The following is a 57,671-nucleotide window of genomic DNA, read 5'->3' as shown; positions in this document are numbered from 1 at the left end:
TGCTCAAAAAGGTATGATTGTAGTTTGTATTGATGGTAGAGGAACAGGTTTAAAAGGTGCAGACTTTAAGAAAGTAACACAAAAAGAATTGGGTAAATTTGAAGTTGAAGACCAAATAGCTGCTGCTAAAAAACTTGCAGAACGCTCTTATATTGATGAAGATAATATTGGTATTTGGGGATGGTCTTTTGGTGGCTTTATGAGTACAAATGCGCTGTTAAAAGGTAGTGATATTTTTTCTACAGCAATCGCAGTTGCACCAGTAACTTCTTGGCGTTTTTACGATACTGTTTATACAGAACGTTATATGCAAACACCTCAAGAAAATGCAAGTGGTTATGATGAAAACTCACCTATCAACTATGCAGATAAATTAGAAGGAAATTATTTATTAGTTCATGGAACAGGAGATGATAATGTACACGTACAAAATTCAATGAGAATGATTAACGCCCTTATTGAAGCCAATAAACAATTTGATATGTTTATTGTTCCAGATAGAACCCATGGAATTTATAAAGGCGCAAATACAAGATTGAATTTATACACAAAAATGACCAATTTTGTAGAAGAACATTTAATAGAAAAAGCAAACAAAACAACTAAAGTAAAAGGATAATTATGTTAGATAAAGGAGTTAGCACAACTACAGCAGAACCAGAAATGTTTGGACATCCAAAAGGATTGTTCTATTTATTCTTTGCAGAATTATGGGAGCGTTTTAGTTTCTATGGTATGAGAGCGTTATTAACGCTTTATATGGTAAATGAAATTTTTAAAGCCATTGCAGAAAGAGATACAGCAACTGCAATCGTATATGCATCTTATGGTTCTTTAGTATATGCATCAACTGTTATTGGAGGTCAAATTTCTGATAAAATTTTAGGAATGCGTTCTTCTATTTTTCTTGGAGGAATACTTATGGCTCTTGGTCATTTTGTATTGGCAGTTGAAAATGATACTGCTTTCTTTTTAGCACTAGCTTTAATTGTAGTAGGTAATGGTTTTTTTAAACCAAACATATCCACTTTTGTGGGTGCTCTTTATAAAGAGGGAGATGTTAGAAAAGACTCTGGATTTACCATTTTCTATATGGGTATTAATATTGGTGGCTTTGTGGCTCCATTACTGTGTGGTTGGTTAGCTTTAGAATATGGCTATCACTATGGTTTTGGTTTAGCTGGTATTGGAATGATGGCTGGTTTAATCTTCTTTTGGAGTGGAATAAAAAAGAATGTTTTTGGCGATAAAGGAATGCCACCAAGCCAAGAAATCTATGAGAAGAAAATAATTGGAGTTCCTCAAAAAACTTTAATCCCAATTATTGCCTTTTTATTTGTACCAGTAATAGCTTATTTACTTGCCTCTTGGCAACAAAATTATGTAAGTGGAATCTTTAAATTTATTGGTTTTGCGGTTTTAGCTTATTTAGTCTATATCATGGTTAAATTAGATTCAGACGCTCGTAAAAAACTTATCATGGCAGTTTTAATTACATTTTTTATGACTTTATTTTGGGGTTTCCATGAATTATCGGGGAGTGTAATTACGCTTTTTGCCTCTAGAAACGTAGATTTAGCAGGTATTATGAGTGCAGCACAAACAAACGCATTAAATTCAATGTTTATTATTGTTTTAGCAATTCCAATCTCTTTACTTTGGGGATATTTAGCAAAAAGAGGTTTAAACCCAAGAACACCTTATAAGTTTGGATTAGGGTTACTTTTTGCTGGTTTATGTTTTTACATACTTTCTATCTCTGGAGCAAGTGCAGATGAAAATGGTTTAGTACCATTTGTATATCTTTTAGTTATGTATTTTATATTATCTATTGGAGAGTTATTTATGTCTCCAGTTGGCTTATCTAAAATTACGGATTTATCTCCAAAAAATATAGTTGCGTTTATGATGGGAGTTTGGTTTTTATCATCTGCTTTTGCATTTCAAATTGTAGGATTTATTGGTGAGCAATTGGCCATAGAAAGTACAGACAAAAATGTTGGAGGCTTAGAGACCTTAACAATCTATACAGACGGATTTCATTTAATAGCTATGTATGCCTTAGGTGCAGGTGCAATTGTATTGCTATTCTCACCTTTAATGAAAAAATTATTAGGTAACGTTCACTAATTAAAAATTATATACAAACCTCATAAACTAAAAATTTATGAGTACAATATCAACCAAAGAGTTTTCTTTACTAAATCATAAACCAGCACTATTTGTGTTGTTCTTTACAGAAATGTGGGAACGTTTTTCATACTATGGAATGCGTGCCATTTTCGTTTTATTCTTAACAGATTCTTTTGCTGATGGTGGCTGGGAATGGTCTAGAGAAAGAGCATTAGGCCTTTTAGCAATCTATACCAGTTCAGTATATATTACTCCTTTAATTGGTGGTATTATTGCTGATAAATTATTGGGTTATCAAAAAGCGGTAGCTCTTGGTGCGTTAGTAATGACTCTGGGGCATGCTTCTATGGCTTTAGAAACAGAAACCACACTATATTTAGGTATTGCTTTTTTAATAATTGGTAATGGTCTTTTCAAACCGAATGTAACTTCTATGGTTAGTGGTTTGTATGACAAATATCCTGAAAGAAAAGATGGTGCATTTACTATATTTTATATGGGTGTTAATGCAGGTGGATTTTTAGGTGTGCTTCTATGTGGATTTTTAGCTAATAATTTAAGTTACTCTTGGGGATTTGGTTTGGCAGGAATCTTCATGTTTTTAGGAACTTTACAATTTTGGTTTGGTAGAAACATCTTTGAAAATGTTGGTAAAGCGCCTAATAAAAATACTAAGAAAGTAGATTTAACAAAAGAAGTAGATCCAAAAAATGCAATTTTAGTTGATGCTGAAGTTCAAGAAGCTACAACCAATAGAAAAATCCAAAATGATAGGTATATTGTAGTTGGGCTTTTGGCTTTTTTTACTGTATTTTTCTGGTGGGCATTTGAACAAGCAAGTGGTTCTATGAATATTTTTGCTAGAGATTATACCCAAAGAGCTTTAAGTGGTAATGCTGCTCTAACTTTTAAAATAGTAGATGTTTTAGTATCCACAGTTCCACTTTTAATAATTTCTTGGGTGTTACTAAAATTATTCGGACAAACCTTTAAACAAATATCACTTTCAAATATCGTTTTAGGAATAAGTTTTCTAAGTATTTGGGGGTTTGTTATATGGAAACTTTCCATCATATTTTCATCAGAAACAACAGAAATTGAAGCTTCTTGGTTTTTAATTTTAAACTCACTTTTTATTATATTTTTAGCTCCGTTATTTTCTAAATGGTGGGAAAGTAAATTCAACCCTTCTGCAGCCGTAAAATTCGGAATTGGTATGATTTTACTAGGTATTGGTTTTGGAGCTTTAGCTTATGGCTCTAGTGATATTCCACAAGGAGCAAAAACAGCATCTGTAAGTTTAATATGGCTTGTATTGGCTTATTTATTTCATACAATGGGTGAACTTTGTATTTCTCCTGTAGGTTTATCTTATGTATCAAAACTAGTGCCTGCTAAGAAAATAGGTATGATGTTTGGTATTTGGTATCTAGTAAATGCAGTTGGTAATTTCTTAGCTGCAAAAACTGGTAGCTATATAGACCCAATTGTAGAGAAATATTCTATGTCTTATTTCTTTCTTATTTTTACAATAATTCCTGCAGTAGTTGGTTTAATATTTTTAGTGTTAAATCCTTTAATTAAAAAATTGATGCATGGAATTCGCTAATGAATCTTTGGCACATCATTTGCAAATAAATAATTATGAAAAAATTACTTGTTTTAATCGTTTTTACATTTGTTAGTTTTACTAGCAATGCTCAAGAAAAAATTAATTGGTTGTCTTTTGAAAAGGCTATAGAATTAAACAAAGAAAATCCAAAACTAATTTTGATAGATATCTATACAGATTGGTGTAGTTACTGTAAAAAAATGGACAAAGAAACTTATGCCAATGCTACAATTGCAAACTACATTAATAAGAATTTCTACGCTATTAAGTTAGATGGTGAAGGTAAAGAGGATATTAATTACAAAGGATATACTTTTAAATTGAAAGGTAAAGGTAGATCTAAATTTCATGAATTATCTGCTGCTTTGACGGAAGGTCAACTATCTTACCCAACCACAATTTTCATGACAGAAAAAGAGCAAATGCTTCAAAAAATTCCTGGCTATTTAACTGTAGAAAGGTTTGAGAAAATATTAGCCTATTTTAATACTGAGGCATATAAAGATCAAGAATGGGCAGATTTCGAAAAGGACTTCAAGAGCAATTTAAAACGTTAATTTTTTAGAATAAAAGCGCCATTCCTAGAAGTATCATGAAAAGGGATCTTCAGTTCTTTTGAAGTAGTTTTCCATCTTTGCACAAAACTTTTATAATTAGAACCATCTGCCACAATTTGCTTTGGTTCTAACTTTTTTATAAGACGTTTTAAATTAATTTTAGGAGATTGTTTCAATAGTACAATTTGATTCTTAAAACCGTCTAAATCAAACACGCCTAAACTATCAATTACTAAAATTTTCTGATGTTTAAATTGATAAATATTTGAAATATCGTTTTGATATTTAACGTCTATATCCTCATTAATTTTATAAGATTTTATTGCATTTGCTAATTTTACTTTCACTGGATCTAAGTCATGATGAATTGTGAAGGCAGTGCCATTTCTTTCGCCAAAAATGGAATTTCTAGACTTATGAAAAATAATAAATTCTTCTTTGTTTTCTGTTTGATAATTTTCAAACAAAACCAATCCTTGTAATATTAAAACAGAAAATAAAAAGTACACTAATGATTTTGCTTTTCGATTTGTAAAGAAATAAATACCAAAAGCAATCACTAAATAAATAGAGAGCATCGCTTTAAATGAAAGTGATATTTCTGTGAATAGAAAATCTTCTTGCTTAGAAATCCAACTTACAAAGTTGTTCATCAACGAAATTATTAAACCATAAACATCTGCCAAGAATTGAGGTAAAATATTCAATAATGCCAGTAAAATAATAAGAATTCCGCCTATTAGAATCAAGCCCAAAAAAGGTACAATAATCAAATTTGATAAAATGAATAAACCTGGAAATTGATGAAAGTAAAATAAACTTAAAGGCAACACCCCTATTTGTGCGGCTAAAGAAACAGTGGTTAGTTGCCATAATTTATCAAATAAAATATTTTTAGGCTGCCATAATTTATAAAACTTGGGTTGTAGAATTACAATACCAAAAACAGCCAAATAACTCATTTGAAACCCGACATCAAACAAAAACATGGGTTTAAAAATCAATAAGAAAAACAGCGATGAAATTAAAGAGAATAAAACAATGTTTTTTCTATTAAAGAACATCCCTATTGCTAAAAAAGTAAACATAGTAACTGCTCTAACAACGCTAGCTGAAAGCCCTGCAATAAAAGCAAACATCCAAAGAAAAATTACAATTAAAACAGTTTTTAAAATTTTACCCTTTTTTAATTGTTCTAAAGGTTTTAAAAGAATACTTAGAATGAGTAGAATTATACCTACATGCAAACCAGAAACTGCTAAGATGTGAATTGCGCCTGCATTTGCATAATCTTCTAATAATTCTTTAGAAACATGAACTCTTTTACCTAAAAGTAGCGCATTAATTACAGCCAATTCATCAGGTTTAAAATTGTACTTTTTTAAAGCGACATCAACCCTATTTCTGAATTGATCTGAATAACCAATCAAGGTATTGTGTGTACCTTTTTGAACTAAATATTCATTTTCATTTAAATATACTTGTTGATAAATGCCTTGTTTAATAAGATACTTTTTGTAATTAAATTGATAAGGATTTGATGGCTTATAAACCTCTTGAAACTCTGGTTTCCCTATTAAAATATCATCAATTGAATGTTCTATTAAAGTATGGTTCTTTGCAATATTCAGTAGAACTTTGCCACAAGTTACACTCGTATCATTTTTAATAACCTTTGCTTCGTATTTATGATAATAATCGTTTGGTTTTAGAACTTTAGTTATTTTAAAAAAAGAAAGTTTTTGATAATTAACCTGTTTACTGTAATGATTGCTGTAGTTTAAATCATTGTTCAAATAAACTAATGACACACCAATAAAATAGAACAATAAAAAACTTACAAGCGTTCGCAAAACCTTTTGCTTCATTAATAATAAAAGCAAAAGCACAAGAAATAAAAATCCGATTTTTAGAAAACCAAATTGCCAAATACTAAAATAAAATTGGCAAAGGATTCCTAAAATAACTTGCATAGCAAAATGCAAGGGTAAATAGGTAAGTACCTTTTTCATAGCGATTTAAAGATACTAATTTTTAATAAAAAGTTTTAAAGTATTCTATTGATTTTTACGAATGCTTTTCTCCAATATTTTTGAGATAAAGAAGAAACAATTACACCTCTAGAAGACGTAGAATGTATAAATTGTATTTGACCCTTTTTTGCAGAAACAATAAGGCCAACATGATTAATATTTTTATAGTTTTTACGCGTTTTAAAGAAAATCAAATCACCTTTTTTGGCTTTCTTTAAAGCTACTTTTTTACCAGTTTTTGCCATGTTTTTAGAAACACGTGGTAATTTTATATTCTCTTTACCAAAAGCCACAAATACAATTCCTGAGCAATCCATACCTTTTTTAGTAGTACCCCCAAATTTATATTTAACCCCTTTATATTTTAAAGCGTTTGCTACAACTCTATCTGCCTTTTTTCCTTTATTCTTAGTTGCGCTAACTGTACTTTTCGAAGAAGAACAGCTGCTCAAAATTAGTAGTAATAAAAAAGAAAAAGTTAGCTTTTTAATCAAGATTTGGCTTTTATATTTTCTACAATTAATTTAGCGGTTTTGGCTGATGCACCTTTACCTCCTAATTTTTTTTCTAAGTCAAAATAATCTAGAAACATTTGTTCACGATGCTGCTCATCTAGAACCTTCGTTAATTCCTTTTTTAAATTAGATTTTGTTAAATCATTTTGAATTAGCTCTTTCACCACTTCTCTATCCATTATTAAATTAACTAAAGAAATGTATTTTAAAGTGATAATTCTTTTTGCAATTTGATAAGAAATAAAACCACCCTTATAACAAACTACTTGTGGCACTTTAAAAAGAGCTGTTTCTAAAGTTGCTGTACCAGAAGCTACCAATGCTGCATAAGAAACACTTAATAAATCATAGGTTTTATTATCTATAAAACGAACTTCTCTAGAACCAATAATATTTTTATAAAAGGAAAAATCTTGGCTAGGAGCACCTGCAATAACAAAAGTATATGCTTTAAAGTCATCTACTAAAGAAAGCATTACATTTAGTTTTTTAGTAATTTCTTGCTTTCTACTTCCAGGCAATAAGGCAATGATGGGTTTATCTCCTAAATTATGTTCTTTTCTAAATTCGGACTCACTTACTTGTTTTCTGCCTGCAATTGCATCAATTAGTGGGTGCCCAACAAAGATAACTTCATAATCAAATTTCTCATAAAAATCTTTTTCGAAAGGTAGTATAACAAACATATTGTCTACATCTCTCTTTATACTTTTTACTCTTGTTGCTCTACTAGCCCAAACTTGTGGAGAAATATAATAATTGGTTAAGAAACCTTTTTTCTTTGCCCATTTTGCAATTCTTAAATTAAAACCAGAATTGTCTATAAAAACAATTACATCTGGTTGAAATTTTTCAATGTCCTTTTTACAAAATTCTATAAATACTAATACCTTATTTAAATTCTTTAAAACCTCGAAAAAGCCCATAAAAGCTCTCTCTTTATAATGGCTTACTAAAAAACCTCCTGCTTTTTGCATTAAATCTCCACCCCAAAAACGAATATCTGCACCTGCATCTTCTTTGTAAATGGCTTTCATTAAATTAGAACCATGCAAATCTCCTGAAGCTTCACCTGCAATAATGTAGTATTTCATTATACGAACTTTAGAATTAGGGTAAATAATGCAATTAGAATACAAGTTAATAAAACACCTTTTGCTCTATTATCTTGATTTTTTTTTATGAAAATAAAGAAAACAAACAGATTAGGAATAGCAGCAATAGACAATATTTTACCATACAAATCACCTTCTTCTATTAACTGTAAAGTTTCTGAAAAACCCACTTTAGAAAAATATTCAATATATAAATAACATCCTGCAGCTGTAGCTGCTAAGGCAACTAAAACACCAATAAGAATTTCTTTTTTTACAGTTCCCAAGAGTTTAATTTTTGAATCATATGATGTGCAGTTAAATCGAACTGAACAGGCACAATAGATATGTAACCATTTTCTAAAGCATAAACATCTGTATCTTGACCTTTATCTCTATTGACAAACTCTCCAGAAAGCCAGTAATATTCTTTACCAAATGGGCTTTTTCGTTTATCAAAATCCTCTTTCCAAACACCCATAGCTTGCCTACAAATCTTGGTACCTTTTATTTCTTCCTTCTTTAAATTTGGAATGTTTACATTTAAAACTACACCTTCAGGCAAACCATTTAACAAAGTGTTTAAGGTAATGTTTTTAACAAAATCTTCTGCTGGCTTAAAATCTGCATGCCATTTAAAATCTAGCAAAGAAAAACCAATAGCTGGTACACCTTCTATACCTGCCTCAATTGCAGCACTCATAGTACCAGAATAAATAACGTTTATCGATGAATTTGCTCCATGGTTTATACCTGAAACACATAAATCTGGCTTTTTATTTAAAATTTCACTGATGGCCATTTTTACACAATCTGCTGGAGTTCCAGAACAAGTATATTCTAATTGAGGGCCATCATCAATTGTAATAGGATTACAAGTTAACACATTGTCTACAGTAATTGCGTGCCCCATACCACTTTGTGGACTATCAGGAGCCACAACAACTACCTCTCCAATTTTATTCATAATTTTAATTAAAGCTCTTATTCCAGGAGCCGTAATTCCATCATCATTTGTTACTAAAATTAAAGGTTTCTCTTGCATTCTTATCGTTTTTAATACAAATGTAATTTATTTTAAGTTATTTTCTTTTTAACATTTTGTAAAGAATAAAAATGGCCCAAAATTGGTAACATTGTATAGCTTTAGGTTGATTATCAATAAGTAAACCTACAGATAAAAAATTTGGCATTATTTTAGTAGATTAGCAAATAGTACCAAGTAATTATTAGAGACAAATAACGACAGAAGATTTATGAAGACGAAAATTAAAATTAGCACTACCCTTTTAGCATTTTTATTACTATTTAATACTTTCTCTACCAACTCAGCAGAGATCAATGCTACAAATGATCCTGAGAAAGATAAAGTTCTAGTATATGTTTTAAAGAATATTTTAACACGTGGCCATTTTGTAGTTAAAGAAATGAATGATGATTTTTCAGAGCATGTTTACAATAGCTTTTTAGAAGGATTAGACAGCAGCAAACGTTACTTTACGCAAAAAGACATCAAAGAATTTTCTAAATATAAATATCAAATAGACAATCAGCTTTTAAGAGATGATTTAACGTTTTACAAATTGGTATATGGTAGATTTTTAGAAAAAATTAAAAATGCAAAATCATATTATGAAGATTTATTGGCTCAGCCATTTAATTTTGATAAAAACGAAACCATAGATTTAGATTACAAGAATTTACCTTTTGCAAAAAATGATAATGAATTAATTGATTATTGGAGAAAGCAATTAAAGTTACAAACATTAAGCAGAATTCAAGAACAAACTGCAATTCAAAAAAACAAATTAGAAAAGGATAAAAACTTTCCTGTAAAATCTTTTAAAACTTTAGAAAAAGAAGCGAGAGCAGAAGTTCTAAAAAATATGGAAGAGCTTTACATAAGAATAGAAGAACTAGAAAACGATGATTGGTTTTCTACTTTCTTAAATTCTGTAGTTGGCGCTTTTGATCCTCATACAACTTACATGGATCCAGATATTAAAGAACGTTTTGACCAAAATATCTCTGGAAAACTAGAAGGTATAGGAGCTCGTTTACAGAAAAAAGGAATTTACACACATGTATCTGAATTGGTTGCAGGTGGCCCAGCATCTAAACAAGGAGATTTAGAGCCTGGAGATATTATTTTAAAAGTTGCACAAGGAGATGAAGAACCTTTAGATATAGTTGGTATGCGTTTAGACGATGCCATTAAATTTATAAAAGGTAAAAAAGGTACAGAAGTACAACTAACAGTAAAGAAAAAAATTGATGGTTCTATTCAAGTTATTTCTATAATTAGAGATGTTGTGCAATTAGACGAAACTTTTGTAAAATCTAGTATTGTAGAAAAAAATGGCAAGAAATATGCAATTATAGATTTACCAAGTTTTTACATCGACTTTTCTGATAATAACTATAGAGATTCTGCAAAAGACATGGAAAAAGAAATTGAGCGTTTAAAAGCCGAAGGTGTTTCTGGTTTAATTGTAGATTTAAGAAACAATGGTGGTGGTTCTTTAAAGACAGCCATAGAAATTTCTGGTTTATTCATTGATAAGGGACCTATTGTTCAAGTAAAATACAGAGGAGAAAATCCTATCGTTAAAGAAGATATAGACCCAACTGTTCAATGGGATGGAGCTGTAGTTGTTTTAGTAAACGAATTTTCTGCATCAGCCTCAGAAATTTTTGCAGCTGCAATGCAAGATTATAAAAGAGGTGTTATTTTAGGAGGTAACCAAACTTATGGAAAAGGTACTGTACAAAATATATTACCTATCAATCAGTTTTATCCTAAATACGAAAAAGATTTAGGGTACTTAAAAATGACCATTCAAAAATTTTATAGAGTTAATGGTGGATCTACACAGAAAGAAGGTGTTTATTCAGATATTGCTATGCCAAGTAGATTGAGCTACATGAAATATGGCGAACGTGATTTGGATGGCGCTTTAAATTGGGACAAAGTTCCACAAGCAAAGTATACTCAAACAAATACATATGCAAACTTCAATGATGTTGTATACAACAGTAAACAAAGAATTGCAAATAGCGAAAACTTTAAAATGGTTAATGAGTATGCAAAATGGTTAAAAGAAAATCAAGATGACACTTCTTTTTCTCTAAACTACAAACGCTTTTTTGCAGAGAATGAATTAAAGGAAAAAGAAGCTGATAAATTTAAATCGGTTTTTGATTATAAATCGAACTTAACCTTTACTTCTCCTAAATATGAAAAAGATCTTTTTAAGAATGATAAAGATTTAGCCGATAAAAGAATTGCTTGGCACAAAAATTTATCTAAAGACATGTATATTTCTGAAGCTTTAAATGTTTTAAGCGAGTTGAAACTTAGAGAGCAATCAGAAAGTATTAAAAATTAAGACTTTATATTATAAGAAATAAATAGGCCTGATGTGTTTTAAACACATCAGGTTTTTTAATTTTACAATTATGACATACAACGTAAACTTTGCCACAAAATGGTCGGATTTTGATCCAAACAGACATATGCGTCACACAGCTTATAATGAATATGCTGCAGAAGTAAGAATTAGGTATTTCTCTGCTCAAAACTTTTCGATAGAGGAATTTACCAAACATAATATTGGACCTATTCTTTTCGAAGAATACACTTCTTTTAGAAAAGAAATTCATTTAGGTGAAAATATAACTGTAAACATGAAACTTTCTGGCTTGTCAAAAAATAATGAACGTTGGAAAATTACTCATGAAGTTTTTAATGAAGCTGGTGAACTATCTGCTATAATAAAAGTATATGGAGCTTGGATAGATTTGCAAAAAAGAAAACTAACTATACCTCCAAAAGAAGCTGAACATTTATTTTTGAATACTGACAAAACTGATGATTTTGAAGAGATAGCACTTAAAAAGAAGTCTTAATTAGTTAAAAAACAGGTTTTTATAAATCAAAATTTTAATATCAAATAAATACTAAAACCACCAAATCCTTAACAAATCTTCTAAATATTGATAAAATATAACACAAAAATTGAAATCTTATAACAGATCTAAAAAATTGTGTAATGAAAAAACTTGAGTTCGGTTGTTACTTTGCAGTGTAATTAAGAAACACAATAACCTAACCTTAAAAATCAATATCACATGAAAACTATACATTTGAATTTAGCGGATAAAAAGTCAATCTTCGAAACTTTACAAACTGAATTCGGAGGAGATATTTCAAAAAGATATAGAGAAGTTGAATTTACCCTTAACAATAAAATTGGTTCTGGTATTATTAGAGGAATTGAGTTAGAAAACGGAATTACTTTCTTAGAGTTTGACTTAGCTTGTAATGAGGATATAAAAATTACATTACAAAATAAAACAGAACAATTTGTAACCTTTGCTTATTGTGGAGATGGTTCTATTTCTCATAATTTTGGAAACAAAAACGAAAATCATAAAATTGAAGCATATCAAACTTCTATTATTTCTAATATTAAATCTACAACAAACGAATTAACGTTTAAAAAAGACGAAAATGTAAAGTGTACATTAATTAATGTAAACACATTATTTGAGTCTAAAACGAACAATAAATTAAACACTTTATTTATTAAAGATAAAACATCTGACTTTTTCTATTGTGGATCACACAACTTAAAAATTGCAGAAACTATTAAACAAATAGATAGTGTAAAAAACAAAGGTATTGTAAGAACTTTACTAATTAATGGATTGGTAAACGTTGTATTGGCTTTAGAAATTGCACAACATAATAAAGACATTAGAAATACAGATTTAAGATCTGCTTCATTAACTAAAAATGAAATGGCTCAGGTAAAAGAGATATCAGATTACATTCAAAATTACTACGATACGAACTTACAAATTTCTGAACTAGAGAAGAAAGCTGGTTTAACAGCTGCTAAGTTACAAGAAGGTTTTAAACTATTACATGGTTTAACCATCTGTGATTATGTAAAATCTGTAAGATTAAAAAAATCTGAAGAGTTAATTTCAACAACAGACTTAAGTGTTTCTGAAATTGTTTACAGTTTAGGATTTAGTAGTAGAAGTTATTTTTCTAAAATATTTAAAGAAAAATATAACTGTACACCAAGTTCATATAAAAAGAAAAACAGATTAGTTGCAATTTCTGCCTAATTCATAAAAATAAAAAAATCCCCCTAAAAATAAATTCGCATAGAAAACCCCCAAATCGCGCTTTAGTTTCCCCCTGCTAAAAAGCAAATTTACAATACATTCTAAAATTTAGATATGTATTGTTTTTTTATTTTAGTCTTATACTCAATAGAGGCTGTTGTATAACCACCTTCTGTACCATCTACAAAATGTATATGCTTTCTATCTCTATCCTCTACATAACAAGATAAAATAGATGCATATGTTTTATGCAAGCCATAAATAATTTTACCACTTAATTCTAAGCTATCTAAAAATGTTTTAAGCTTTGCAAACTGTCTATCATCTCCAGAAATTACGGTATTTATAGAGCCATCTAACATAATAGTGTCAGACAATTGGGTAACCTTGTACAAGTAACTTTTACCCGAATTAAAAAACTTAAAATAATACTGCCCGAAAAAAGTAATTAACCAATTATTCATTAAATAACCAGATTTATACACTCCAATTCTGGTGTACATCTCTTTTTTAATTTTCTTTAAAGTTGGCTTTAACTTTAGTCTTTGAATGGTAATTGGGTTTCTTTGATGCAAGTCACCAAAAATATAATCGATCTCATTTATAATTTGATTAAAAATTTCTGCTTGCTTGGTTTCACTAGTAGCACTAATTAATAAACAGGCTATTCTTTTTGAGTTAGCTGACGGATAAATTTCATCCCATCTACATTCCATTCCTTTTAAATCAATCAATAACTTCTCTTGATCTGGTAGGTTATTCCCTTCAAATTGTTGTTTAATTTTAGATTCAGCAAATTTTAATCCATTACCTAGAATTACAGGTGTGGTTAAAAAATCATTCACTTTTAGTTTTGAAATTCTTAGTGTAAAATCATTTTTATAAACCTCTTCTACTTCTAGAGAACCCACTCTTAAATCTAGATCTAAGGTGTTTTTAATATGTATACAATAATCTGTTAATACTTTTAAAACTTCTAAAATAATAGATGGTGGTACAATAAAAGTAGCCCCATCACCACCAAAGAAATATGGAATTCTAACTTCAGCATCTAATTTCTTAAGTTTATTTAAAACTGTAATAATACTTCCTGTAGCTGTTAAATTTACATCATTGTGTTTACCATTAGCAACTGCTAATGTAGAGTTTTGAACATCTGTTACTACAATATGCCAATTTTTGGGCACACTACTAAACAAATTCTCATTCTGCAATAAGTCTTTTAACTCAATTCTATTCTTTTTTATGGTTTTGTAAAAAGTAGTGTTGTCTTTCATTTAAAAAAGGTATGGCTAAAATTTATATGTTATTTAACGATTGTTTGGAGTAACAAATATATTTATTAAATAAAGATAATTATATTGCAATAAAAACTAAAAAGATCTTAATTCAGCAAAATGAAGGTATTTGTAAAGTTCGATATCAATAAAGTTTGTACTACTGTTTTAGAAAATGTACTAAATGATATTAATATAGAGCACAAAATGGTTGGTTTTGGTGAAGTAGATTTGGCAAAACCACTTACTGAAGAAGTTGCTCAGCAGTTATCTAACAAATTAGATGAGTATGGAATAGAAGTGGTTCAAAACCAAAAAAGTATCTTAGTACAAAAAATTAAAGATACTATTGTAGACATGGTTTTTAATGAAGAAAATACAGTAAACGTAAAAAGCTCTGTATATCTTGCCGAAAAACTAGATCATAGCTATGGCTATTTAGCCAATTTATTTTCTGAAGTAACATACACTTCTATAGAAAATTTTATCATCCTCCAAAAAATAGAATATACAAAACAGCTTATTCTAAAAGGTAATTTAAGTTTAACCGAAATTGCCTTTAAACTAAATTATTCTAGTGTTGCTCATTTAAGCACACAATTCAAAAAAACAACAGGTATAACCCCTTCTTCTTTTCAAAGAATTATTAAGAAGAGGAAAGAATTGAACAGTTAATATTATGAATGATAATTACATTAAAGTTATTTTGGCAGATGATGATGAAGATGATAGATTATTTTTTACAGATGCCTTTGAAGAATTAAAAATTACAACCAAAGTAAATACATTTAATGATGGTGTTTATTTGATGGATCATTTAAATTCTGAAAATATAACACTACCCGAAATTCTGTTTTTAGATTTAAATATGCCCCGAAAATCGGGTATGGATTGCCTAAAAGAAATTAGAGCCAATGATCGATTTAAAGACATTGCAGTTGCTATTTATTCTACCTCATCTTCAGAAGAAGATGTTGAAAACACCTTTGTTTTAGGCGCTAATATTTATATAAAGAAGCCAAACGATTTTAAAAAATTAAAGAAAGTGCTATCAGAAATTGTAACCATAAATTGGCAATATCACACCAATGGTTTAAACAAGGATAACTTTTTATTAAGACTTTAAAAATGGAGGTAAATACTAAGAAAAAATCTGTTTTATTTGTACAAGCTTCATTTTTTGCTGCACTTCTTATTATAGCAATAGTCGGTGGTATTACTTATAAAACCACCAAAAATTTATCTGATGCTACAGACTTAGTAGTTCATACCTATAAGTTAAATGTAGAATTAGAGCAAATTTTGTCTTATTTAAAAGATGCAGAAACAGGCCAAAGAGGTTACATTTTAACCACAGATTCTTTGTACTTAGAACCTTTTTTTAGTGGTAGAGAAAAAATAAATAACACTTTTGCTGAGCTTAAAGAACTAACTAGAAACGACAAGGTTCAACAAGAAAATCTGGTTGCATTAAGCAAACTTATAGATAATAGAATGGCTAATTTCGATAAATCTGCTACATTCATACTTTTTGATAGCCTTAAAACTGAAGATTTTGCTGAAGTTTTTCTGGAAGGTAAACATATGATGGATGCCATTCGTGATAAAATTGCATCAATGATTGCCTTAGAAAGAGCGCAATTAAGTTACAGACAAAAAGCCTACAAAAGTAGTTTAAACCTAACACCAGTATTCTTATTCGCACTAATTCTACTCTCTTTAGCCTTGGTGTTAATAGCCTATTTTAAAACCGCAAAAGATGTTAAAGATTTAAAAAGAACCAACCAAGAATTAGAAATTTTTAAAGAGTCTACAAACCAAGCAGAAATTATAAGTAGGCATGGAAATTGGGTTTATCATATAGAAAAAGGCACCTATGATTATTCAGATAATCTTTATCGATTATTGGGTGAACAACCGCAATCTTTTGAGCCTACAACAGAAAATTTTATGTCTTTTGTGCATCCAGATGATTTGGAAAAACTGCAAGAAGATGTAGCAAAGATGTTAGAAAATGAACATCTACCCTTTATACATTATAGAATCATTCAGAAAAGTGGTAATATAAGATACCTTAAAGCTTATGGCCAAACTATAGAATTAGATGGTACTCGTAAACTTTTAGGAACCACCACAGATGTTACTGACGAGATTGAAGGTATAAAGTTGTTAGAGGAAAGAAATGCAGAGTTAGAAAGAAACAACAAAGAATTATCTGCATTTAATCATGTTGCTAGTCATGATTTACAAGAACCTTTGCGTAAAATTCAAACCTTTTTATCTAGATTAGTAGATACAGAAGAAAACAATCTATCAGAAAAAGGTACACTATACATTTCTAGAATACAAAATGCCGCAACAAGAATGCGTTTGTTAATAGATGATTTACTTCAATTTTCGAGAACAAATAAAATAGAAAAGAATTTTGTAAACTCTAATATTAACCTTCTTTTAGAAAATGCAAAACAAGATTTAGCTGAAGCAATTTCTGAATCTAATGCTGAAATTGTCGCAGATAATTTTCCTGTAATGGATGTAATTCCTTTTCAAATTCAGCAATTATTTTTAAATCTTATTGGTAATTCAATAAAATACCAAAGTAAAGGTACAGAGCCAAAAATTAAAATTACGTACGAACGCATTAATGCTTTAGAAGATGATAAACTAGTGAAGCCCAAAAAAGAGTTTTATCATAAGTTAGAGTTTACAGATAATGGAATTGGCTTTAGCAATGAATATGCAGAGCAAATTTTTGTACTCTTTAATAGATTGCATAACAAAAGTGATTATTCAGGAACAGGTATTGGTTTATCTATCTGTAAAAAAATTATTGAAAATCATGATGGCTATATTTTTGCTGATGGCGTTTCTTGTGAAGGAGCCACTTTTACAGTGTATTTACCTATTTCTTAAAATTGAATAACGATTTGTGGGAATTTTATAACTGATTCAGAAAATTTTGTAACACATTAAAATCAATAAATTTCAATCTTTGTATAAAGAATAGAATTATGCAAAGGATTAGTAGAAAGCAACATTTAATTTTAATAGTTATTACCATTTTAGTTATTTGTTCTTGTAACTTTATTGTGAACAAAGACGATGAACAAACCAAATCTGCTATAGAATCAAAAGAGCGAATAGCACTAGATAAAGAACAAGCAAACCTTTTAGTAACAACAAGCACAACAGCTATAGAAGTTATCGGCATTTGTAATGTTGTTGAAAATGCAGATGTAAATCAAACTAAAAAAGACGCTATAGCCAATTTAAAAGAACAGCAAAAAGAAATTTTATCAGAAATTAAAACTATTGCTCCTTCTTTAATGATTACTGTGCCTTCAAATGTTCAAGAAAGAATAGATAATTTAAATATCAATAAAGAAAAGGTAAATTTTGAATTCAATAGAATAGATACCAAAGTCAAAAAACAAAAAGAATTAGTTACCAAACTAAATAACAAATCTAAAAATGACAAGGTACTAGACTTAACTGAAGAGATTTTGCCAATTATAGATAATAACATTCAAATGATAGATCAAATTGCATCTTTAGACTAAAATCATGAAATACATAACCACTTTTATTGGCTCTTTACTATTGTTTATTGCTACTTCAAACCATTTAGAAACCTCTAAAATTGAATGTACTAATACAATCAAGTATGCCATTTTTGATGGTAATGAAGGTGACTTGTATTTTTTTACGGATACTGATGAAAAAGCAGTAACAATTAAAGATAAAGATACCCTATTATTCAAAAACTTTGATCACCAAGCCAATTATTATGTAGGCAAGAAATTTAAGTTTACTGTTAAAACCAATGAACTTATTAATAATGTTTGCGAATCTAATTCAATTACAGAAATTGGATTAAGTAGTAATTAATTTGTCATATCTATAACAATTTTACCCTTAGTTTCTCTGTTCATCATTGCTTCCAAAGCTTTTGGAGCGTTCTCTAAAGAATATACCTTATCTATATGTGGTTTTAATTTACCTTGAGCAAACCATTGTAGTAATTCACGAATATTTTCTAAGCTCTTTTTTGGTTCTTTTTGAGCAAAAGCACCCCAAAAAACACCTACAATACTGGCCCCTTTTAACAACGTTAAATTAATCGGAATTTTAGGAATTTCACCATTTGCAAAACCAATGACTAAATGTCTACCATTCCAAGCAATAGCTCTTAGAGCTTGTTCAGAAAAATTACCTCCAACAGGATCATAGATTACATCTACACCCTTACCATTGGTTAATTCCTTTACGCGCTCTTTTAAATTTTCTTTGTTATAATTAATAGTTTCATCTGCACCAAAATCTTTACATAAAGCAAGTTTTTCATCCGAACTTGCAGCTGCAATTACTTTGGCTCCCATTAATTTTGCCAACTCTAAAGAAGTTAAACCTACTCCACCAGAAGCTCCTAAAATAAGTACTGTTTCATTTTTCTGTAAGTTTGCTCTATCTTTTAATGCATGATAAGAAGTACCGTAAGCTAATAAAAATGCAGAAGCATTGACCATAGACATCCCTTTAGGTTTAGCAAAACAATCTTTAGCTTTTACAACCGCTTTTTCTGCAAAACCGCCAAAAGGAATAAATCCAACAACTTCATCACCTTTTTTTAAATGCTTTACATTATTACCTAATTGTGCTACAACTCCTGCAATATCACTTCCAGGCGAAAATGGAAAATCTGGTCTAAACTGATATTTTCCTTGTATAATTAACGTATCAGGAAAATTAACACTACACGCTTTTACCTGTACTAAAACTTCATCTTCTTTAGGCTGAGGATTTTCTTTTTCAATAAATTTAAGAGTATTTGGTAATCCGAATTTGGTACAAACTATCGCTTTCATATTGCTATTTTGCAACAAGATAATCCAAAACATTCAGAAATAAAAAAGCTTCTCACAAAGAGAAGCTTTTAAAGTACGAGCGGAGAGACTCGAACTCTCACACCTTTCGGCACTAGATCCTAAGTCTAGCGTGTCTACCAATTCCACCACGCTCGCATTTTGGTTTGCAAAGATAAACAAAGAACAGAAACTACAAAGCGTTCATTATAATTTTTCTATTTTTGAATAAGAATTATAAAAAAGTTACATGAATAGCGTAAATACATATATACAAGAGAACAAACAGCGATTTTTAGATGAACTTATTGCACTTTTAAAAATTCCATCAATTAGTGCAGATAAAGCCTACGAAAAACAAGTTTTACTCACTGCCGATTTTGTTATGGATAGCTTAAAAAAAGCAGGATGTGATAAAGTTGAATCTTGTGAAACGCCTGGTTATCCTATAATTTATGGTGAGAAAATAATAGATGATAAATTACCAACAGTGTTGGTCTATGGTCATTATGATGTGCAACCAGCAGACCCTATAGATTTATGGGATTCACCACCTTTTGAACCTGTTATTAAGAAAACCGAAATTCATCCTGAAGGTGCAATTTTTGCACGAGGTTCTTGTGATGATAAAGGGCAAATGTATATGCATGTAAAAGCTTTAGAATACATGACAAATACTGGCAACTTACCTTGTAATGTTAAATTTATGATTGAAGGTGAAGAAGAGGTTGGTTCAGAAAGTTTGTCTTGGTTTGTACCTAGAAATGTAGAAAAATTAAAAAACGATGTAATTTTAATTTCAGATACTGGTATGATTGCAAATGATATACCATCTATCACTACAGGTCTGCGTGGTTTGAGTTATGTAGAAGTAGAAGTTACAGGCCCAAACAGAGATTTACATTCTGGTTTATATGGTGGTGCAGTTGCAAATCCTATAAATATTTTAACAAAAATGATTGCTTCGTTGCATGATGATAACAATCACATTACAATTCCTGGGTTTTACGATAAAGTAGAAGATTTATCGCAAGAAGAAAGAGCAGAAATGGCGAAAGCTCCTTTTAATTTAGAGGAATATAAAGATGCAATTAAAATAGGTGATGTTTATGGTGAAGAAGGATATTCTACAAACGAACGTAATTCAATAAGACCTACTTTAGACGTTAACGGAATTTGGGGTGGTTACACAGGTGAAGGCGCAAAAACAGTAATTGCTTCTAAAGCTTATGCTAAAATTTCAATGCGATTAGTGCCAAATCAAGATTGGAAAGAAATTACAGAATTATTTGTAAAACACTTTGAAAGTATAGCTTCAAAAGCAGTTTCTGTAAAAGTTACACCACATCATGGAGGTCAAGGTTACGTAACTCCTATTAACAATATTGCCTATCAAGCAGCAAGTAAAGCTTATCAAACTACATTTGGTAAAACTCCTATTCCACAAAGAAGTGGAGGTAGCATACCAATTGTAGCCTTGTTTGAAGAGTATTTAAAAAGTAAAACCATTTTAATGGGGTTTGGTCTTAATTCAGATGCAATACACTCTCCAAATGAACATTTTGGCGTTTGGAATTATTTAAAAGGAATTGAAACTATTCCTTACTTTTATAAGTATTTTACTGAGTTGAATTAAAAAATATTACTAATTTTACATTGTAAATTAAGAAACATGAAGAAAACAATTACACAAATTTTATCTATAACATTATTATTGAGTTGCGTTTTTACGTTAAGTGCACAAAACTCTAAAGATAAATACGACCATTGGGCCATAGATTTAAGTGCTGGTATACATACAGTTGGTGCTAGTTTGAGCCCTGGTTACAACCCATCTTTATTTGGACAAGGAAGTTTAGGTATTAGATACATGCTTAACAATCGTTTTGGTGTACGTTTAGATTTAGGATATAGCAGTTTTCAAGATGAGGCAGCCTTACCATTTAAATCTAATTACTACAGAGCTTCTTTAGAAGGAGTAGTAAATATGGGTGATGTTTTAAAATTTCATACCTGGACAAATCGTTTTAACTTAATGATGCATGGTGGTGTTGGTGCAGCTTCTTTAAATATTACTGAACCTACAGATAATGGAGGTGACCCTATGATGGCTTTGAATTTTGGAATTACTCCTCAATTTAGAATCAATAATAGAATGTCTTTATTTTTAGATTTTTCTTCTTTAATTCACTTTTATCAAGATGACAATTTTGATGGTGGGCCAAATTTAAGTCCAAGAGAATCTAACATTAGTTTGTTTAATACTTCTTTAGGTTTAAGTTTTGCATTGGGCAAAAACAAGCAATTAGCAGATTCTTACTTTATGGAAGAAGTAGTTGTAAATGATGAATTAGAAGAAATTAAAAATAGACTAGCTGCTGCAGAGAAAGAAATAGAAGTTCTAAAGAACAAAGAATTAGCAGCTACACCTAACCAAGAATTAATTATGACTGAGTTAGATGAAAGGTATGTTAGAAAAGATGAAGCAGATAAATACGCAAATGTAGTTACTGGTTCTAACGTTGATTTCATTAGACAATTATTAAACAGTGGTTACATCAACGTTTATTTTGATGTTAACAAAACTAGAATTCAAGATGGTTCTTTAAATTCTGTAAATTACTTAAAGCAATTCTTAATCGATAATCCTACAGTTAATGCAGAATTAATTGGTTATGCAGATGAAACTGGTTCTGAAGAAAGAAATAAAACATTATCTCAAAATAGAGCTAAAAGAGTATTTGATGTTTTAGTTGCAGCAGGAATTAGCCCAGCTAGATTATCATATTATGGAGGAGGAGAAGATAAATCTGTAACAGAAGATGCAAGACAATTTGCAAGAAAAGTTACTTTTAAGCTTAAATAAAAATCCTAAACAGTATTAAAAAAGCAGCTACAAATTTGTAGCTGCTTTTTTAGTTTATAGAAATATACCAAGTTGCTCTAAACCAAAGATCATTTTCTCCACAATCATTTATAAAATTACTCAACCTATAATCTAGGCCAACTTCTAGCTTATTTTTCTTAGTCATTTGATATCCTATATATGGAGTTAATCGTATTTCAAGATCTGTAAAATCATACAAATATTCATTCGCTATTTTTACGTAAAATTCATTGACATCTAATTTTTCTCCATTTAATGCCTTTTGAAAACCTATTCTATATCTCGTTCTAAATTCAGGACTAAATCCTTCTTGATAAAACTGCTCAAAAGCAAATCTATGTGCTAACTTGTAGGTAAGTTGTTGCTGAATAATATTATAATGCTGAAAAGTTCTGTGTATTGTTTCTGAATTTTTCAAACGAAGTAGATACCCAAAATTAAAAGACTGGTTTAAACCTGTTTTGATTGATAAAATACTTGACATATCAACCAAATTATAGCTGATATTTTCATATTCTTCATCAATTACGAATCGTGATTCGATGGTATTGATGGACTTTGTTTTATCTGAAATATCTGCAGACAATACAATCTTTGGCAACAAACCACTATTAAGCGTATTCTGTGAAAAAGCTGAAAGAGAAACAAAAAAGCAAATTATAAAATAACGATTCTTAAAAGCCATTAAAACTCTAGGTTAATTGAATTTATAGCTTTGAATTCTAGCATTTTTAAAACATCACCTTTCGCATTTAGTAAAATCTCATAAAGCTTATAATTGTTCTCTATTTTGCCTTTTACCACAATTTCGTAAGAAGTTTTTAAATCTTGATTATTGTCTTCTAATTTTAAAAAATCAATCAATTGTTGCTCAGATCCTCTATATTGAATTTGTATTTTTTTAAACTTAAACTTCTTGAATTTCTCAGAAAGTTTATTATTTATATTTTGCTGAACTAAAGCTGGTAATTCTTTAAATTTTACCTTTTTTTCAACATCTAAAATATCACCTTTACTCGAAAATTCTAGACTATATAAGTGTTTTAAATAACATGTTTTAGCTTCATAGGTTTTACCCTCATTACTCTCTTCAACATACCATTTTATTTTCTTTTTAAAATGAAGAGCATCTATAAAACTCAAAGATTTTTGTGGTATAAGCGTTTTATTGACTCTATACTCTTTTTCGAACTTTTCTTGTGAGAAACTTTGCAGTGTAATTAAAAGCAATAAGCTTATAATGAAGGTTTTCATTCGCTATTTTTTTAGAATATATGCTTTCTTAATATAATCTACTTTAGGATATTTTTCTCTCAAAAATTTGTTCCCAAATTTTGCAACAGAATCTTGTTTATAGCCCAACTTATCTCCATAACCACCATAAAATTTTAAAACATTTTCTTGGCCATCAATCACTTTAGCAATTACAGGAAAACCGGTAACTCCAGAATATGCCAATTTATCTAACCTATAGTTATTTTTTAAATTGATAAATATCTGATTCGATCTTGTTTCTACTCCACCTCTAGCAAAAGCGATGGTCATAGAATCATTTTTTTGCAAGACAGGTTCATCCTTTATGCCTCTTTCACCCCATGCATTATTAATTAAAGTATCATTATGAATACCAAATTGAGCTACAAATTTTGGCACTACTCTAAAAATGGAAACATCTTCATAATAATTATTAGTAATTAGTTGATATAATCGATCTACACCAGCTGGAGACCATTCTCTAACAGCTTCAATATCAAAATTACCTTGGGTAGTTTCAAAACGAGCTTTAAAAGTTGCAGGTGCTTCTTTCTCTAACCATTTTTCTTTAAATTTTTTAGATGCACATGAAGCAAACAGCAGTACACTAAGTATAAATAAGACCTTTTTCATAATTAAGTTTTATAGTTTTTACTACAAATTTAGTGAAATAATAAAGAACCTTTAACTCTACATTTGTAGAATTCATTTTTTTATTCTATGTTTGTAGAGCAAAAAACAATTTACAATGCAACTATCTAAGACAGAAGAGCAATTAATGCAATATTTATGGAAACGTAAAAAGGCGTTCTTAAAAGAACTATTAGAAGATTTTCCTGAACCTAAACCAGCTACAACTACTGTAGCTACTCTTTTAAAAAGAATTTCAGATAAAGGATTTATTAGCTACAAATTATTTGGTAAGTCTAGACAGTATTACCCAATTATAAAAAAGACCGATTATTTTTCAAATCATGTAAATGGATTGATTAAAAACTTCTTTAATGATTCTGCTAGTCAGTTTGCTTCTTTCTTTACGAAAGAAACCAATTTATCTACAGATGAGTTAGAGGAATTAAAAAAAGTAATTGATAATCAAATTAAAAAGCAACAGCAATGATAATTTATCTTCTAAAATCGGCAACTTGCTTAGCTTTATTATTAGGTTTTTATCACCTAATTTTAGAGAAAGAGAAGATGCATAATTTTAACCGATTTTTTCTGTTAGGTAGTATTTTATTTTCTTTTTTAGCTCCTCTATACACAATTTATACAGAGGCTAAGCCAATTCTTGAAGACGAGTCGCCTATACTTTTAGATTCCATTCAAAACACTATAGATTTTGCACCAATAGAAATTGTTGCAGAAGAACCAATAAACTATACCAACTACATTTTAATTTGCTATTTATTTATTTCATTAACTCTGCTGATTCGTTTTGCAAGAAATTTATTTAAAATAATTTCAAAAATACATACCCATAAAAAAATAAAATATGGCAATGCAGTTTTGGTTTTGGTGAATGATGAAATTCTACCACACACATTCTGGAACTACATTTTCATCAACAAAAAACAGTATGAACATAATGAAATTGAAGACGAATTGTTTACACATGAGTTAACACATGCAACTCAAAAACACACTGCAGATGTGCTTGTTCTAGAGCTTTTTCAAATTGCATTTTGGATTAACCCATTATTCATTTTCCTAAAAAAAGCAATTCAAATAAATCATGAGTTCTTAGCAGACGAAAGTGTAATTACACAGCATAAAAATACATTTCAATACCAGCATTTATTATTGAATAAAGCCGCTTGGAAAAACGAATATTACTTGGCCAGTAATTTAAATTACTTAGTAACTAAAAAAAGATTAAAAATGATGACAACCACAAGTTCCCCAACAAAAATCTTACTAAAAAAATTAGTTATTGCACCACTTTTAGTAGCTTTTACTTTTCTTTTTGCTCAAAGAGTAGAAGCTCAAGAAGTGATAGAAATAGAAGAAGAACCTATAGAAACGATTGTAGAACAAGTACCATTTAAGAAAGATGATTTCTTTAAAAGTGAGCTATATAAAAAATACTTCTATAAGGATTTAACCATTCAAAGAAAAGATGAGAATGGTAACACTATTTCTAAAAAATATAGCGAATTAAATGATGAGGAAAAAGCGAGATTGATGCCTCCTCCACCTTTAAAATTTAAAAAAATAGTTCCTACAAAATCACAATTTGAAGCACTTAAAGACAGCAAAAAGTTTGCAGTTTGGATTGATGGAAAAGTAGTTAAAAATGAAGTTTTAAATAAATATAAAAGTATTGATTTTGCAAGATATTCTAACAGTCATGTTTATAAAAATGCAAGAAGCAAACGTTTTCCACAGGAAAATCAAGCTCACCTTGAAACTATAGCTTATTTTAATTTTCAAAATAAAAAGCGAATTGAAAATTTCATGAATTATTTGAAAGAAGAATATAATATTATTGAAATAGAAGACATTAAAGAGAAACCTAAAAAGAAGAAATATAATGTACCCAGCAGTAATGGATCTAAACAAAGCTTACTTAATAATTTAAAACTAATTAATAAAGTTCAAAAAGACCCAAAATTTAATAAAGGTTGGTTTATTACAATTGATAATCAAAAATATTACTACACGTTTGATAAAAACGAAAGAATTGCCAGATATTATAAAAACGGAAAATTTGTAAACCTTGATATTGTAAAAGAATATAAAAAGAAACAGCAAATTTTTAAAAAATTACAAGCTTCTGGTAAACATTATGTTTTTAAAAAAGGCAAAGAAAAAGAAACCATTGACAGAGAATTTTCCGATTTAGGTGGTATGTATTTTAGAATGTCTAGAGCTGATAAAAACAAAGTCTCTAGACCGATAAATCCAATAAGACCATACATCAGATTAATGAAGAACGATGTTGTATTTTACAAATTAAGAAAAGATTTAACTGCAGAAGACAAATTATTATTACAACCTCCACCACCTCCACATAATGCCTCTGATGAAGAAAAGCTAAGAGCTAAAATGGAACGTGAAGCTTGGAAAAAAAGAACGGGTAATACGTTAAATCAAATACCTCCTGCTCCTAAAAAAGCAAAGAAAAAACATAAGCAAAAAGTTGACCAAAATAATGTTGCTAAATCTTTAAAGGTAAAAGATACTATTCCAAAAAAGAAAAAGGAAACAAAAATTACACTAAAAAATATAGATACTTTAGAGGAAAAATCATTCATCCTAGCTCTGCAAAATTTAACAGAGGAGGAAAAGAAAAAAAACAGAGAAAAAGTTACTTACTATTTAAATGGTAAGGTCATCAACCAAAAAGATATTAATAAGATAAAACCTAACACCATAAAAAGTACTAGTGTAAATAGAGAAAAAGATGGTTCTAAATCGGTTAAAATTGTTACAAAGACAATTTAACTACTAAATCAAAACAATATTTATGTAAAAAAGCCTCGAAAAATCGAGGCTTTTTTATGTAACAAATTCAATTTTAAAACGTTGTATTTATACTAAAATACAATATTGTGCTTAAAAAATTCTTTCTTACCTGTTCTGGAGTTGATAAAAATTTGATTGACGAATGTTCTAATGGAGAACAAAATAAATATGCAGGTATTGGTGCTACCGTTTTTTTTACTGCAATAATGGCAACCATTGCTGGCTCTTATGCTTTGTATACTGTTTTTGACAACATGTATACTTCAATTTTCTTTGGCTTAATTTGGGGTCTTCTCATTTTTAATCTAGATAGATTTATAGTATCTACCATCAAAAAATCGGATTCTAAATGGAAAGAATTGGCACAAGCAGCTCCTAGAATTGTGTTGGCGCTTATTATCGCTGTTGTAATTTCTAAACCTCTAGAATTAAAATTATTTGAAAAAGAAATCAATCAAGTTTTGCTTACAGAGAAAAACCAAATGACTTTAGATAACAAAACTCAAATTGCCCAACAATTCACACCAGAAATTAATGCCATTAATACTGAAATAACAGCGTTAAAAACGGAAATTAGTACCAAAGAAAACGAAACCAACGCTTTATACAACACTTATATTTCTGAAGCAGAAGGTACATCAGGAACCAAAAAATTAGGTAAAGGGCCTGTTTACGAAGAAAAACGAGCAAAGCATGATGCTTCATTATTGGCTCTAAATCAGCTTAAAAAAAACAATCAAGAAAAAATTAAATTAAAAGAAAGTAAAATTGCTGCATTGCTAGAAAATCAAAAATTAGCTGAAGCTAATTCACAACCAATTATTTCTAATTTTGATGGATTAATGGCTAGAATTAATGCGCTAGGTGAACTTCCATTTTTTACATCATTCTTTATTTTTCTACTTTTTTTGGCCATAGAAACTTCGCCAATTATTGCAAAATTGCTAGCTCCAAAAGGTGAATATGATTTTAAACTAGAAGAAAAATTATCTGCGGTTAAAACATGGGCTACTCAACAAATGCAACAAAGAGAACAAATGTTGAATGCAGACATCTCTATAGACAATAAAGTGTATAAAGATATTACAGAAGATAATGAGTTGTATGACTATAAACAAAAAATGGCAAGAGAACTCATGAAACTTCAGGCAGATTCGTTTTATAAAAAACAGCAAAAAATGTTGTAAAACAAAAAGCTATAAAACAAAAAAAGCGTCCCACTTAAGGGAAGCTTTCCATTGGTTAACAAAACCAAGACACTTTTACGAAAGTGCCAAAACAACACAACTTTATCACTCTAACAAAAAGTGATGAGCAAATATAGTTAGATTTTAGAAATCATAAAATAAATATCCTTTTTTTTACTATTTTCTGAATGCTGTATTAATTGATAGATTGTATCTTTGCACCCATTATTAAACACTAGAAATTTACAAAGCAAATGCAATTATCAGAACAAGAAGTTGTACGTAGAGAAAAGCTCGCAAAATTAAGAGAAATGGGTATAAATCCTTACCCAGCAGATTTATTTCCAATAGATTCTAATTCTAAAGAAATAAAAAGTGATTTTGCAGAAGACAAAAAAGTTGTTATTGCTGGTAGATTAATGTCTAGAAGAATACAAGGTAAAGCGTCTTTTGCAGAGCTTCAAGATGGAGAAGGTAGAATACAAGTATATTTTAATCGTGATGAAATCTGTACAGGTGAAGACAAAACCCTATACAATGATGTTTATAAAAAATTACTAGATATTGGCGATTTTATTGGTATAGAAGGTACTTTGTTTACCACAAAAGTGGGTGAAAAAACAGTTATGGTTAAAGATTTCAAATTGTTATCTAAAGCCTTAAAACCATTGCCATTACCAAAAGTTGATGCAGAAGGTAATACTTATGACGCATTTAACGATCCTGAAATGCGTTACAGACAACGTTATGCAGATTTAGTGGTGAATCCGAATGTAAAAGAGGTATTTATTAAAAGAACTAAATTGTTTAATGCAATGCGTTCTTTCTTTAATGACGCTGGTTATTTTGAAGTAGAAACACCTGTTTTACAACCAATTCCTGGTGGTGCAGCTGCAAGACCTTTCATTACCCATCACAATTCGCTAGACATTCCATTATACATGAGAATTGCGAATGAATTATACCTAAAACGTTTAATTGTAGGTGGATTTGATGGTGTTTATGAGTTTTCTAAAAACTTCAGAAATGAAGGAATGGACAGAACTCACAATCCTGAATTTACAGCCATGGAAATCTATGTTTCTTACAAAGATTACAATTGGATGATGGATTTCTGTGAGCAATTATTAGAGCATTGTGCAATTGCAGTTAATGGAACATCAAAAGCAACTTTTGGTGAGCATAATATAGATTTTAAAGCACCTTATGCTAGAGTAACTATGGCAGACTCTATCAAACATTTTACTGGTTTTGATATTACTGGTAAAACAGAAGATGAAATTAGAGAGGCTGCTAAAGGCATGAATATTGAGGTTGATGAAACCATGGGTAAAGGAAAATTAATTGATGAAATTTTTGGTGAAAAATGTGAAGGAAACTACATTCAGCCAACCTTCATTACAGATTATCCAAAAGAAATGTCTCCACTTTGTAAAGAACACAGAGATAACCCAGAGTTAACAGAACGTTTTGAGTTAATGGTTTGTGGTAAAGAAATAGCGAATGCATATTCTGAGTTGAATGACCCTATTGACCAACGTGAGCGTTTTGAGCATCAATTAAAATTGGCTGCTAAAGGAGATGATGAAGCAACAGAGTTTATAGATCATGACTTCTTACGAGCATTAGAATATGGTATGCCACCAACTTCTGGAATGGGAATTGGAATGGACAGATTAATTATGTTTTTAACCAACAACCAATCTATACAAGAAGTGTTATTTTTTCCTCAGATGAGACCAGAAAAGAAAGCACCTTCTGTAGAATTGAATGATGAAGAAAAAGCTGTTTTAGCCATAATTACGAAAGCTGAAAAAATTGAGCTAGTTACTTTAAAAACCCAGTCTGGTTTATCTAATAAAAAATGGGATAAAACCATTAAAGGCTTAACTAAAAAAGAAGTTGCAAAAGTTTCAAAAACAGATGAAGGTCTGTTTGTTGAGGCTTTATAATTGCATAAAATTATATATTAAAAGAAAAGGAACTGTTTTTAAACAGTTCCTTTTTTTATGCCCTAGATATAATTGCTTATTCAAAATAATTCCGATAATTTTGAGAAAAACTAAATTGTAAATGAAGAACTGCCAAAATATTATTGAGCGAATTTATTCAGATTTAAAGGATATACAAGATGATGGTAAAGTAGCAAATTACATCCCTGAACTTGGCAATATTTCTCCAAATTATTTTGGTGCACACATTACAACAACAAATAAAGAAGGCTTTGGTATTGGAGATTTTAGTAAGAAATTTTCCATTCAAAGTATTTCTAAAATATTGTCTTTAACCTTAGCCTATCATTTAGAAGGTGAAGATCTTTGGAAAAGAGTTGATGTAGAACCATCAGGTAATGCCTTTAATTCTCTACAGCAATTAGATGATGATTGTGGAATACCTAGAAATCCATTTATTAATGCAGGAGCCATTGTTATTTGCGATGTTTTGGTTAGCCATTTAGAAAACCCCAAAGAAGATTTTTTAAAATTCTGTAGAGAAATAGCTAACAATCAAACTTTAGAGTACTGCAAAAAAGTAGCAGCTTCAGAAAGAGAAACTGGATATCGAAATTTTGCTTTATGCAACTTTATAAAATCATTTGGCAATATCAAAAATAATGTAGAAGCAGTTTTAGATTTCTATTTTCACATCTGTTCTCTAGAAATGAGTTGCAAAGAACTTTCAGAAATTTTTCTTTATCTAACAGAAGATGTAAAAATTAAATATAAAGACAAAGAAATCTTAACCAAAAACGAAGCAAAAAGAATAAATGCAATTATGCTTACTTGTGGTTTTTACGATGAAGCAGGTGAATTTGCTTTTAGAGTTGGTTTGCCAGGTAAAAGTGGCGTTGGTGGTGGTATAATAGCTGTACAACCTAATGAGTATTGTATTGCAGTTTGGAGTCCGAAACTTAATAAAAAAGGCAATTCTTATAAAGGAATGCTATTTCTAGAAGAATTTACAACAGCTACAAAATCATCCATATTTTAAATTGATAGAAAAAAACAACCTGTTAGATTTTATTTCCAGAAAATTAATTTTGCTCAGAATTGTTTATATCATTCTAAAAACAAACAACTTAAAGCGCATCAACATTATTTTATAAAATAATTTTAACTTATTTTTACTTTATGGATTGTAAAAATTGTGGGGAAACTTTAAAAGACAATGCAAATTTCTGCAACACTTGTGGAGGCTTAGTTGTAAAACAGAGAATACATTTTAAAAGATTGCTTGTAGAATTTTTCATCAATCTATTTGGTGTTGATAGTCGCTTCTTTTTAACCTTAAGAAAAATGGCTGTAAAGCCGGAAGAAGTGGTTTTAGAGTATTTAGATGGAGTAAGAAAACGTTATGTAAATCCGTTTGCATTTCTAGCAATTGGCGCTGGTTTATCCTTAATTATCTTTAATTATTTTGCTGATGATTTTATTGCCATACAAAATGCTGTAAATCAAGATCAAATTAGTCTAATTCAGAAACAGGCAAATCAAAAAATACCTTCAAAAGAAAATGCCACAGAAAAACAAATCGAAAAAATTAAGTTAGAAAAGAAAATAGCAAAAATGCAGCTAGATTCTATGCAGAAAATATCAGAATTTATGCTTCGTTATTTTAACTTACTTACTTTTGTGTTTTTACTGATTTATTCTGTGCTTAGTAAATGGACGTTTTGGAAACCTCATTATTTTGGTGAACATGTTATAATGAACGGATATATCTATGGATTTACAACCTTCTTTACTATCATTGCTTTCTTTTTTGCAATAACTATTCATCCATCAATTTATATGGGTAGTTTTATTTTTTCTATAATATACTATATGTATGCCATAGGTAGAATCTATAAATTATCTCCTGGAAAAAATATTCTTAAATTCTTTAGATTTTTATTAGGGCTAGTAATTCTATTTGTTTTCTTCAGTATCGTAATATTTCTAATAGGTATTGCTATTGCTGCTTTGGGTTTAATTGACCTTTAAAAATCTAATAATTACCCTTTAAACTTCATACCTAAATGCACTACTTTTTTTGTTTCAAAAAAAGGTTCATCAAAGTAATTTGGTAAATCATAGATTGTGGCAGAAGTATATTTTTGTAGCTCCTCAGTTAAATCTCCCCCTTTCAAATAGAGAATTCCGTTTTTTAAATCGTGATTTTGCTTTTTAGCAATTTTACCTTTGGTCCATCTTACAAAAGTTTCCATTTGCGCTACTGCCCTACTTACAATAAAATCATAAGTATCTTTTACTTCTTCTACTCTACCATGAGTTGTGGTAACATTTTCTAAACCTAAACCTTCTGCAACTTCATTTACTACTTTAATTTTTTTACCAATAGAATCTACCAAATGAAATTGAGTTTCTGGAAACAAAATAGCTAATGGTATACCAGGAAAACCACCACCAGTTCCAACATCCATAACTTTAGCTCCAGGTTTAAATGGCATTACTTTTGCAATACCCAAAGAGTGTAAAACGTGGCGCAAATACAATTCATCTATATCTTTTCTAGAAACCACATTTATTTTTAAATTCCAATCTTTATACAAATCTTGTAATTTAGAAAATTGTTCTTTTTGAGTTTCTGTTAAATCTGTAAAGTATTTTAGCAGTATGTCCATTTAAAAAATATTAGGGCACAAAAATAGTTATTTGGTCTTAACAATTATCAATAATAATGAACGTTTAACATAGTAATTGCATTAAAATCCATATTTTTACAATTTATTAGTAATACATGAACAACATCACATTTTCTAGGGTAAATAAAGCTAAGTTTTTTAGAACCTTAAACAAAAGAGTAAACACATATTTTAAAGAAAACAATATAAATAGAACTGGTAATTGGAAGTTATATTCTAAAGCCATTATTATGTTTTCTTTATTTTTAATTCCATTTATTTTAGTACTAACAGTTTCAATGCCTCAATGGGCCATGGTTTTACTTATGGTTTTAACGGGTGTTGGTATGGCTGGTGTTGGTATGAATGTTATGCACGATGCCAACCACGAATCTTTTTCTAAACGCAAGTGGGTGAATAAATTAATGGGTAGTAGTATTTATATTTTAGCTGGTAATGTTTATAATTGGAAGGTGCAACATAATGTTTTACACCATACATTTACCAATGTTAAAGATCATGATGAAGATATAGATGCTGGGAGAATTATCCGTTTTTCTTTGCACTCTAAATGGTTAAAAATACATAAAGTACAGAAATATTATTCGATCTTTTTATATGGTTTACTAACCATAAACTGGGCTATTACAACAGATGTAAAACAGATGCACAGGTATTTGAAAAGAAAATTATCTTATGGTAAGTTTCCTAACCCAAAAACAGAATGGACAAAATTGGTAATTTCTAAACTTGCTTATTATGCACTTTGGATTTTATTGCCAATGTTAGTTTTAAATGTTGCTTGGTGGAAAGTTCTTTTAGGATTTTTTGTAATGCACTATACTGCAGGTATGATTTTAAGCTTGGTTTTTCAATTGGCACACATTGTACCAAACACAGAAATGCCTATGCCAGATAAAAATGGAAATTTAGAACATACTTGGGCAGTCCATCAATTATACACCACAAGTAACTTTGCACCAAGCAATTGGCTTGTAAATTTTTATACTGGTGGTTTAAATCATCAAGTTGAACATCATATTTTTCCACACATTTCTCATGTGCATTATGGTAAATTAGCTAAAATTGTAAAAGAAACTGCTGCAGAGTTTAACTTGCCTTATAATGAGTATGCAACTACTAGAAAAGCACTTATTGAGCACTTTAGGCACTTAGGCGTTTTAGGACAAAAACCAGAATTAGTAGCATAACAAATTTTTTAAAAATGTCACATCCATTATCAGACAGAATTAACAGTTTACCTGTTTCTGCAACTTTAGCAATGGCAGCTAAAGCCAGAGAATTAAAAAGCCAAGGAAAAGATATTATTGGTTTAAGTTTAGGAGAGCCAGACTTTAATACACCCGATTTTATTAAAGATGCTGCAATAGAAGCAATAAACCAGAACTATAATTCTTATTCTCCTGTAGATGGCTATTTAGAGCTTAAAGAAGCTATCTGCGTAAAATTTAAGAGAGATAATGGTTTAGACTATAAACCTAACCAAATTGTAGTTTCTACAGGTGCAAAACAATCTATTGCAAATGTAGCTCAAGTATTATTAAATAAAGGTGATGAAGTTTTATTACCTGCACCTTATTGGGTTAGTTATTCTGCAATTGCCACTTTGAGTGAAGCTACATTTGTAGAAATACCTTCATCTATTGACACAGATTTTAAAATTACTCCAGCTCAGTTAGAGGCAGCAATTACGCCAAAAACTAAAATGATATTCTTTAACTCTCCAAATAACCCAAGTGGTACTATTTATAGTGAGGCAGAATATAGAGCTTTAGCTGCAGTTTTAGAAAAACATCCTCAGATATTTATTCTATCTGATGAAATATATGAACATGTAAATTACGATACAAAACCTTTTAGTTTTGCAGCTATAGAAAGCATGTTCGACAGAACAATAACCGTAAATGGTTTAGCAAAAGCATTTGCGATGACTGGTTGGAGAGTAGGTTACATTGGCGCTCCTGAATGGATTGCCAAAGCTTGTACAAAAATGCAAGGCCAAGTAACTTCAGGTACCAACTGTATTGCACAAAGAGCTGCAATTACTGCTGTATTGGCTCCTGTCGAAAAAATACAATACATGGTAGATGAGTTTAAAACTCGTAGAGATATTGTAATTAATTTACTTAGAGAAATTGATGGTTTTAAAGTAAATGTTCCTGAAGGTGCATTTTATGTTTTTCCAGATATTTCTGCATTTTTCGGAAAAACGATTAACGGTACTAAAATTGAAAATGCCAACGATTTTTCTTTATACATTTTAGAACATGCAAATGTAGCCACTGTAACTGGTGATGCTTTTGGAGCACCAAATTGTATTAGAATATCTTATGCAGCATCAGAATTACAAATTCGTGAAGCTATAAAAAGAATTAAAACAGCTTTAAGCTAAATAATTCTTTACATACACTATTTTAAAAATCTCATTGCGTAATTGCATTGAGATTTTTTTTTAAATCACAATTAATACTAACGCAATAGCAAATAAAGAAACTTGTAAAATTGTACCTGTTTGACTTTGGAATTTATTATGATGATTTTCTATAATCGTTTTCATTTTAGACAAAGTAGCTCTTTTAGTTTCAGAAATATTTTCTCTTATTTCTTGTTTATAAGCCGAAGTTAAAATTCCTCTTTCTGGTAATGTTGATGATATGGTTTTCATGATTATTATAAATTTGATTACATACTTAAGACGAAAACACATTTGTTTTGTTACAGCACAATCTTTAAGAGAAAACCCTTAAAACCGAAAATCTTTAGGGTTTATGGTTTACGACAATTAGAAAAAAACTTTAAAATAATTTAGAAATTTGCGTAAAATAAAAAAACCATCAACAATTAAGTTGATGGCTCTTTTAGCGAAAGTCGGGGATAATATAAAATTAGTTTAACACTAATTTTTTACTATTATATGTTCTATAATCGTTAGATATTTTAATAAAATATAAGCCTGCGCTTAAACCATTTCTATTAATATCTACACTATTATTACCTGTTGTTGTTTCTAAGGTTAACTTTTTAACTAGAATACCAGCCATATTATAAATCTCTATTGCAGTCTCTGCATTTACCTCTGAATAGAATCTTATTTGAGAAACTGTTTTCATAGGATTAGGGAATAATAAAGTCTCATTTTCATCAATGATTACATTTTCTGTGCTTAACGCATTCTGTGTAAATTGAATATCACTTAAATTCATTTGCTTATTCATAACCTCTACTCCATCAGAAGACATTGTGAATACAATATTTGTAGCATCTGTTAAATCGATGTTTTGATTTAAGTTTGACACAAAGTGTGCTAAAGGAATTGCGAAGTGCGTATTTTCATCTGTAAGCTTAATGGTAGTTCTAAATTGATCTTCCCATTGAGCAATACCTTCTTTTACAATTGTAATTTCTAAATCTCCTGTACCTTCTGCATTTAATTCTAACACATCAAACTCAGACAAATCAATCGATTTAAATCTTGGTGTAAATGCTCTGTAAGCTGCAACATAAGTACTTGTGTTAGCTTCTAAGGCAATATTTCTTTCTACTCTATATCCATTTCCAGAATAAACTTCATCATTTTGTGAAATATCAAAGCTCTCTATTGTTGTTCCTGTAGATGAATCATCTACTCCCCAAGGACCATCTGACATAAATAAATCATCTGGAGTTTCATTGGTATCGTTTTCAATTCTAAATCCAATATCAAATACGTTACCTGTGTTAATTACTAACGGATTTAGATAATCGCCACTTAAGGCTATAGTTTCATTCGAGTATTGTGTTGCCGAAGTTTCTGTTCTTTTAAAACCTGCATCGTATACAAAGCTTGAACTTTTATTAGCATTAACTATTTCTAATTCTAAGCTTCCATTTCTATACTTACCTTTCTTTACAAAAACTGGTGGTGGTGTAGAATTGTTGTACGTAGAAATGTTTCTTTTTACATTAAATAATTCTAAGGCCTCTTCACCTAAGGTTACTAAATCGTCTATTTGGTTTGTCCAAATCTGGAAGTTATAATACGTTTCATTTTCTGTATACTTATCTAAATTCCAGTGACTTTCAATTTCAAAATTAGTGGTATCTGAAGATAATTTACCAGAGAAACTTAGTACAAATTCTTTAGAACCATCGTTATTTTTAATAATCGATTTGATAAATTGTTGTTCTCTAATTTCTATAGTTGATACAGAAATTAATTCTGCTCCTAAAAGACGATCACAAATAAACTTGGTATGTTCATAAACACCATCTTCTGTTTTTGTAGCTAAAATTACAGCTATGGTTTTATCATCTCTAATATAATCTACAGAAAATAATTCTGTTGCATTAGTCATTTCAATTAAATCTGATGGCGATGATTCTACAGCATAAGTATCTGTTAAAACATCCATAGGAATTAAATCAATTAAATTAATGTCTGCATTTTTAGAAGCTGCTGTTTTGTACGATTTAGATTTTACTAATTTCTTAGCACTAAACTTATCGAACTTATAGTTGTTTTTACTTCTTAGGTAATTTCTTTTATTAATTAAGGTAGATAATCTATCGTTACTTTCTAAACCACCATTGTTACCAGAAGAAACTGGAGGTGTAATTACAGGGCATTCTGCAACACCTGAACAAGAAGGGTCATCACAGTCTGTTAAACCATCACCATCATCATCTAAACCGTTTTTACAATCTTCTTGTGGTACTGGAGCTGTAGGACATCTTGCACCATCATTTAAACTACTTGATGGCCCAAATGCGAATAAGTTAGAATCTAAAGTAGAACCAACTTCTAAATTTTGTACATCTTGAATAACATAAACTGTACCTGTTTGATTTGCAGAAACGTAAAACCTACCTTCAACATCAAAATATACAGCACCAAAAGTATAGTTTAAACCATCTAAAACTGGCACAGTACCCAAGTTTAAAGCATCTCCTGTATCAGGATCTATTCTGTATAAATTGTTTGTTTTCTTTTCAACAGTATACAATAAACCATCTACAGCATTAAAAGCCCAGTCATGTATATTTAAGTTTGAAGAAAGTGTAAATGTAGAAAGAAATTGACCATAAGTATCAGAATCTGGATTTAAATCTACTCTATAAGCTGTGCTTCCTCCTGGTTTTAAATGATAAATCCCTGTAGAACTAACATCACCAACATATCTATTAGCTGTTGGTAATTCAGGTATATAAAATGTTTCTGTTTGAAAGTTTTTACCAATTTTTACAATTGATTTTGCTGGCGAACTTAATGAACCCCAGATGTAACCATCTGCAGGGTTATAACCTACAGCATTTACGCTTCCAGGTGTTACGTCCTTTTTAACTAAGTAAGAACTACCTGAAGCTAAATCTATAGCATACACATCATTTGCTTGAAATAAATATGCATTGTAGTCACAATAAAAAGGTTCTTGTTGAGCATTTACCATTAAACCCATAAACAGGAATAAAAGTGTAAATTTTAATTTGGTCGAAAATTGTAATGTTGGGTTCATGGCTTGTTATTTGCTTCAAAAATAGGGATTTACCAAGTAATAACAAATCCACCAAAGGTTTATGGCAATTAAGTGTCGACGAACTGTAAATAAATTGAGTTTAACCGATTTTAATAAATGAATAAAACAAAAAAATCACACCTTTTAGAGATGTGATTTTATAATCTTAAACTTTATGTAATTCTTAGTCTACATTATCATGCAAAAAAGAATTGTTAGATTTAAAATCGATACCATCTGTATCTTTTTTTAATGCCGTTTTTACTTTGCTAATAGTAGCATTTCTATCTAAATCTACTCCTTGTCTTTTGTATGCTGGCTGACGCTCTATTTCATCTATATTTTTATTTAAGTTCTCATTAAAATTATAGTTGAATTTCTTCATGCTTTTGCGTCTTTCTTCTGCTCTTTTCTGTAACTCATTAATGGTTAAATCTAAAGGAGAAACTTCTTCGCTTAAAGTATCTATTTCATTAATTATAGACTGTGGAGTGGTTGTTTTTAATTCAAACTGAATTTCTTCTTCCTCCTCAACTTTACGCTCTATAATTTGAGAACTTTTACCAATGGTTGGTTCAGAATCAAAATCTTCTAAAACATATCTAGTTTCTTTTTTGGCAACAATTTCAGTAGCTCCAAAAACCTCAATTTCGTTTACATTAACCTCTTTTTCATTGGTTAAACTAAACTTAATTTCTTCGTCTTTTGTAATTTCTGTATAGTCGTTTAAAGGAATATCAAACAAAGAATTAGAAGTCATAGTAGGTGCTTGTTGTGCAACTGGCTCTTCTACTTTGGTTGTATCTGTTATAATAAAATCATCTTCAGAAATAGTATCTGGTTCTACACTTTCGTAAGAAACTGGCATGCTTGCAATAATTTCATTGGTTTTTACCAAATCCATTTTTGGCTGAGCATTATCTTCTTCTAAATCATCGCTTAATGTATGAACGATTTTAGTGTTAGATTCTTGCTGATTTGTAATTGGTGTTTCTAAACTTGGTTGTCTAGAAATTGTTTTCTCTTCGAAGTTATAGGTAGCCTTTTGTTCTTCTTCTAAAGTATGTATGATTTTTTTAACCTCTGTATTGGTAATATTACTTTGTTGATCTGCTGCAAAACCTGTTGCAACAATAGTAACAGAAATAGCTTCACCTAATTCTTCATCTTCTCCTATACCCATAATAATGTTAGCATCATAACCTGCTTCATCTTGAATATAATCGTTTATTTCACCTATTTCATCTAAAGTAACTTCGCTTGTTCCAGAAACAATTAACAACAATACATTTTTAGCTCCTGTAATTTTATTATCATTTAATAAAGGCGAATCTAAGGCTTTAATAATAGCATTTTTTGCTCTTGTTTGCCCTTCTTCTTTTGCAGAACCCATGATTGCAGTTCCACTATTAGAAAGAACGGTTTTAGCATCATGTAAATCAATATTTTGTTTATAGTGATGTGTAATTACTTCTGCAATACCTTTTGAAGCTGTAGACAATACCTCATCTGCTTTAGAGAAACCAGCTTTAAAACCTAAATTACCATAAACTTCTCTTAGTTTGTTATTATTGATAACAATTAAAGAGTCTACATTTTGACGTAGTTGATCTATACCTAATTGCGCTTGTTTTGTTCTTCTTTTACCTTCAAAAGCAAAAGGCATAGTAACAATACCTACAGTAAGTATGTCCATATCTTTTGCAATCTTAGCAATAATTGGTGCAGCTCCAGTTCCTGTTCCTCCACCCATTCCTGCAGTGATAAATACCATTTTAGTTTGGTTATTTAACATTTGCTGAATTTCTTGCATACTTTCTTTAGCTGCCTGCTCTCCAATTTCTGGATTCGCACCTGCTCCTAAACCAGAGGTAAGTGTAGCTCCTAACTGTATTTTATTTGGTATAGGACTATTTTCTAAAGCTTGTGCATCTGTGTTACAGATTACAAAATCTACCCCATTTATATGTTGCTGAAACATGTGGTTTACAGCATTGCTTCCACCACCACCAACACCAATTACTTTAATGGTGTTTGATTGTGTTTTAGGCATTACAAATTCAATGTTTTCAAAATCTAAGCTCATACTAACTTTATATTTTTGTGTTCTTGTGTATTGTTCTTTTTTGGTGTCTTTAATGCTAACTACTCAGCATTATCTAAAAAATCTTTCAGTCCTTCTGTAAATTTCTCGAAGAACGATTTCTTTTTTGGTGTTGGTTTTGGTGCTGGTTCAGGTTCATTGATTACTTCATCTTCTGTATTTTCTATAATTTCTTCTAGAACCTCTTCTACTTCTTCTACTTTAATATCTTTTTCTAAGCCTTCCATTAACAACCCAACTGCAGTTGCATAAGAAGGGCTAGATAATGCTTCATCAGATTCCCCAGCCAAATGTTCATTTGGATATCCGATTCTAGCATCCATACCAGTAATGTATTCTACCAATTGACGTAAATGTTTTAACTGAGAACCACCTCCTGTTAAAACAATACCTGCAATTAGTTTTCCTTTGGCAGTTTCATGCCCATAATTTTTAATTTCTAAATACACATGCTCAATAATTTCTTGCACTCTTGCATGTATAATTTTAGATAAGTTTTTAAGCGTAATTTCTTTAGGTTCTCTACCTCTTAAACCAGGAATCGAAACAATTTCAGTTTCTTTATTTTCACCTGGCCAAGCAGAACCAAATTTAATCTTCAACAATTCAGCTTGTTTTTCTATAATCGAGCATCCTTCTTTAATATCATCTGTAATTACGTTACCTCCAAAAGGAATTACTGCTGTGTGTCTAATGATTCCGTCTTTAAAAATGGCCAAATCAGTTGTTCCACCACCAATATCAATCAAAGCAACACCTGCCTCTTTCTCTTCTTGACTTAATACTGCTTGTGCAGAAGCTAATGGTTCTAAAGTAATTTCATTTAGGTCTAAACCAGCACTTTTTACACATCTACCAATATTTCTGATTGATGATACTTGCCCAACTACTACATGAAAATTGGCTTCAAGTCGCCCACCATACATTCCAATTGGCTCTTTAATATCCGCTTGAGAATCTACTTTAAATTCTTGTGGTAAAACATGAATTATTTCTTCTCCTGGCAACATTACCAATTTGTGAACTTGATTTACCAAATCTTCTATATCAGCCTCGTCAATAACTTCATCTGCATTGTTTCTAGTGATGTAATCACTATGATGTAAACTTCTAATATGTTGCCCAGCAATACCTACTACTACATCTTCTATTTTTACACCAGATACACTTTCTGCTTCATCTACAGCTTGCTGAATAGATTGTATTGTTTGTGTAATATTACTTACTACACCACGTTTTACACCTAAACTTTTTGCCTTACCAATACCAACTACCTCAATTTTACCATATTCGTTTTTACGACCAATCATGGCAACAATTTTGGTTGTACCAATATCTAAACCAACAGCTATTTTATTGTCTTCCATTTTAGTTTATTTAGTGCACACAACTTGGTTGTGATATTTTACATTAATTGTTTTATAATTTTGAATTGTTTTGTCTTCAAATGTTTTATTATAAAACGCTTTTAATTTTTTAAATTTTACATCCATTTCAGATAAATTTCCAAAATCGATTTTGTAATCTCCACTTCTAACAGAAAATTGATATTCATTTTCGGCAGATTTTACAATTCCAACGACTTCTTTATGCAAAAAATCATCGCCTTCAATTTTTAAAATTAAAGGTAAAATTTCTACAATTTCATCATCATTTTTAACTCCAGAAACTAGCAAAACTCTAGATGAATAATTAATTGACAAAGGCATTTTTACTCCTTGTTTATCAACATAATAAACCTCATCATCATTTAAAATTCTAGCTACAGGCTCTCGCTGTTTTACTACAGATTTTAGTCTACCATCTATGGTTAAAAAAACATCTGCTTTTTCAACATATGGATTTTTTGATAGATTATTTTCTAGAACATATAAATCTATCACAGATTTTGCTTGGTTTTGTATACTTTCTGTATTTTGTATTAACAATTTATTAACCATTGAATAGGTAAGAAAATTATTCTCGCCTTTATCAAATTCTATAATTGGCTCACCTATTTTTACAACATTATTTCTCTTACCAGAAAAGCTATACAAAAAAGCCAAACTAGCTGTAAGTACTACAAAAAAGAGGTATTTCAATACTCTTTTAAACTTCATTTTCCTGTAAATTTAAAAGTTGATCTGTAACCTCATTTATTAGAACACCAATATCACCTGCACCTAACATTGCAACTATTTTTGCTGATGATTGTTTAATATCTTTTATAATATTTTTCTTTTCTGCTATTTTTTTCTGCTTGCTACTAATTTTACTCAGCAACCATTCTGAAGTGACATTTGGAATTGGTTCTTCTCTTGCTGGATAGATATCTAGCAAAATAACCTCATCAAATTTAGAAAGTGCTAATGCAAAATCATCTACAAAATCTTTAGTTCTAGAAAACAAATGTGGCTGAAAAATGGCCAAAACTTTTTCGTTCGGATACATTTCTCTAATAGAACTTTCTACTGCATTAATTTCTGTTGGATGATGAGCATAATCATCTATTAGAACTAAATCTTTGGTTTTTACCTTATAAGAAAACCTACGTTTTACGCCCTTAAAACTAGCCAATTGAACCTTAATTTTTTCTAAAGAAACACCATAAACATCTGCCATTGCTAATGCTGCTAATGCATTCATTACATTATGTTTACCAGGCAAGTGCAGTTCTATATTTTGTATAGAACTAGTAGGAGTTTGCACATCAAAAACATAAGTACCCTCTTTAATCTTTAGATTGTATGCTTTATAATCTGCAGGTTCATCTACAGCATAAGTTAAGCCCTCTAAAGGCAAACCTTTTGCCACAATTAAGGTGTCTGATACTTTCTGAGAAAAGACTACAAAAGATTCCTCTAAAGAAGATGCCTCTCCATAAATATCTAAATGATCTGCATCCATAGAGGTAACACAAGCAATATTAGGACTTAGTTGTAAAAAAGACCTATCAAACTCATCTGCTTCAACTACTGTTATTTTATCTTCTCCTAGAATTAAATTTGAATTGTAGTTTTCTGCTACACCTCCTAAAAATGAAGTGGCTTTTTCAAGTTGCATTATATGCCCCAACATGCTAGATGTAGTTGTTTTACCATGTGTACCTGAAGCTGCTAAGCAAAAAGTAGACTTAGTAATTTCACCCAAAATTTCAGCTCTTTTAAGAAGGGTAAAATTATTATTCTTAAAATAATTTAATTCTTCAGAATTTTTTGGAATTGCAGGTGTGTATATGACTAATGTTGATTTTTTATCTAAATAAGCAATAGGAATATTTTGAATTTTGTCTTCAAAATGAATCGATATACCTGCTTGCTCTAAACCTGCAGTTATTTGAGAAGGTGTTTTATCATAACCTGCAACATTTTTATTTTGAGCAGTAAAATATCTTGCAATGGCACTCATGCCAATACCTCCAATACCCACAAAATAAACGTTATGTTTTTGTTCTAAATTCACCTCTTTAATAATTTTTCTACTTCATTAGCAATATTTCTTGTTGCACCTAGCAGGGCTAACTCGTTAATGTTTTCAGATAATTGCTGCTGCTTACCTTCATCTTTTAATAACGTTTCAAATACAATTTTAAATGTGTCTAATTCACTTTCTTTTAAAAGTATCGCTCCATGCCTGTCAACTATAAATTTGGCATTTTTGGTTTGATGATCTTCTGCCACATTTGGAGAAGGAATAAAAATAACTGGTTTACCTACAATACATAATTCAGATACAGAACTTGCACCAGCTCTAGAGATAATAATATCTGAAGCTGCATAAGCTAAATCCATTTTGTTTATAAATTGATGAACTTGAACGTGCTTCAATTCATTATGCTTTTTATACTCATCAAAATATAACTTTCCACATTGCCAAATAACTTGAACATTTTGTTCTTCTAAAAACGTTAAATTGGTTTCTACTAGTTGATTTATTTTACGTGCTCCTAAACTTCCTCCTAAAATCAAAATTGTTTTCTTCTTTTTATCTAATTGAAAAAAGTCTGTGGCTTCCTCTTTTTTAGTATGAATACTTAATAGATCTTGACGAACAGGATTACCTGTTTTTACAATTTTATTTGCCGGAAAAAATCGATTTAAATCATCGTAAGCAACACAAATTTTATTGGCACGTCTTCCTAACAACTTGTTTGTTATGCCAGGAAAAGAGTTCTGTTCTTGAATTAATGTTGGTATGTCTCTTCTGTTTGCCATTATTAAAGTTGGCCCACTAGCAAACCCACCTGTACCAATTGCAATATCTGGATTAAATTTTCTTATAATTCTTCTTGCCTTCCATAAACTATCTAACATTTTAAAAGGGAAACCAAGGTTTTTAGCCAGCTGTTTTCTTTGTATTCCAGAAATCCATAAGCCCTCTATTTTGTAGCCTGCTTGAGGCACTTTTTCCATCTCCATCTTATCTTTTGCACCAACAAATAGAAAATTAGCATCTGGAAAACGCCATTTTAATTCATTTGCAATTGCAATTGCAGGATAGATATGACCACCTGTTCCTCCTCCAGAAATAAGTATGTTATATGGTTTCATGCAAAATATCTAAAGGGTTATCATCTAATATATCTTCTTCTGTTTCTTGTTTAGATGCACTTACACTAAGTATCATACCTAGCGCAAAACATGTCATCCAAATAGATGTACCTCCACTACTTATTAAGGGCAGGGTTTGACCTGTTACTGGGAATAAATTTGTGGCAACTGCCATATTAATAATCGCCTGAAAAATGATGGGACAACCCACACCAATTACTAGCAAAGTACCAAATATGGTTGTTGTTTTTCTTATGACTACAAAAATTCTAAAAAGCAATAAAAAATAGATCAAAGCTATAATTACACCACCTACCAAACCATATTCTTCAATAATTATTGCAAAAATAAAATCGGAAGAAGATTGAGGTAAAAAGTTTTTTTGAACACTTTTACCAGGGCCAACTCCTATTGGACCTCCTGTTGCAATTGCAATCTTTGCTTTTTCTACTTGATAAGCTTCCTTATTATCACCATCAGAAAAATTTTCTATTCTACTTTGCCAAGTTTGCACTCTATTTGGCATTGCATCTGGAAAAGCTTTCGCTACCAAAACAAAAAAAGCCAGCATAAAAATACCCACACCAACTATTAAACCTAAATATTTTAAAGGATAACCTCCAATAAATGTGACCATTAAAATCATCACAAAAATAATAGCTGTAGTCGAAAAGTTTGCTGGTAAAATGAGCATTAAAATAGCGCCAACAGGCAACCATAATTGCAATAAACTTTCTTTAAAATTAATTGGCCTTTCCTTATTTTTAGCTAGATATCTTGCTACATAAACCATTAGCACTAAACCTGCCAATGTTGATGTTTGAAAACCTATACCCACAAAAGGAATACGTATCCATCTACTAGCATTGGCACCACCAATTGTTGTGCCTTGCATCATTGTGAAAATTAGTAAAACAAAAACTATAGGCAACATTAAAACTGAGCCCCCTGAAAAATATCGATATGGGATTTTATGAACTCCGTAAATAATACCAAAGCCCATAATTAATAAAACCATATGTTTTACCAAATATCCTAAAGTAGAACCAGAACCAACCACATAAACCAGGTTTGTGCTTGCGCTATAAACTGGCATAAATGAGAATATTGCCAAAATAGCCACTATAGCCCAAATGGTTTTATCTCCTTTTATATGATTAAAAACTGTTTTCAAACTTTACGATTTCTATAGATTTCTAACTGCTTTTTTAAATTGACGACCTCTATCTTCATAATTTTGAAAAAGGTCGAAACTTGCACATGCAGGAGATAACAAAACTGCATCTCCTCTTTCTGCCAATTTATGTGAAACCTTAACTGCTTCTTCTGCACCTGCAGTTTCTACAATAGTTTCAATTACGTTACCAAAAGTGTTTTTTATTTTTTCATTATCAATACCCAAACAAACTATAGCCTTCACTTTTTCTCTAACTAAAGGCAATAAATCTGTGTAATCATTTCCTTTATCTACACCACCAACAATCCAAATTGTTTGCTGATCCATGCATTCTAACGCATAAAAAGTAGCGTTTACATTTGTTGCTTTAGAATCGTTTATGTAATGAACATCTTTAATTTTTGCTACATTTTCTAAACGATGTTCTGCGCCTTCAAAGTTGGATAAACTTTCTTTAATAGCGTCTTTTCTAACCTTAAGCAATTGCGCTGCCATTGTTGCTGCCATTGCATTTTTAGTATTGTGTTTCCCCTTTATTGATAATGATGATATTGGCATATAAAATTTATCTTTTTGTATGTTGATTGTTATGTTATTGTCTTTTATAAATGCGCCATATTTCAATTCTTTCTCGATTGAAAATGGCAGTAATTTTGCTTTTGTTTTATTCTCTTTTAACCAACCTGTAATTACGTCATCATCTGCATCGTAAATTAAAAAATCGGTTTCTTCTTGGTTCTTTGTTATCCTAAATTTTGAGTTGATATAATTTTGAAAATCATAATCATATCTATCTAAATGATCTGGAGTAATATTGGTTAAAATGGCAATATGTGGTCTAAAATTTGTAATGCCATCTAATTGAAAACTACTTATTTCTAACACATAATTTTTATAGTTTTTCTCTGCTACTTGTAGTGCAAAACTATCGCCAATATTACCAGCAGCACCCACATCTAAATTTGCATTTTTTAAAATATGATGCGTTAATAATGTTGTGGTTGTTTTACCATTAGAACCTGTTATACCCACAATAGTTGCCTTGGTAAAATTTGCTGCAAATTCTATTTCAGAAATTACTGGAATATTATTATCAACTAACTTCTTTACCAAAGGAACTGAATCTGGAATTCCAGGACTTTTCATTACAACATTTGCCTGTAAAATCTTAGACACTGTATGTTGATTTTCCTCAAAATCTATTTGATGATGTAAAAGAACTTTTTTGTAAGCTTTGGTAATTGCACCTTTATCAGAAACAAAAACTTTATAGCCTTTTTGCTTTGCTAAAATTGCAGTACCAACTCCACTCTCTCCCCCTCCAAGAATCACTAAAAACCCATTATCTCCTAAATAACTTAAGATTGATTTTTCTGTATTTTCTTGCTTTTTCATATTTATTTAAAAGTTGCTCATCCCTTCCCAAGGGAAAGTAAGGACAAGCACTTTTTTATCTTAATTTTAATGTTACGATTGTAAATACGGCTAATAGAATTCCTACAATCCAAAAACGTACTACAATTTTACTTTCGTGATAACTTAACTTTTGATAATGGTGATGTAAAGGAGACATTTTGAAAATTCGTCGTCCAACACCAAACTTTTTTCTAGTATACTTAAACCAAGAAACCTGCAGGATTACTGATAAATTCTCTACCACAAAAATTCCTGCTAAAATTGGCAACAGCAATTCTTTACGAATAGAAATAGCAATAACCGCAATAATTCCACCAATAGTTAAACTACCTGTATCTCCCATAAACACTTGAGCTGGATATGTATTGTACCATAAAAAACCAATTAAGGCTCCTGCAAAGGCTAGGATAAAAACAGTCATTTCACCTGAATTCGGAATGTACATGACATCTAAATAATCTGCGAAAATGATGTTACCAGAAACCCATGCAAAAACAGCAAGTGTGATTACAATTATTGCTGATGAACCTGCTGCTAAACCATCTATACCATCTGTTAAATTTGCACCATTAGAAATACCTGTTACAATAAAAACGGTAATAAAGATGAATACAATCCAACCATATTTTTCATAACCATCACCTAAAAAACTTAATGCTTTGGAGTATTCTAATTCGTTATCTTTAAAAAACGGCACTGTTGTTTTAGTAGATTTATGCGCTTCTCCAAAAACTTGCTTTTTACCATTTTCTTGAATGGTTTGCTGTGCAACTGGTAGTTGTTCTTTGATAGTTACACCCTCATTGAAGTACAACATGGAACCAACAATAAGCCCCAAACCAACCTGACCTAATACTTTAAACTTACCACTTAAACCAGCTTTGTCTTTTTTGAAAACTTTTATGTAATCGTCTAAAAAACCTATAAAGCCCATCCAAACTGTAGTAATAAGAAGAATGATGATGTAAATATTATCTAATTTGGCCAGTAAAATTGCAGGAATTAATGTGGCCAGAATTATAATAATTCCTCCCATTGTTGGTGTTCCTGATTTTTGCTTTTGCCCTTCTAAACCTAAATCTCTAACTGTTTCACCTACTTGTTGCTTACGTAGAAAATTTATAATACGCTTACCATAAATAGCAGAAATTAAAAGCGATAAAATAAATGCTGCAGCTGCTCTAAAGGTGATAAACTGAAATACACCTGCACCTGGAATGCTAAATTGAGTCTCTAAATATTGAAAAAAATAATACAGCATTCTATTTCTTTTTTAGTTGATTAAAACAGTTTGTAACTTCTTCTAAATCGTTAAAATGAGAACGAACCCCATTTATTTCTTGATAACTTTCATGACCTTTACCTGCAATCAAAATAATATCTCCAGCATCAGACAATTTACACGCTGTTTTAATTGCTTGCCTTCTATTTACTACAGTTAAAGTTTTATTGTAATGTTCAGGTGATATACCAGCCTCCATTTCATCTAAGATTTCTTGAGGATCTTCTGTTCTTGGATTATCTGAAGTAAAAATGGCTTGGTTACTCAAATGAGCAGCAATATGCGCCATTTTTGGTCTTTTTGACTTATCTCTATCACCTCCACAACCAACAACTGTAATCACTTTCTCGTTATTGGTTCTTATATCATTTATAGTTTCTAACACATTTTTTAATGCATCTGGTGTATGTGCGTAATCTACAATAGCTGTAACTCCGTCTTCAGAAATCACATATTCAAAACGCCCATTTACACTTTCTAACTGACTAACTATGGTTAAAATATCTAATTTTTCTAAACCTAATAATTCAGCTGTTGCAATAATTGCAGTAAGATTATAGATATTAAAAACTCCAATTAATTTTGTCCAAACCTCAGTATTATCAATAGAAATTAAAGTTCCTGATAATTGTTTTTCTAAAATTTTAGCTTTAAAATCGGCTAAAGTTTTTAAGGCATAACTATATTTTTTAGCTTTGGTATTCTGCAACATATAGTTGCCATTTTTATCATCTATATTGGTTAATGCAAAAGCAGATTTTGGTAAATCATCAAAAAACTTCTTTTTTACATTTCTATACTCTGCAAAGTCTTTATGATAATCTAAATGATCATGAGATAAATTGGTGAAAATTCCTCCTGAAAATTGCAAACCTTCTGTTCTTTTTTGATGAATTCCATGAGAGCTAACTTCCATAAAGCAATATTCTACACCAGCATCTAACATCATATCTAAATACCTGTTTATGGTAACAGAATCTGGTGTTGTATGTGTTGCTTTATATTCTTTATCACCTACTAAAATTTTTACTGTAGACAGCAAACCAACTTTGTACCCTGCTTTGGTAAATAATTGATAGAGTAATGAAGCAATAGTAGTTTTACCATTAGTACCTGTTACTCCAACAACTGGAAATTTAGTAGACGGATTTTCATAAAAATTAGATGCCATTATTGCTAAAGCCTCATTTGCATCTGCAACCCTTATATAAGTTATACCCTCTTTTCTGTCAAATGAAAAACCTTCGCATATTATAGCTTTTGCACCTAGAGCAATGGCTTTATCTACATATAAATGACCATCTACATTTACTCCTTTTTGAGCAATAAACACATCTCCTTCGCCTACTCTTCTTGAGTCGAAAATAAGCTGATTCACCTCAATATTTGTATTACCAAATACTTGTTTTATGGCTACTTTATACAATATGTCTTGTAAATTTTTCAGACTATGATAATTTTAAAATAATGGTTGCACCTTTTTCTAATGCTTCTCCTTTTTTAATAGATTGATTTTGCACTTTTCCTACTCCTGAAATTTGCACTTTTAAACCAATATTTTCTAAAAGAGATATAGCATCCATACCATCCATACCCTTAACATTAGGCACTTTAGTATGTTCTTTTGTAATTATTGTATTGTATTTATTAAACTGTTTTTCTAATACTGCAAACTCTACATTGTCATTTACAGATTGATTATCTATAGGAGTTGTTGTGTAAATTTTTTGAGCTATTTCTTTAAAAACTGGTGCAGCAACTGTAGCCCCATAGTAACCTTTCTTTTTATCAGGATCATGAACTACAACAATGCAAGAATACTTTGGTTCATCTGCTGGAAAAAAACCTGCGAACGACGCTACATAATGTTGTGTAGAATAGTAACCTCCTTCCCATTCACCTTCTTTATTTTTAATTCTTGGCATAAACTTTTTGGCAGTTCCTGTTTTACCAGCCATAGAGAAATTAGAAGAATAGATATTATCTGCAGTTCCTTTTATTACTACATTTTCCATAACTTTTCTAACCTTTTTTAAGGTTTCTTCGGATGCTATTTTAGGATGAATAATTTCTGTTTCAAATACAGTTTCTGCTTTATTCTCTCTTCTTAACTCTTTTACAAATCTTGGTTTAACCATTACACCATTATTAGCAACAGCATTGTAAAACATTAAAGTTTGCATTGGTGTAACAGAAACTCCATAACCCCAAGACATCCATTCTAAAGAAATTTTACTCCAAGTTTTATCACCTGGTTTTGGAATGGTTGGTCTACCTTCTCCTTTAATAGGAAAACCAATAGGTTCTGTAAATCCGTATTTTTCTAATTTTGCAATGAATTTTTCTGGCTCTTCATCATAATGTTCTTTAATTAACTTTACAATGCCAACATTTGAAGAAACCTCAAAAACTCTAGCTGCGGATATTTTACCATAACCACCTCTTCTTGAATCTTCGACTTTTTTATTGTGAATGAAAATTTTTCCTTTTTCAGTATCAACTACAGTAGAAGTGTCAATCTTTTTATCATCTAAAGCCGCCATTAAACTTGCTAACTTGAATGTTGAACCTGGCTCATGACTTTCCCAAACAGCGTAGTTTCTTTTCTCAAAGTACTTTCCTTTAGAAGTTCTTCCTAAATTAGAAATTGCTTTAATTTCACCTGTTGCAGTTTCCATAACCACTGCACAACCATGATCTGCTTCAAAAAGTTCTAGTTGTTTTAATAATGCATGATGTGTAATATCCTGTATGTTAACATCTATAGTTGTAATAACATCATGCCCATCTATTGGCTCTTTTTCATTTACATCAGAAATAGGTTTCCACTGGTTTTTTGCAATCTTCTGTTTCCAACGTAAACCATTTTCACCCTGCATAAAATCGGCAAAAGCACCTTCTATGCCTGCTTCTCCTCTAAAATCATCATAACCAATAGTTCTCTCTGCAATTTTACCAATTGGATGTGCCCTAACTGTTTTATGTTCTGCTATGAAACCACCCTTATAGACACCCAATTTAAAAATCGGGAATTGTTTCATTCGCAAATAATCATTGTAACCTACATTTCTTGCCAGTAACAAATACCTATTTTTTCTTTTTCTGGCAGATCTTAGTTTCGTCTCATAATACCTTTGACTTTTACCCAACATGGCACTTAGTTCTTTTGCTAAAGCTGCAACGTTTTTCTCAAAAACATTACCATCTATAGCAACTGCATCTATTCTAATGGTATATTTTGACATGGATGTAGCCAACAAATTACCATCTGCAGCGTAGACGTTTCCTTTATTCGCGTAAATTGTATCTTGTTTGATGGTTAATTCTGTAGAGAGCTTTTTGTATTTTTCTCCTTGAAAATACTGTATGTTAATTACGCGAAAAACCACTGCAAACAAAAAAAGCGTCATAAAAGAAGCTACTATGTAGAATTTGGTAAGTATGCTTTTTTTGTGGGTTGCCAATTTACTTTAATCTTTATAGGTTACTTTAATTTTTTTTGGTGGTGTTTCTGAAGGTTTTAAACCTCTTTCTATTGCTTTCTCTCTTATACTAGATTCCATTTTCATTCGCATTAAAATAGTTCCAGTATCTACATATTCTGCTCTTAACTCTCTCTTCTGTTTATTTAATTCTGATATTCGAATTACTTTTTTATCGGCATTATGTGCACTTGTAATCATTACCAATAGTAAAACCACTACAAACAAAATGATGCCCCAGTTTTTAAAGGAAGATTCATCTGTTAAGAAGCTTCCTCGTAAAATATCGTATATGTTTCTTTTAACTTTAGACATGTTATTTTGGAGTGGCTAATCTTAGTTTTGCACTTCTTGCTCTATTATTTATTTTAATTTCCTCTTTTGGAGGCACAATTAATTTTCCTATTTTTTTTAGCGGCTCGTTAGAATTACCAAAAACATCTTTTTCTGGTTCCCCTTCAAACAAACCAGTTCTAATAAATCTTTTCACTAATCTATCTTCTAGCGAGTGATAAGAAATTACACTTAACCTACCTTCATCATTCAATAAGTTTGGCACTTGCTGTAAGAATTCTTTTAACACTTCTAACTCTTCATTTACTTCTATTCGAATTGCTTGAAAAATTTGCGCTAAAATTTTATGTTCTCTTGCATTTGGTAAAAATGCTTTTAGCACTTCTTTTAATTGAAAGCTAGTTTCTATTGGACTATTTTTTCTTTCATGCACAATAGTTCTTGCTAGTTTTCTAGAATTTCTTAACTCACCATATAAGAATAAGATTTCAGCTAATTTTTCTTCAGAATAATTATTGATGATTTCTTTTGCAGAAATTTTAGACTTCTGATTCATCCTCATATCTAAATCACCATCAAAACGAATAGAAAAACCTCTTTCAGCTTCATCAAATTGATGCGAAGAAACTCCCAAATCTGCTAAAATGCCATCTACTTTCTTAACTCTATGAAATCTTAAAAAACGTGAGATGTATCTAAAATTTTCTGGTATTAAAACAAATCGTTCATCATCTATAGCATTGTTAATTGCATCAGGATCTTGATCAAAAGCAAACAAGCGTCCGTTTTTACCTAATCTTTTTAAGATTTCTTTAGAATGACCACCTCCACCAAAAGTAACATCGACATAAACACCATCTTCTTTGATATTTAAGCCATCTACACTCTCTTGTAATAAAACTGCATTATGATAACTCATCTCCATCTGTATTACCCATCACCTCTTCTGCTAAATCTGAAAAATTTTCAGCAGCATTCTCAATTGCGTTTTCGTACTTTTCTTTATCCCAAATCTCAATGATATTTACAGATGAAGACATAACTACCTGCTTTTTAATTCCTGCAAATTCAGATAAATTTTTTGGGATTAAAATTCGGCCTGTAGCATCCAATTCTACTAACTTTACACCAGCAGTAAACCTTCTAATAAAATCATTGTTTTTTTTCTTGAACTTGTTTAGTTTATTAATTTCTGCCATAGTTGCATTCCACTCTTTCATAGGATACAATTCTAGACACTGCTCAAAAACCGACTTTTTCAGCACAAAACCTTCTTGTAATATAGGCGCAACTTGCTTTTTAAAAGCAGAAGGAAACATGACCCTACCTTTAGCGTCAGCTTTACATTCATATGTACCTATTAGATTTATCACTTAAAAAAGAATTAATGATCAAAAATATATAAAAATTACCACTTTTTACCACTTTTTACCACATTGTTAATAAAAACAACGCTTTCTTAATGTTAATAGTATATGCACTGTTGTTAATAACCTTAAATGAGGTAGTGTTTAATTGATTTTTATATCATAAAAAAGAACTACATTTGCTTTTTAGTGAACTAAACAAAAATCAATGACTGACAAGTTAAAAACTGAAGATAAGTTTACATATGCAGAAGCTGGTGAAGGACCTGCAATCATTGTTTTACATGGATTAATGGGGGCTTTAAGTAACTTTGGGTCTACATTTGAACATTTTTCGAACAACGGTTATAAGGTATTAATACCTGAATTGCCTTTATATACTTTACCACTTGTAAAAACCAACGTTAAAAACTTAGCAAGTTATTTGCACGAATTTTTAGCTTTTAAAAAAATTGACAGTGCTTTACTCTTAGGAAACTCTTTAGGTGGGCACATTTCTTTATACTTTACAAAACACTATCCAGAAAAAGTAAGTGCGCTTGTTTTAACAGGAAGTTCTGGTTTGTATGAAAATGCAATGGGTGGTAGTTTTCCTAAAAGAGGAAACTATGAATATATTGAGCAAAAAGCAAGAGATGTTTTTTACGACCCAGAAATAGCTACAAAAGAATTAGTTGATGATGTTTATGCCACTGTAAATGATAGAATGAAGGCTTTAAAAACCCTTTCTATTGCAAAAAGTGCCATAAGACATAATATGGCTAATGATTTACCAGAAATGAAACTACCTGTTTGTTTAATTTGGGGAAAACAAGATGGAGTAACGCCTCCAGAAGTAGCCAATGATTTTCATAAACTATTGCCAAATTCTGAATTATTTTGGATTGATAAATGTGGGCATGCTGCAATGATGGAAAGACCTGAAGAATTCAATCAAATTCTTGAAGGTTGGTTGAAGTCTAAAAATATCTAAAACACTTTTTATTGTGAAAATTAAGTCTGCTGAATTTGTAATGAGTAACAGTAATGTTATTAATGCACCTAAAGATAGAATACCAGAATATGCTTTTATAGGTCGTTCTAATGTTGGTAAATCTTCATTAATTAATATGTTAATGGAGCGTAAAGATTTGGCGAAAATATCTGGAAAACCAGGTAAAACACAGTTAATTAATCACTTTAAAATTAATGACAACTGGTTCTTAGTTGATTTACCAGGTTATGGTTATGCTCAGGTTTCTAAAAAGAAAAGAGTAATTTTTCAATATTTTATTGAAAATTATTTTAAAGAAAGAGAGCAATTGGTTTGCACTTTTGTTTTAATAGATTCTAGACACGATCCTCAAAAAATAGATTTAGATTTTATGCGCTTTTTAGGCGAGAACCAAATTCCTTTTTGTTTGGTTTTTACAAAAGCAGATAAATTAGGGAGCTCTAAATTGAACAAGCAAATTACTTCTTATAAAAAGAAATTACTGCAACACTGGGAAACACTGCCTATGACTTTTTTAACCTCTTCTTCAACAGGATTAGGTAGAAAAGAGTTTTTAGACTTTATTGACGGTGTTAATGATGATGTTGCTAAAGATTTTAAATAACATTTAGGTTACTCTTAATGCATTCTAACAAACAAAACCTGCAAGTACTTTTTGAAGACAATCATATTATTATTGTCAATAAAAGATCTGGAGATATTACTCAAGGTGATAAAACTGGAGACAAGCCTTTAAGTGATGTTGTTAAGGAATACATTAAAGAGAAATACAATAAAGCAGGTAATGTATTTTTAGGTGTTGTACACAGATTAGACAGGCCTACTTCTGGCGTTATTATTTTTGCAAGAACATCTAAGGCTCTTGAACGATTGAATAAAATGTTGCGTGATAAAGAAATACACAAAACGTATTGGGCAGTTGTAAAAAATCATCCTAAGAAAGAAAAAGCTACTTTAATAAATTACCTTAAAAAAAATCCTAAGAACAATAAATCTAGTGTATTTCAAAAAGAAATTGATGGTTCTAAAAAAGCTATTTTACATTATACTATTCTTAAAAAACTAGATAATTACTCACTTTTAGAAATAGATTTAGAAACAGGTAGACATCATCAAATTAGAGCACAATTATCTAATATTGGCTTCCCTATTAAAGGTGATTTAAAGTACGGTTTTAATAGAAGCAACAAAGATGGCAGTATTCATTTACATGCAAGAAAAATAGATTTTATACATCCTGTTGCTAAAGAAAAAATTACAGTTACTGCACCAACACCTAATGAAGTAATTTGGAACGCGTGCAAGTAATTGCTATATTTAGAAAATAAATTTCTAAATGAAAGCCCTAAAATACTTTACTATTTTAATTCTACCTTTAGTAGTCTTTATTTCTTTTACAAACAAAGGTTGGTTAACCTATTTACCAGCGCTTGTTTTCTTTGGCTTGGTTCCTTTACTAGAATTTTTTATTAGACCAAATACCTACAATTTTACCAAGGAAGAAGAAAAAATCGAGAAAGAGAACAAACTTTACACTTACCTATTGTATGCGACTTTACCAATACAAATTGGGTATTTAGTATTCTTTTTTTATGCTATCCAAGAACCAAATCTTACCAACTCAGAAATATTTGGCCGAATATTTGGAATGGGAATTATGTGTGGAGTAATTGGCATTAATGTAGGGCATGAACTAGGTCATAGAAATGAAAGAGTTGGAGAGTTTATTGGAGAAATCTTATTGCTTACCTCATTAAACACTCACTTTTTACCCTATCATAATGGAGGTCATCATTATAATGTGGCAACACCAAAAGATGCTGCCACTGCTAGAAAAAATGAAATTTTATTTTTTTTCTGGATTCGCTCTCATTTTACAAGTTATTTTCAAGCTTGGCAATTAGAAAATAAAAGAATGAAAAGTTTAAATAGATCTTGGTTTCATCATCAGAACAGAATGGTTGTCTATACATTTTGCAACATAATTCTTTTAGCACTTATCTATTTTATTTTTGGCCTCTTTGTGCTATTTGCATTTATAGCAGCAGCTGTAGTTGGTATTCTTTTATTAGAAACTGTAAATTACATAGAGCATTATGGCTTATTACGTAAAAAGAATAATCATGGCAGATATGAGCGTGTGAAAAGAAATCACTCTTGGAACAGCAACCATCAAGTGGGTCAAGTATTACTTTTTAATCTATCCAGACATTCAGACCATCATTATAATGGCTCCAAGCATTACCAATTGTTAAAATCATTACCAGAAAGTCCGCAAATGCCAACAGGTTATCCAGGTATGATGTTACTTTCATTTTTACCTCCAATTTGGTTTTGGGTAATGAATAAAAAATTAAACAACTTATCATAAACACTTTATGAATCAAGAAAAAACAGTGTCTGAAGCTATAAGCTACAGAAGATCAGTACGAATTTATGATGCTAATAAACCCATACAAACTGTAATTGTAAAGAAATGTTTAGAGCAAGCTGCTTTAGCACCTAACAGTAGTAATATGCAACTGTGGGAATTTTACCACATTACTTCTAAAGATATTATCGCTAAAATTGCTCCCTTTTGTTTTAATCAAAATGCAGCAAAAACGGCACAGCAATTAGTCATTTTTGTTACGCGAAAAGACTTATGGAAAGAAAGAGCAAAAGCCAATTTAAAGTTTATTGATAAAAATTTTGGAGCAAATAATCCAAAAGAAAAACAAACAAGTAGAGAAAAAACAGCTAGAAATTACTATGGTAAAATAATCCCTTTTGCTTATGCAGATTTTCTAGGAATTTTAGGATTTCTAAAGTTTATTATGGTTACTATAATTGGTTTTTTTAAGCCTATTTATAGACAAGTTCGTAAAAGTG

General features: G+C 30.4%; 53 protein-coding genes and 1 tRNA gene (2 of these 54 only partly in view). 27 read left to right on the top strand and 27 right to left on the bottom strand.

Features of this window, described 5'->3' with window-relative positions:
* The 4 genes in view from V7R38_RS06890 to V7R38_RS06875 are tightly spaced (at most 37 nt apart) and all read left to right on the top strand, a layout consistent with a single transcriptional unit that may run on beyond the window.
* Window positions 1–619: the 3' end of a S9 family peptidase gene (locus tag V7R38_RS06890; RefSeq protein ID WP_334056955.1), read on the top strand. It extends 1,604 nt beyond the left edge of the window; only the last 619 of its 2,223 coding nucleotides appear in the window; its start codon lies off the left edge, out of view; its stop codon occupies window positions 617–619.
* A gap of 2 nt (window positions 620–621) precedes the next feature.
* Entirely contained in the window at window positions 622–2,130 is a 1,509-nt protein-coding gene (locus V7R38_RS06885) for a peptide MFS transporter (protein WP_334056953.1), read from the top strand.
* A gap of 37 nt (window positions 2,131–2,167) precedes the next feature.
* The gene (locus tag V7R38_RS06880) at window positions 2,168–3,742 is read left to right on the top strand and encodes a peptide MFS transporter (RefSeq protein WP_334056951.1); all 1,575 of its coding nucleotides are present in this window, start codon (window positions 2,168–2,170) and stop codon (window positions 3,740–3,742) included.
* 35 nt (window positions 3,743–3,777) lie between these two features.
* On the top strand, window positions 3,778–4,302 hold the full coding sequence (locus V7R38_RS06875) for a thioredoxin family protein (protein WP_334056949.1): 525 nt from the start codon (window positions 3,778–3,780) through the stop codon (window positions 4,300–4,302).
* Here the strand turns inward: V7R38_RS06875 and V7R38_RS06870 are convergent.
* The 5 genes from V7R38_RS06870 to surE form a co-directional block, all read right to left on the bottom strand.
* The gene (locus V7R38_RS06870; RefSeq protein ID WP_334057128.1) at window positions 4,299–6,275 is read right to left on the bottom strand and encodes a ComEC/Rec2 family competence protein; all 1,977 of its coding nucleotides are present in this window, start codon (window positions 6,273–6,275) and stop codon (window positions 4,299–4,301) included. The genes V7R38_RS06875 and V7R38_RS06870 overlap by 4 nt on opposite strands.
* A 74-nt stretch (window positions 6,276–6,349) precedes the next feature.
* Entirely contained in the window at window positions 6,350–6,787 is a 438-nt protein-coding gene (locus tag V7R38_RS06865; protein WP_334056947.1) for a C40 family peptidase, read from the bottom strand.
* A 38-nt stretch (window positions 6,788–6,825) separates the two neighbouring features.
* A complete protein-coding gene (lpxB, locus tag V7R38_RS06860; RefSeq protein WP_334056944.1) occupies window positions 6,826–7,944 on the bottom strand; it encodes a lipid-A-disaccharide synthase in 1,119 nt (372 codons plus the stop codon).
* Window positions 7,944–8,231 (bottom strand): hypothetical protein, encoded by a 288-nt coding sequence (locus tag V7R38_RS06855; protein ID WP_334056942.1) that lies wholly within the window; start codon window positions 8,229–8,231, stop codon window positions 7,944–7,946. The genes lpxB and V7R38_RS06855 overlap by 1 nt, the downstream gene beginning before the upstream one ends.
* Window positions 8,219–8,989 (bottom strand): 5'/3'-nucleotidase SurE, encoded by a 771-nt coding sequence (surE, locus tag V7R38_RS06850; RefSeq protein ID WP_015481018.1) that lies wholly within the window; start codon window positions 8,987–8,989, stop codon window positions 8,219–8,221. The genes V7R38_RS06855 and surE overlap by 13 nt, the downstream gene beginning before the upstream one ends.
* A gap of 211 nt (window positions 8,990–9,200) precedes the next feature.
* On the opposite strand from surE, the gene V7R38_RS06845 reads away from it, so the two are divergent.
* From V7R38_RS06845 to V7R38_RS06835, 3 genes are all read left to right on the top strand, one after another.
* A complete protein-coding gene (locus V7R38_RS06845) occupies window positions 9,201–11,333 on the top strand; it encodes a carboxy terminal-processing peptidase (RefSeq protein ID WP_334056940.1) in 2,133 nt (710 codons plus the stop codon).
* Window positions 11,334–11,403: 70 nt separating this feature from the next.
* Complete coding sequence (locus V7R38_RS06840) at window positions 11,404–11,853, top strand: acyl-CoA thioesterase (RefSeq protein WP_334056938.1); 450 nt, start codon at window positions 11,404–11,406, stop codon at window positions 11,851–11,853.
* Window positions 11,854–12,075: 222 nt separating this feature from the next.
* Window positions 12,076–13,083, top strand: a complete 1,008-nt coding sequence (locus V7R38_RS06835; RefSeq protein ID WP_334056936.1) for a helix-turn-helix domain-containing protein — start codon at window positions 12,076–12,078, stop codon at window positions 13,081–13,083.
* Window positions 13,084–13,184: 101 nt separating this feature from the next.
* On the opposite strand, the gene V7R38_RS06830 is transcribed toward V7R38_RS06835, so the two are convergent.
* On the bottom strand, window positions 13,185–14,360 hold the full coding sequence (locus V7R38_RS06830; RefSeq protein WP_334056934.1) for a DUF3095 domain-containing protein: 1,176 nt from the start codon (window positions 14,358–14,360) through the stop codon (window positions 13,185–13,187).
* A gap of 120 nt (window positions 14,361–14,480) precedes the next feature.
* Here V7R38_RS06830 and V7R38_RS06825 point away from each other — a divergent pair, with 120 nt between their 5' ends.
* The 5 genes from V7R38_RS06825 (at window position 14,481) to V7R38_RS06805 (ending at window position 18,248) form a co-directional block, all read left to right on the top strand.
* Window positions 14,481–15,035, top strand: coding sequence for a helix-turn-helix domain-containing protein (locus tag V7R38_RS06825; protein ID WP_334056932.1), 555 nt, complete (start codon window positions 14,481–14,483; stop codon window positions 15,033–15,035).
* A 4-nt stretch (window positions 15,036–15,039) separates the two neighbouring features.
* Window positions 15,040–15,486, top strand: coding sequence for a response regulator (locus V7R38_RS06820; protein ID WP_334056930.1), 447 nt, complete (start codon window positions 15,040–15,042; stop codon window positions 15,484–15,486).
* Window positions 15,487–15,488: 2 nt separating this feature from the next.
* Window positions 15,489–17,273 (top strand): CHASE3 domain-containing protein, encoded by a 1,785-nt coding sequence (locus V7R38_RS06815; RefSeq protein WP_334056928.1) that lies wholly within the window; start codon window positions 15,489–15,491, stop codon window positions 17,271–17,273.
* 98 nt (window positions 17,274–17,371) lie between these two features.
* Window positions 17,372–17,920 carry a hypothetical protein gene (locus tag V7R38_RS06810; protein ID WP_015481026.1) on the top strand — a complete coding sequence of 183 codons (549 nt, stop codon included), beginning with the start codon at window positions 17,372–17,374 and terminating at the stop codon, window positions 17,918–17,920.
* A 4-nt stretch (window positions 17,921–17,924) separates the two neighbouring features.
* The gene (locus tag V7R38_RS06805; RefSeq protein ID WP_334056926.1) at window positions 17,925–18,248 is read left to right on the top strand and encodes a hypothetical protein; all 324 of its coding nucleotides are present in this window, start codon (window positions 17,925–17,927) and stop codon (window positions 18,246–18,248) included.
* Here the strand turns inward: V7R38_RS06805 and V7R38_RS06800 are convergent.
* Complete coding sequence (locus tag V7R38_RS06800; RefSeq protein WP_334056924.1) at window positions 18,245–19,225, bottom strand: NADPH:quinone oxidoreductase family protein; 981 nt, start codon at window positions 19,223–19,225, stop codon at window positions 18,245–18,247. The two genes, V7R38_RS06805 and V7R38_RS06800, sit on opposite strands and share 4 nt — an antisense overlap.
* Window positions 19,226–19,299: 74 nt before the next feature.
* A tRNA-Leu gene (locus V7R38_RS06795) sits at window positions 19,300–19,381 on the bottom strand.
* 91 nt (window positions 19,382–19,472) lie between these two features.
* On the opposite strand from V7R38_RS06795, the gene V7R38_RS06790 reads away from it, so the two are divergent.
* Together V7R38_RS06790 and V7R38_RS06785 are read left to right on the top strand one after the other, a co-directional pair.
* Window positions 19,473–20,858 carry a dipeptidase gene (locus V7R38_RS06790; protein WP_334056922.1) on the top strand — a complete coding sequence of 462 codons (1,386 nt, stop codon included), beginning with the start codon at window positions 19,473–19,475 and terminating at the stop codon, window positions 20,856–20,858.
* Window positions 20,859–20,894: 36 nt separating this feature from the next.
* Entirely contained in the window at window positions 20,895–22,088 is a 1,194-nt protein-coding gene (locus V7R38_RS06785) for an OmpA family protein (protein WP_334056920.1), read from the top strand.
* A 49-nt stretch (window positions 22,089–22,137) separates the two neighbouring features.
* Here V7R38_RS06785 and V7R38_RS06780 read toward each other — a convergent pair whose 3' ends face one another.
* The 3 genes from V7R38_RS06780 to V7R38_RS06770 are packed head-to-tail and all read right to left on the bottom strand — an operon-like array spanning window position 22,138 to window position 23,996.
* Complete coding sequence (locus tag V7R38_RS06780; protein ID WP_334056918.1) at window positions 22,138–22,794, bottom strand: DUF2490 domain-containing protein; 657 nt, start codon at window positions 22,792–22,794, stop codon at window positions 22,138–22,140.
* On the bottom strand, window positions 22,794–23,363 hold the full coding sequence (locus V7R38_RS06775) for a hypothetical protein (RefSeq protein WP_334056916.1): 570 nt from the start codon (window positions 23,361–23,363) through the stop codon (window positions 22,794–22,796). Before V7R38_RS06775 ends, V7R38_RS06780 begins: the two co-directional genes overlap by 1 nt.
* A gap of 3 nt (window positions 23,364–23,366) precedes the next feature.
* Window positions 23,367–23,996, bottom strand: coding sequence for a peptidylprolyl isomerase (locus V7R38_RS06770; protein ID WP_015481033.1), 630 nt, complete (start codon window positions 23,994–23,996; stop codon window positions 23,367–23,369).
* 115 nt (window positions 23,997–24,111) lie between these two features.
* Here V7R38_RS06770 and V7R38_RS06765 point away from each other — a divergent pair, with 115 nt between their 5' ends.
* From V7R38_RS06765 to V7R38_RS06740, 6 genes are all read left to right on the top strand, one after another.
* Window positions 24,112–24,483, top strand: coding sequence for a BlaI/MecI/CopY family transcriptional regulator (locus tag V7R38_RS06765; protein ID WP_015481034.1), 372 nt, complete (start codon window positions 24,112–24,114; stop codon window positions 24,481–24,483).
* Entirely contained in the window at window positions 24,480–26,810 is a 2,331-nt protein-coding gene (locus V7R38_RS06760) for a M56 family metallopeptidase (protein ID WP_334056913.1), read from the top strand. The genes V7R38_RS06765 and V7R38_RS06760 overlap by 4 nt, the downstream gene beginning before the upstream one ends.
* Before the next feature lie 107 nt (window positions 26,811–26,917).
* On the top strand, window positions 26,918–28,018 hold the full coding sequence (locus V7R38_RS06755; protein WP_334056911.1) for a DUF4407 domain-containing protein: 1,101 nt from the start codon (window positions 26,918–26,920) through the stop codon (window positions 28,016–28,018).
* Window positions 28,019–28,272: 254 nt separating this feature from the next.
* Window positions 28,273–29,970 (top strand): lysine--tRNA ligase, encoded by a 1,698-nt coding sequence (gene lysS / locus V7R38_RS06750; RefSeq protein WP_334056909.1) that lies wholly within the window; start codon window positions 28,273–28,275, stop codon window positions 29,968–29,970.
* Between the two features lie 121 nt (window positions 29,971–30,091).
* Window positions 30,092–31,009, top strand: a complete 918-nt coding sequence (locus tag V7R38_RS06745; RefSeq protein ID WP_334056907.1) for a glutaminase — start codon at window positions 30,092–30,094, stop codon at window positions 31,007–31,009.
* A gap of 140 nt (window positions 31,010–31,149) precedes the next feature.
* Window positions 31,150–32,001: a DUF3667 domain-containing protein gene (locus tag V7R38_RS06740; protein ID WP_334056905.1), complete on the top strand. Its 852-nt coding sequence runs from the start codon at window positions 31,150–31,152 to the stop codon at window positions 31,999–32,001.
* Between the two features lie 11 nt (window positions 32,002–32,012).
* Here the strand turns inward: V7R38_RS06740 and rsmG are convergent, their stop codons facing one another.
* The gene (gene rsmG / locus V7R38_RS06735; protein WP_334056904.1) at window positions 32,013–32,642 is read right to left on the bottom strand and encodes a 16S rRNA (guanine(527)-N(7))-methyltransferase RsmG; all 630 of its coding nucleotides are present in this window, start codon (window positions 32,640–32,642) and stop codon (window positions 32,013–32,015) included.
* 116 nt (window positions 32,643–32,758) lie between these two features.
* Between rsmG and V7R38_RS06730 the strand changes: the two genes are divergently transcribed.
* Complete coding sequence (locus V7R38_RS06730; protein ID WP_015481041.1) at window positions 32,759–33,853, top strand: fatty acid desaturase family protein; 1,095 nt, start codon at window positions 32,759–32,761, stop codon at window positions 33,851–33,853.
* Between the two features lie 14 nt (window positions 33,854–33,867).
* Window positions 33,868–35,055: a pyridoxal phosphate-dependent aminotransferase gene (locus V7R38_RS06725; protein ID WP_015481042.1), complete on the top strand. Its 1,188-nt coding sequence runs from the start codon at window positions 33,868–33,870 to the stop codon at window positions 35,053–35,055.
* Window positions 35,056–35,115: 60 nt separating this feature from the next.
* Here the strand turns inward: V7R38_RS06725 and V7R38_RS06720 are convergent, their stop codons facing one another.
* From V7R38_RS06720 to mraZ, 15 genes are all read right to left on the bottom strand, one after another.
* Complete coding sequence (locus V7R38_RS06720) at window positions 35,116–35,328, bottom strand: hypothetical protein (RefSeq protein WP_334056899.1); 213 nt, start codon at window positions 35,326–35,328, stop codon at window positions 35,116–35,118.
* Between the two features lie 220 nt (window positions 35,329–35,548).
* On the bottom strand, window positions 35,549–38,155 hold the full coding sequence (locus tag V7R38_RS06715) for a T9SS type A sorting domain-containing protein (protein ID WP_334056897.1): 2,607 nt from the start codon (window positions 38,153–38,155) through the stop codon (window positions 35,549–35,551).
* Window positions 38,156–38,339: 184 nt separating this feature from the next.
* Entirely contained in the window at window positions 38,340–40,241 is a 1,902-nt protein-coding gene (gene ftsZ, locus V7R38_RS06710; protein WP_334056895.1) for a cell division protein FtsZ, read from the bottom strand.
* Window positions 40,242–40,300: 59 nt separating this feature from the next.
* The gene (ftsA, locus tag V7R38_RS06705) at window positions 40,301–41,626 is read right to left on the bottom strand and encodes a cell division protein FtsA (RefSeq protein WP_015481046.1); all 1,326 of its coding nucleotides are present in this window, start codon (window positions 41,624–41,626) and stop codon (window positions 40,301–40,303) included.
* A gap of 6 nt (window positions 41,627–41,632) precedes the next feature.
* On the bottom strand, window positions 41,633–42,358 hold the full coding sequence (locus V7R38_RS06700) for a cell division protein FtsQ/DivIB (RefSeq protein WP_334056893.1): 726 nt from the start codon (window positions 42,356–42,358) through the stop codon (window positions 41,633–41,635).
* Window positions 42,348–43,700 carry a UDP-N-acetylmuramate--L-alanine ligase gene (gene murC, locus V7R38_RS06695; protein WP_334056891.1) on the bottom strand — a complete coding sequence of 451 codons (1,353 nt, stop codon included), beginning with the start codon at window positions 43,698–43,700 and terminating at the stop codon, window positions 42,348–42,350. The genes V7R38_RS06700 and murC overlap by 11 nt, the downstream gene beginning before the upstream one ends.
* Window positions 43,697–44,788 (bottom strand): undecaprenyldiphospho-muramoylpentapeptide beta-N-acetylglucosaminyltransferase, encoded by a 1,092-nt coding sequence (gene murG, locus V7R38_RS06690; protein ID WP_334056889.1) that lies wholly within the window; start codon window positions 44,786–44,788, stop codon window positions 43,697–43,699. The genes murC and murG overlap by 4 nt, the downstream gene beginning before the upstream one ends.
* Window positions 44,775–45,962, bottom strand: a complete 1,188-nt coding sequence (locus V7R38_RS06685; protein WP_334056887.1) for an FtsW/RodA/SpoVE family cell cycle protein — start codon at window positions 45,960–45,962, stop codon at window positions 44,775–44,777. The genes murG and V7R38_RS06685 overlap by 14 nt, the downstream gene beginning before the upstream one ends.
* A 12-nt stretch (window positions 45,963–45,974) precedes the next feature.
* A complete protein-coding gene (gene murD / locus V7R38_RS06680; RefSeq protein WP_334056885.1) occupies window positions 45,975–47,360 on the bottom strand; it encodes a UDP-N-acetylmuramoyl-L-alanine--D-glutamate ligase in 1,386 nt (461 codons plus the stop codon).
* A gap of 55 nt (window positions 47,361–47,415) precedes the next feature.
* Entirely contained in the window at window positions 47,416–48,642 is a 1,227-nt protein-coding gene (mraY, locus tag V7R38_RS06675; protein ID WP_334056883.1) for a phospho-N-acetylmuramoyl-pentapeptide-transferase, read from the bottom strand.
* Between the two features lies 1 nt (window position 48,643).
* The gene (locus tag V7R38_RS06670; RefSeq protein ID WP_334057126.1) at window positions 48,644–50,110 is read right to left on the bottom strand and encodes a UDP-N-acetylmuramoyl-L-alanyl-D-glutamate--2,6-diaminopimelate ligase; all 1,467 of its coding nucleotides are present in this window, start codon (window positions 50,108–50,110) and stop codon (window positions 48,644–48,646) included.
* Window position 50,111: 1 nt separating this feature from the next.
* Entirely contained in the window at window positions 50,112–52,073 is a 1,962-nt protein-coding gene (locus V7R38_RS06665; RefSeq protein WP_334057125.1) for a penicillin-binding protein, read from the bottom strand.
* Between the two features lie 60 nt (window positions 52,074–52,133).
* A complete protein-coding gene (locus tag V7R38_RS06660) occupies window positions 52,134–52,460 on the bottom strand; it encodes an FtsL-like putative cell division protein (RefSeq protein ID WP_015481055.1) in 327 nt (108 codons plus the stop codon).
* A 1-nt stretch (window position 52,461) separates the two neighbouring features.
* The gene (gene rsmH / locus V7R38_RS06655) at window positions 52,462–53,358 is read right to left on the bottom strand and encodes a 16S rRNA (cytosine(1402)-N(4))-methyltransferase RsmH (RefSeq protein WP_334056879.1); all 897 of its coding nucleotides are present in this window, start codon (window positions 53,356–53,358) and stop codon (window positions 52,462–52,464) included.
* Complete coding sequence (gene mraZ, locus V7R38_RS06650; RefSeq protein WP_334056877.1) at window positions 53,345–53,812, bottom strand: division/cell wall cluster transcriptional repressor MraZ; 468 nt, start codon at window positions 53,810–53,812, stop codon at window positions 53,345–53,347. Before mraZ ends, rsmH begins: the two co-directional genes overlap by 14 nt.
* A gap of 202 nt (window positions 53,813–54,014) precedes the next feature.
* Between mraZ and V7R38_RS06645 the strand changes: the two genes are divergently transcribed.
* The 5 genes in view from V7R38_RS06645 to V7R38_RS06625 are tightly spaced (at most 28 nt apart) and all read left to right on the top strand, a layout consistent with a single transcriptional unit that may run on beyond the window.
* Window positions 54,015–54,779, top strand: a complete 765-nt coding sequence (locus V7R38_RS06645; protein WP_015481058.1) for an alpha/beta fold hydrolase — start codon at window positions 54,015–54,017, stop codon at window positions 54,777–54,779.
* Window positions 54,780–54,792: 13 nt separating this feature from the next.
* On the top strand, window positions 54,793–55,404 hold the full coding sequence (yihA, locus tag V7R38_RS06640; protein ID WP_015481059.1) for a ribosome biogenesis GTP-binding protein YihA/YsxC: 612 nt from the start codon (window positions 54,793–54,795) through the stop codon (window positions 55,402–55,404).
* Window positions 55,405–55,421: 17 nt separating this feature from the next.
* Complete coding sequence (locus V7R38_RS06635) at window positions 55,422–56,108, top strand: RluA family pseudouridine synthase (RefSeq protein WP_334056873.1); 687 nt, start codon at window positions 55,422–55,424, stop codon at window positions 56,106–56,108.
* A 28-nt stretch (window positions 56,109–56,136) separates the two neighbouring features.
* The gene (locus V7R38_RS06630) at window positions 56,137–57,171 is read left to right on the top strand and encodes an alkane 1-monooxygenase (protein WP_334056871.1); all 1,035 of its coding nucleotides are present in this window, start codon (window positions 56,137–56,139) and stop codon (window positions 57,169–57,171) included.
* Window positions 57,172–57,178: 7 nt separating this feature from the next.
* Window positions 57,179–57,671: the 5' portion of a nitroreductase family protein gene (locus tag V7R38_RS06625; protein WP_334056869.1), read on the top strand. 245 nt of this gene lie beyond the right edge of the window; the window shows 493 of its 738 coding nt (coding positions 1–493); its start codon is at window positions 57,179–57,181; its stop codon lies off the right edge, out of view.

It is taken from the genome of Polaribacter sp. P097, from assembly GCF_036864555.1.
In the GTDB taxonomy this organism is placed as follows: domain Bacteria; phylum Bacteroidota; class Bacteroidia; order Flavobacteriales; family Flavobacteriaceae; genus Polaribacter.
Note: the sequence above shows the minus strand (reverse complement) of the source record. Positions and strands in the feature narration are given on the sequence as shown.

What these genes read in the sequence shown, in the direction of transcription:
- V7R38_RS06885 (WP_334056953.1), top strand. Translation starts at nt 622, where the DNA reads ATGTTAGATAAAGGAGTTAGCACAACTACAGCAGAACCAGAAATGTTT.
- V7R38_RS06880 (WP_334056951.1), top strand. Translation starts at nt 2,168, where the DNA reads ATGAGTACAATATCAACCAAAGAGTTTTCTTTACTAAATCATAAACCA.
- V7R38_RS06875 (WP_334056949.1), top strand. Translation starts at nt 3,778, where the DNA reads ATGAAAAAATTACTTGTTTTAATCGTTTTTACATTTGTTAGTTTTACT.
- V7R38_RS06870 (WP_334057128.1), bottom strand. Translation starts at nt 6,275, where the DNA reads ATGCAAGTTATTTTAGGAATCCTTTGCCAATTTTATTTTAGTATTTGG.
- lpxB (WP_334056944.1), bottom strand. Translation starts at nt 7,944, where the DNA reads ATGAAATACTACATTATTGCAGGTGAAGCTTCAGGAGATTTGCATGGT.
- surE (WP_015481018.1), bottom strand. Translation starts at nt 8,989, where the DNA reads ATGCAAGAGAAACCTTTAATTTTAGTAACAAATGATGATGGAATTACG.
- V7R38_RS06845 (WP_334056940.1), top strand. Translation starts at nt 9,201, where the DNA reads ATGAAGACGAAAATTAAAATTAGCACTACCCTTTTAGCATTTTTATTA.
- V7R38_RS06840 (WP_334056938.1), top strand. Translation starts at nt 11,404, where the DNA reads ATGACATACAACGTAAACTTTGCCACAAAATGGTCGGATTTTGATCCA.
- V7R38_RS06835 (WP_334056936.1), top strand. Translation starts at nt 12,076, where the DNA reads ATGAAAACTATACATTTGAATTTAGCGGATAAAAAGTCAATCTTCGAA.
- V7R38_RS06830 (WP_334056934.1), bottom strand. Translation starts at nt 14,360, where the DNA reads ATGAAAGACAACACTACTTTTTACAAAACCATAAAAAAGAATAGAATT.
- V7R38_RS06825 (WP_334056932.1), top strand. Translation starts at nt 14,481, where the DNA reads ATGAAGGTATTTGTAAAGTTCGATATCAATAAAGTTTGTACTACTGTT.
- V7R38_RS06820 (WP_334056930.1), top strand. Translation starts at nt 15,040, where the DNA reads ATGAATGATAATTACATTAAAGTTATTTTGGCAGATGATGATGAAGAT.
- V7R38_RS06815 (WP_334056928.1), top strand. Translation starts at nt 15,489, where the DNA reads ATGGAGGTAAATACTAAGAAAAAATCTGTTTTATTTGTACAAGCTTCA.
- V7R38_RS06810 (WP_015481026.1), top strand. Translation starts at nt 17,372, where the DNA reads ATGCAAAGGATTAGTAGAAAGCAACATTTAATTTTAATAGTTATTACC.
- V7R38_RS06805 (WP_334056926.1), top strand. Translation starts at nt 17,925, where the DNA reads ATGAAATACATAACCACTTTTATTGGCTCTTTACTATTGTTTATTGCT.
- V7R38_RS06800 (WP_334056924.1), bottom strand. Translation starts at nt 19,225, where the DNA reads ATGAAAGCGATAGTTTGTACCAAATTCGGATTACCAAATACTCTTAAA.
- V7R38_RS06790 (WP_334056922.1), top strand. Translation starts at nt 19,473, where the DNA reads ATGAATAGCGTAAATACATATATACAAGAGAACAAACAGCGATTTTTA.
- V7R38_RS06785 (WP_334056920.1), top strand. Translation starts at nt 20,895, where the DNA reads ATGAAGAAAACAATTACACAAATTTTATCTATAACATTATTATTGAGT.
- V7R38_RS06780 (WP_334056918.1), bottom strand. Translation starts at nt 22,794, where the DNA reads ATGGCTTTTAAGAATCGTTATTTTATAATTTGCTTTTTTGTTTCTCTT.
- V7R38_RS06775 (WP_334056916.1), bottom strand. Translation starts at nt 23,363, where the DNA reads ATGAAAACCTTCATTATAAGCTTATTGCTTTTAATTACACTGCAAAGT.
- V7R38_RS06770 (WP_015481033.1), bottom strand. Translation starts at nt 23,996, where the DNA reads ATGAAAAAGGTCTTATTTATACTTAGTGTACTGCTGTTTGCTTCATGT.
- V7R38_RS06765 (WP_015481034.1), top strand. Translation starts at nt 24,112, where the DNA reads ATGCAACTATCTAAGACAGAAGAGCAATTAATGCAATATTTATGGAAA.
- V7R38_RS06760 (WP_334056913.1), top strand. Translation starts at nt 24,480, where the DNA reads ATGATAATTTATCTTCTAAAATCGGCAACTTGCTTAGCTTTATTATTA.
- lysS (WP_334056909.1), top strand. Translation starts at nt 28,273, where the DNA reads ATGCAATTATCAGAACAAGAAGTTGTACGTAGAGAAAAGCTCGCAAAA.
- V7R38_RS06745 (WP_334056907.1), top strand. Translation starts at nt 30,092, where the DNA reads ATGAAGAACTGCCAAAATATTATTGAGCGAATTTATTCAGATTTAAAG.
- V7R38_RS06740 (WP_334056905.1), top strand. Translation starts at nt 31,150, where the DNA reads ATGGATTGTAAAAATTGTGGGGAAACTTTAAAAGACAATGCAAATTTC.
- rsmG (WP_334056904.1), bottom strand. Translation starts at nt 32,642, where the DNA reads ATGGACATACTGCTAAAATACTTTACAGATTTAACAGAAACTCAAAAA.
- V7R38_RS06730 (WP_015481041.1), top strand. Translation starts at nt 32,759, where the DNA reads ATGAACAACATCACATTTTCTAGGGTAAATAAAGCTAAGTTTTTTAGA.
- V7R38_RS06725 (WP_015481042.1), top strand. Translation starts at nt 33,868, where the DNA reads ATGTCACATCCATTATCAGACAGAATTAACAGTTTACCTGTTTCTGCA.
- V7R38_RS06720 (WP_334056899.1), bottom strand. Translation starts at nt 35,328, where the DNA reads ATGAAAACCATATCATCAACATTACCAGAAAGAGGAATTTTAACTTCG.
- V7R38_RS06715 (WP_334056897.1), bottom strand. Translation starts at nt 38,155, where the DNA reads ATGAACCCAACATTACAATTTTCGACCAAATTAAAATTTACACTTTTA.
- ftsZ (WP_334056895.1), bottom strand. Translation starts at nt 40,241, where the DNA reads ATGAGCTTAGATTTTGAAAACATTGAATTTGTAATGCCTAAAACACAA.
- ftsA (WP_015481046.1), bottom strand. Translation starts at nt 41,626, where the DNA reads ATGGAAGACAATAAAATAGCTGTTGGTTTAGATATTGGTACAACCAAA.
- V7R38_RS06700 (WP_334056893.1), bottom strand. Translation starts at nt 42,358, where the DNA reads ATGAAGTTTAAAAGAGTATTGAAATACCTCTTTTTTGTAGTACTTACA.
- murG (WP_334056889.1), bottom strand. Translation starts at nt 44,788, where the DNA reads ATGAAACCATATAACATACTTATTTCTGGAGGAGGAACAGGTGGTCAT.
- murD (WP_334056885.1), bottom strand. Translation starts at nt 47,360, where the DNA reads ATGAAAAAGCAAGAAAATACAGAAAAATCAATCTTAAGTTATTTAGGA.
- mraY (WP_334056883.1), bottom strand. Translation starts at nt 48,642, where the DNA reads ATGCTGTATTATTTTTTTCAATATTTAGAGACTCAATTTAGCATTCCA.
- V7R38_RS06665 (WP_334057125.1), bottom strand. Translation starts at nt 52,073, where the DNA reads ATGACGCTTTTTTTGTTTGCAGTGGTTTTTCGCGTAATTAACATACAG.
- V7R38_RS06660 (WP_015481055.1), bottom strand. Translation starts at nt 52,460, where the DNA reads ATGTCTAAAGTTAAAAGAAACATATACGATATTTTACGAGGAAGCTTC.
- rsmH (WP_334056879.1), bottom strand. Translation starts at nt 53,358, where the DNA reads ATGAGTTATCATAATGCAGTTTTATTACAAGAGAGTGTAGATGGCTTA.
- V7R38_RS06645 (WP_015481058.1), top strand. Translation starts at nt 54,015, where the DNA reads ATGACTGACAAGTTAAAAACTGAAGATAAGTTTACATATGCAGAAGCT.
- V7R38_RS06635 (WP_334056873.1), top strand. Translation starts at nt 55,422, where the DNA reads ATGCATTCTAACAAACAAAACCTGCAAGTACTTTTTGAAGACAATCAT.
- V7R38_RS06630 (WP_334056871.1), top strand. Translation starts at nt 56,137, where the DNA reads ATGAAAGCCCTAAAATACTTTACTATTTTAATTCTACCTTTAGTAGTC.